Below are 57,319 nucleotides of genomic sequence, written 5' to 3' on the forward strand. Positions count from 1 at the left end.
CGCCGCCAACAGCCTGGCCTCAATCGGTAAAAACAGCGCGCTGTACAACGCCTTGCTCAATACCAGCCAAAGCAGCGCTGGCGCGGCGATCGAGCAGTTGGCCGGTACGAGCAACGCCAACCTGACCAGCGCCACCCTCGGCGCCAGCAGTCAGGTCGGCAGCAGCATGCTCTCGGCCATGCAGCAAATGGGCGGCAACCCGGGACTGATGGTCGGTCTCGATCAGCGTGACACCCCCGTGCTGGCGGCCAATGGCGTGCCGTCCGAAGCACGCAATCTGAATGACCCGAACGCTCGCGGCCGGCTCTGGCTGCAAGGCATCGGCGGCTACGGCAAACTCGATGGCGAGCACGGCAATAGTGGTCTGGAGCAACGCACCAAGGGCAGCGTGCTGGGCGCCGACTGGTCACTGAACCCGGCGTGGCGTCTGGGCGTACTGGGCGGCTATTCGAAAACCGATCTGGATGCGACCGGCGTCGACGGCAACGTCGAGAGCTGGCACGCCGGTGTCTATGCGCTGCATCAAAACGGCCCGATCGCCGTGCGCCTCGGCGCGGCGTACAGCGGCCATCAAGGTGAAAGCAAACGCACCATCGCCTTCAATGGTTTCAGCGACCGCCCGAAAGGCGATTACGACGCCGACAGCCAGCAAGCCTTCGCCGAAGTCGGCTACGCCATGGGCAGTGGCCGGCTCAGCGCCGAGCCGTTCGCCAGCCTCGGTTATCAGCGCTACCACCGCGACAGCTACCAGGAAAAAGGTGGCGCCGCCGCGCTGCAAGTCGACAGCCAGACCCAAGACAACTTCAGCAGCACCTTCGGCCTGCGCCTGGCGCACTTGAGCAGCCTCGACAATGGCATGAGCGTGACCCCGCGCATGGCCGCAGGCTGGAAACACACTTACGGCGATGTCGGCAGCTCGACGCGTCAGGCATTTGTGACCGGCGGCACGGCGTTCAGTATCGATGGCAGCTCGCTGGATCGCGACAGTCTGGTGCTGGAGGCCGGGCTGGACGTAGGGATTTCCGCGCGGCATACGCTGGGTGTGGGATACAGCGGTGAGATCGGCAGCAACAGTCGTAATCACGGGCTGATCGGTCAGTGGCAGATGAGTTTTTGAGGGTTGAACAGCCGGCGGGGTCTTGATTGGTTGTAGGAAAAGGAGGCGCTGCGGCCGAGTAAAAAACCTGGTTGCGGATCTCGCGGTCATTTTCTACAAAACGATGCGATGTCGCCTGCAAGCCTGCGGGAAGCAGCCGACATCGGATTTTTCGGTGCATCAATAAAGTTTGGTCTCCCATCAACAGAGATCAAACTGAATGTCTGTTCAACACAAATTCGCACCGAAATATTTGGCTCTAGCCGTTGCGCTGGCACTTGGCGGTTTACAGCTTGCTAACGCTCAGCAGCAGCCTGACGTAGCCGAGTCACTCCCCGACATAAACGTGCCGGAGCTGCCAGAAATCGGCTCATATCAGGAGGCTCTCGAAAGTATTCAGCGTTTTATTGGCGATAAAAACACTGTTCCCATCGTGCTCGATACACCCGAAAGTACTTTCCAAGGTGCAGCAGTCAACGATTTGATCGTTCTCAATGACGGCGCCTCCGTCAGTGGGCGGTTAGATGGCGGCGAGGGGAAAAACGTATTGGTAGTGAATGCCTCTAACGGCGGCACGCTAAAAGACACCCGTAATCTCAATGGATTGCATCTCGTCCAGGGAGACTGGACGATAAGCAGCAAGGGAGACTTCAAGGAAGGCGTGTTGGTAGAGCCCAGCGGTACGCTGACAAACCTAGGCGCCATAGAGGGAGGCGCGATTAGCGCCGGCAAGCTTTTCAACAGGGGAAGTATCAAGGGCAACGTACAAGTAGAGAAAGGAGGCAGTTTTGCGGGCAAGGGTACGGTAGGAAATCTGCACGTGAATGGCCTGCTCACGGTCAATGAATTGCACGGCAGTCCGCGGGTGAAAGGCAACCTGAGCTTTTCCCCAAACGCCGAACTGGCTTATGAGGTCAGTCCTGTCGGCAGTCAGACGATCAAGGTCGATGGTGCAGCCAAGCTTGACGATGCCACCCTGAAAATTGTCGCTACTTCGGGGGAGTACCCATCAAGCCGCCAGTACAAAATCATCGAAGCTGGCAGCGTAGAAGGTAAATTCGGCACGATTGTGAACGACCTGGCCTTCATGACAGCCACACCTCAATACAACAAAAAATCCGTCGCACTGACTTACGCCCGTAACGGTGAGCCGCTTGCGAGCGTCGCCACAACTACCAACGGTCGTGCAGTTGCCGACAGCATTGTCGAACCACAAGCGCCTGCGCCATTCGCAACGCCAACGCCAACGCCATTGACGGCATCCGCACCAGTTCCAGTTCCAGTTCCAGTTCCAGTTCCAGTTCCAGTTCCGACGTCAGCATCGACTCTCGTTGCAGAGTCCGCCCCATCGCCAGTGCAGGACAAACCTCTGACTGCACAAGTTAACGAGACCGCCGAACAGCCCGCTCCTGCGCCACTTAAACCCACAAACGCAGCAGTCGCCGCGTTGCTGACCAGTGACAAAACCACCGCCCCCGTCGCCATCGAACAACTCGCCGCCAGCAGCAACGCCAACCTCGCCAAAGCCACGCTGAGCAGCATCACTCCGGTGAGCGCAAGCATGCTCTCGGCCATGCAGCAACTGAACAGCCGTTACGGCTCTGCCTACAGCTACGGCAATTCACCGCGTCAGGCCGCCGGCGGCGCCGATTCCGGGCGGGTGTGGATTCAGGCGCTCGGCCATGGCGGCAAGGTCGATCGCGGGTTCGACAGCACGCTCAAACACGCCACTCAAGGTCTGGTCATGGGCGCCGACTGGCGGCTCGATGAACAATGGCACATCGGCCTGGTCGGCGGTAAATCGCAGACCAGACTCGACGCCCGGCAATACGATGGCGACCTCGACAGCTGGCATCTCGGGGTCTACGCCGTGCGTCAGGACGGACCGTTCTCACTGCGTCTCGGGGCGACCTATGCCAGTCATGATGGCGACAGCAAACGTCGTGTGGCTTTTAACGGGTTCAGTGATCGCCTCAAGGGCAATTACGACGCCAACACTCAGCAAGCCTTTGCCGAACTGGCGGTCAATGTTGGCCGGCACAACGCGACGCTCGAACCGTTCGCCAGCCTCGGTTATCAGCGCTACCAGCGCGACAGCTACAGCGAAAAAGGCGGGGATGCGGCGCTGAAAGTCTTCGGGCAAACCCGCGACAACCTCAGCAGCACCTTCGGTCTGCGTACGGCGAAAATCACTCGACTGGATAACGGCATGACGCTGACGCCGCGATTCAGTGCCGGCTGGAAGCACACCTTTGGCGAGATTGAAAACGACACCCGCCAGCAACTGGTCAAGGGTGGCAAACGCTTTGAAATTGCCGGTGCCGCGCTGGATCGAAACAGCCTGTCCTTGGATGCAGGCCTCGATCTCGGACTGTCTGCCAATCACACGGTCGGTGTTGGTCTCACCGGTGAAGTGGCCACTGACAGCCGCACCCACGGCGTGATGGGCCAATGGCGCATGGCGTTCTAACTGACACAACACTCTTTGTAGGAGCTGCCGAAGGCTGCGATCTTTTGATCTTGTTTAATGAACTGCAAACAACATCAAAAGATCGCAGCCTTCGGCAGCTCCTACAGGGTTAAAAAACGCAAAAAAAAGGGGAGCACATGCCCCCCCGAGGTTTAAAGCGTTGGATCGCGGCCGTTATCTCAGCCTTCGATCTCGATCAGGATTTCGCCCGGATTGACCCGATCACCCTTGGCCACATGAATGGCGGTGACCTTGCCGGCAATCGCGGCCTGGACTTCGGTTTCCATCTTCATCGCTTCGGTGATCAGCACCGCCTGGCCCGCCTTGACGGTGTCGCCCTCCTTGACCAGCACATCGACGATGTTGCCTGGCATGGTGGTGCTGACGTGACCCGGGGCCGACGCTTGTTTGCGCTTGCTGCTGCCACCGCCGACGAATTCGTTGAGCGGTTCGAACACCACTTCTTCCGGCATGCCGTCGATGGACAGGTAGAAGTGACGCTTGCCTTCAGCCTTGACGCCGACACCAGTGATGTCGACGCGGTAGGTTTCGCCGTGAACGTCGATGACGAACTCGGTCGGCACGCCTTCGCCGCCAGCCTTGGTCACACCGCCCGCTTCCGGAATCGGCAGCAGCACTTCCGGCGTCAGGGTGCCGGCAGCACGCTCTTCGAGGAACTTGCGGCCGATGTCCGGGAACATGGCGAAGGTCAGCACGTCTTCTTCCGACTTGGCCAGTGCGCCGATGTCGGCACGCAGCTTGGTCATTTCCGGCTTGAGCAGATCGGCCGGACGCACATCGATGACCTCTTCGCTGCCGATGGCCTGACGACGCAGTTTTTCGTTGACCACGCCCGGCGCCTTGCCGTAGCCGCCCTGCAGGTACAACTTCACTTCGTTGGTGATGGTCTTGTAGCGCTCGCCGGCCAGCACGTTGAAGAACGCCTGGGTGCCGACGATCTGCGAAGTCGGGGTCACCAGCGGCGGGAAGCCGAGGTCTTCACGCACGCGCGGAATTTCCGCGAGCACTTCGGCCATACGGTTGAGGGCGCCCTGCTCTTTCAACTGGTTGGCGAGGTTGGAGATCATCCCGCCCGGCACCTGGTTGACTTGCACGCGGGTGTCGACGGCAGTGAATTCGCTTTCGAACTGGTGGTACTTCTTGCGCACGGCGTAGAAGTACAAGCCGATCTCTTGCAGCAGCTCAAGGTTCAGACCGGTGTCGTACTCGGTGCCCTTGAGCGCAGCGACCATCGACTCGGTGCCTGGGTGGCTGGTGCCCGAAGCGAAGCTGGAGATCGCGGTGTCGATGTGGTCGGCGCCGTTTTCGATCGCCTTGAGCTGGCACATGGTCGCCAGACCCGCAGTGTCGTGCGAGTGGATGAACACCGGCAGCGACTGCTCGGTTTTCAACGCGCGGACCAGTTCGCCAGTGGCGTAAGGGGTCAGCAGACCGGCCATGTCCTTGATCGCCACCGAGTCGCACCCCATGGCTTCCATCTGCTTGGCTTGCGCCACGAACGCATCAATGGTGTGCACCGGGCTGGTGGTGTAGGCGATGGTGCCTTGGGCATGTTTACCGGCAGCTTTCACCGCTTCGATGGCCACGCGCAGGTTACGCACGTCGTTCATCGCGTCGAAGATACGGAACACATCGATGCCATTCACCGCAGCCTTGGCGACGAAGGCTTTGACCACGTCGTCGCTGTAGTGGCGGTAGCCCAGCAGGTTCTGCCCGCGCAGGAGCATTTGCAGACGGGTGTTAGGCAGCGCCGCGCGCAGTTGGCGCAGACGCTCCCACGGATCTTCTTTCAGAAAGCGTACGCAGGCGTCGAAGGTCGCGCCGCCCCAGCATTCCAGCGACCAGTAGCCGACTTTGTCGAGCTTGTCGCAGATTGGCAGCATGTCTTCGGTGCGCATGCGGGTGGCGAGCAGCGATTGGTGAGCGTCGCGCAGGATGGTATCGGTGACAAAGATCTTCTTGGACATTGTTGTATTCCTCACAGGCCTGCGTGGGCGGCGATGGCGGCGGCGATGGCCAGGGCCAGCTCTTCGGGTTTGCGCTTGATCGAGTAGTTGGTCAGTTCCGGGTGGCTTTCAACGAAGCTGGTATTGAACTGGCCGCTACGGAATTCCGGGTTGCGCAGGATTTCCTGGTAGTACGCGGCGGTGGTCTTCACGCCCTGCAGACGCATGTCGTCCAGCGCACGCAGGCCACGGTCCATCGCCTCTTCCCAAGTCAGTGCCCAGACCACCAGCTTCAGGCACATCGAGTCGTAGAACGGCGGAATGGTGTAGCCGGTGTAGATCGCTGTGTCGGTGCGCACACCCGGTCCGCCGGGGGCGTAATAACGGGTGATCTTGCCGAAGCTCGGCAGGAAGTTATTCTTCGGGTCTTCGGCGTTGATGCGGAACTGCAACGCGAAACCACGGTGCTGAATGTCTTCCTGTTTCACCGACAACGGCAGGCCGGAAGCGATGCGAATCTGTTCGCGGACGATGTCGATCCCGGTGATTTCTTCGGTGATGGTGTGCTCCACCTGCACCCGGGTGTTCATCTCCATGAAGTACACCTCGCCCTCGGCGAGCAGAAACTCCACGGTGCCGGCGTTCTCGTAACCGACAGCCTTGGCCGCACGCACCGACAGATCGCCGATGTAGGCGCGCTGTTCCGGGGTCAGTTGCGGGCTCGGGGCGATTTCGATGAGCTTCTGGTTGCGCCGCTGGATCGAGCAGTCACGCTCGAACAGGTGCACGACATTGCCAAAACTGTCGCCAAGGATCTGCGCTTCGATGTGCTTCGGATTGACGATGCATTTTTCCAGGAACACTTCGGCAGAACCGAACGCCTTGGTCGCTTCGGAAATCACCCGAGGGAAATTCTGTTCAAGTTCTTCGCGGCTGTTGCAGCGACGGATACCGCGACCACCACCACCGGAAGTGGCTTTGAGCATCACCGGGTAACCGATACGGTCGCCCTCGGCCAAGGCCTCTTCGATGTCGGCCACGTTGCCTTCGGTGCCCGGCGTCACCGGTACGCCCGCCTTGATCATGCTGCGGCGCGCTTCGGTCTTGTCGCCCATGCGGCGGATGACTTCTGCCGACGGGCCAATGAATTTGATCCCGCGCTCGGCGCAGATGTCAGCCAGTTCAGCGTTTTCCGAGAGGAAACCGTAACCGGGATGCAGTGCATCGCAACCGGTTTCAACCGCCAGGTTCACCAGCTTGCGCGGGTTCAGGTAACCGGCCAGTGGCTCGGCACCGATGCTGTGGGCCTCGTCCGCACGCTTCACATGAAGTGCATGGCGGTCGGCGTCGGAAAAAATCGCAACCGAGCGAATGCCCATTTCGGCGCAGGCTCGCACGATTCGTACGGCAATCTCACCACGGTTGGCGATCAGGATCTTTGTTATCACTTGGAGGTTCCCTTGAGCCGGTGGCACCACGACCTGCTAGACCCAGGTCGACGCGTGACCAAATGTTTCAATTTAGTCGCAGGTCCACACTAGCGCTCATGAGGGATTAACAAAAATGAATAAAAATTGGGTCAGGCATAAGTAAAGACTTATAGTTAAACGACAAGCCCGCCACCAGAGCCATTAATAAATGCGTAAGTCCTTGATGCGTATGACATTACGTCAGTTGCAGATCTTCAACGAGGTGTGCGACTTACGCTCCTACAGCCGCGCAGCCGAGGAAATGTCTCTCACGCAACCGGCCGTCAGCCTACAGATTCGTCAGCTCGAAGAGCTGATCGGGCAGCCATTATTCGATTATGTCGGCAAAAAACTCTACATGACCGAGGCTGCCGAAGCACTCCAGCGCGCCAGTCGGGACATCTTCGGACGCCTGGAAAACCTCGATATGCAGCTGTCGGACATGCAGGGTTCACTGCAAGGTCAGCTGAAACTGGCAGTGGAATCCAGCGCCAAATACTTCGTGCCGCATCTGTTTGCCGCGTTCAAGCGCCAGCACCCGGAAGTGAATCTGCAACTGACCGTGGTCAACCGTGGCCAGGTGATCCGCAGGCTTTCGGATAACCGCGATGATCTGGTGATCATGTCGATGGTGCCGCAGGACATGGGGCTTGAGTTTTTGCCGTTCCTCAACAATCCGATTGTTGCCGTGGCGCGTCCGGATCATCCGTTGGCGCACATGGGCCCGCTGCGTTTGCAGGATCTTGAGCCTTACACGCTGCTGATCCGCGAGCCCGGCTCGGGGACGCGACTGGCCTGCGAGGAGTATTTCAAAGAGAAACGCGTGCACTTCACCCAGACCCAGGAAGTGGCCTCGGCCGAAGCGCAGCGTGAATGTGTGCAGGCGGGTTTGGGCCTGGCGCTGTTGACGCGCCACGCCCTGAACCTGGAGCTGGCGACCGGCGGGCTCGTCGAGCTGCCGGTCGAGGAACTGCCGCTCTTGCGTAGCTGGTGCCTGGTGCAAGCCAAAGCCAAACGCTTGTCCCCGGTGGCACACGCCTTCCTGGCGTTTATCCGCAGCGAACGGGTGCAGATCAGCGCGCTGGTTGAGCGCTTCGACGGGAAGCTGCGGGTGCTGCCTGCCAGTGAGTGATCTCGGGAAAATCGCCGATTTCGGCCTGAAGCTGACGGAGTTCGAAGCGATCTTCGATAGCGCGGCGAAACTCCATGCGGCGCTGGTCTTCCTGCTGACGACGGGTTTTCGCGGCGCTGTTGCGTTCTTCGTAGGGCTGAGCCATTTCGATTCTCCCAAGGCGATGACGGGAGTTTCACGATAGGCGGCGGGGATGACGGTTTGGCTGCGCGAGGATGACAGTGCGATGAAACTTGCGAAGGGTTGTGGTGTTTTTGAGGACGCTATCGCGAGCAGGCTCGCTCCCACATTTGATCTCGGTATGACACAGAATTTGTGTACCTCGGAGATCCCCTGTGGGAGCGAGCCTGCTCGCGAATGAGGTTGGAACGAACTTAGATGGCTTCAGTCATCCAGCGCTTTGGCGGCTTTCGGCGACAAGCGCAAGCTACGCAGACTGCGCTTCACGCTCTTGAGGTGATTGACCAGGCTCGGCCCGCGCGCCATGGCCACGCCCATCGCCAACACATCGATTACCACCAGGTGCGCAATGCGTGAAGTCAGCGGCGTATAGATTTCCGTGTCTTCGTGCACATCGATCGCCAGATTGACCGTCGACAATTCGGCTAGGGGCGTCTGACTCGGGCACAAGGTAATCAGCGAAGCGCCGCTCTCGCGCACCAGATTGGCGGTGATCAGCAGATCCTTGGAACGCCCGGACTGGGAAATACAGATCGCCACATCGGTCGGTTTCAGGGTCACCGCCGACATCGCCTGCATGTGCGGATCGGAATACGCCGCCGCGGTCAGCAGCAAACGGAAGAACTTGTGCTGCGCATCCGCCGCCACTGCACCCGAGGCGCCGAAGCCATAGAACTCGACCCGCTGCGCCTGCGACATCAACGTCACCGCGCGCTGCAGCTCAATCGGATCGAGTTTCTCGCGAACCTCCATCAAGGTGTGCAACGTGGTGTCGAAAATCTTCAGGCTGTAATCGGCGACCGAGTCGTCTTCATGGATCGCAAACTGGCCGAAGCTGGCACCGGCCGCGAGGCTTTGCGCTAACTTCAGTTTGAGATCCTGAAAACCGGAGCAACCGATGGCGCGACAGAAGCGCACGATGGTCGGCTCGCTGATGCCGACACTGTGGGCCAGGTCGGCCATGGAACTGTGCATCACCGCCGCAGGGTCAAGCAGCACGTGGTCGGCGACCTTGAGCTCCGACTTGCGTAACAGGTGACGTGACTGGGCGATGTGTTGCAGCAGATTCAAGGGGCTGGACTCTTCTTATGGGCAAGGATGTAGCACGCTTGTAGTTATACTACATGAATTGGCTTTTTGCCTGCTCAATGCGTAACTCCATGTCCCCATATCAGGCGCGATGAGGTGCATGTAGCCCTTAAAGCGGTTTTTCCTGATCGCGCAAAAGCCCGGCCAGACTGTCAGCCTCCACGGGCCGGCTGATCAGATAGCCCTGAACTTCATCACAACGCTCGGCGCGTAAAAATTCCAGCTGCTCTTGCCGCTCGACGCCTTCGGCGACCACCTTCAGCGACAAGCCATGCGCCATGGCAATGATTGCGCGGGTGATCGCCGCGTCTTCACTGCCCTCACCCAACCCGCGAATGAAGGCCTGATCGATCTTCACGTAATCCACCGGAATGCGCTTGAGGTAACTCAGCGACGAATAGCCGGTGCCGAAGTCATCGATGGCCAGTTTCACCCCCAGATCACGCAACTGCTGGAAGGTCGCGATGATATGTTCGACGCTATCGAGCAACTGGCTTTCGGTCAGCTCCAGCTCGAGGTAGTGCGGCGCCAGCCCGGTTTCCTCGAGCACCTGGCGCACCAGACTGACCAGCTTGCCCTGCCGCAATTGATGCACCGACAGGTTCACCGAAACACGGATCGGCGCAAGGCCCTGACGCTGCCATTCGCAGGCCTGCCAGCACGCCTGACGCAGGACGAATTCGCCGATCGGGCCGATCAGACCGGTCTCCTCGGCCAGCCCGATGAAATCCCCCGGCGGCACTCGCCCCATGGTCGGGTGATCCCAGCGCACCAGCGCTTCCGCCGCATTCAAGCGCCCTGTTTCCAGACACAGTTTGGGCTGATAGAACACTTTCAGTTGCTTGTCTTCAATGGCCTTGCGCAGCTGGTTTTCCAGTTGCAAGCGCTCAAGGGTGCTGGCCTGAAGGCTGTCGGTGTAAAACTGGAAGTTGTTGCCGCCCAAGTGCTTGGCGTGTTGCATGGCCATGTTCGATTGACTGACCAACGCAGAAATCTCCCGGGCATTGTCCGGCAGCATGCTGATGCCCATCGAGGCGCTGACCACCAGTTCATGCCCCTCGACTGTCAGTGGCAGGCGCAATTTGCTCGACAGGCGCGTGGCGACCCGGGCCAGACTCGACAGGTTGCCATAGGCATCGAACAGCACTGCAAACTCATCACCGGACAAGCGGGCGATGGTGTCGGCTTCTGGCAAGGCGTTGACCAAGCGGCGCGCCATTTTCTGCAGTAACTGGTCGGCAATCTCATGGCCAAGACTGTCGTTAAGCAATTTGAAACGATCCAGATTGATGTGCAGCAGCGCCAGACTGCGCCGGCCCTGACGGGAGCGCTGATGCGCTTCATGCAGGCGTTCGCGAAACAGTGAGCGGTTGGCCAACCCAGTCAGTTCGTCGTAATGGGTCAGGTAACGCATGCGCTCTTCGGATTCGCGGCGTGCTGACAGATCGGCGAAGAAGCCGACGATATGACTGACATTTCCCCGACCATCACGCACTGCATTCAGTTGCAGCCACTGCGGGTACAACTCGCCGTTCTTGCGCGTCTCCACCAGTTCGCCCTGCCAACTGCCGTGCTGCTCCAGTGCATGACGGATCGCCACGTAATGGCGGCGGGCATCACGGCTGCACGGTAACTCGACGACGTTGCGCCCGAGCATGTCCTCGATGTCGTAACCGGTGACCCGGCTGAACGCCTGATTGATCGCGATCAGCGCGTAGTTCGGGTCGAGAATCACGATGCCTTCACTGGCCGCTTCGAACACCGTCGCCGCCAGTCGCTGCTGCTCTTCAAGGCTTTTACTGGCACTAATGTCGCGACGGGTGCCGACCATGCGAATCACCCGACCGCTGTCGCTGCGTTCTACCGCGCGGCCACGGTCTTCGATCCACACCCAGTGGCCATCGCTGTGACGCACGCGGTATTCGATCTGATAGTCCTCGGTGCGCCCCTTCAAATGCTCGATCAACGCGTATTTTAGCGTCGGCACATCGTCGGGGTGCAGACGTGGCTTGAGGTCGCGCAACAGCGCCGTGACGTATTCCGGAGCGAGGCCGAACAGTTCCTGAATCTGCGTGTGGTGGACTTCGTCGGTTTGCAGGTTCCAGTCCCACAGACCCAACTCACTGGCTTTCAACGCCAGTGCCAGCCGTGCCTCGCTTTTGCTCAAGGCCTGATTGGCCGCGTCCAGCTCGCGGTTGCGCTGGGCGACGCGGTTTTCGAGTTCTACCTGGGCTTCGCGCAATTTGCCCTCGGCGCAGCGGCGCTGATCGATTTCCCTGGCCAGTTCCTGATTGAGCTGCTCGCTGCGCGATTGCGTCTGTTGCAGGTGTTCGATCAAGTGCTGATTCTGAAAGCGCCGCAGCAAGCCGCGATCGATCAGGCGATTGACCTGCCACGCGACCACACTCAGCGAGCCAAGCAGAATCAGCCCGAGCCAGCCCCAGCCACGCGCCTGCTCGTCGCCGCCCCAGAACAGATAGCCGATCGCCGGCAACAGACAGGGCAAGGTAAACGACAGGAACGCCGGCAGGCTCACCGCGTAGGCAACGCTGGCCGACAGAGTCGCGGCGCCGATCAGGCCGAACACCCAGGCTTGCTGCATAAAGTTGTCGGCGGGCACCAGCGCAATTCCGGCGCCGGCCAGAGTCAGGCCGGTCATGGTCGAACCCAGCAGAAACATCCGCCGCCAGATCGGTTGTGCCTGCCGGTCAGGGATTGCCGAGTCGAATGCTGCGACCTGAATCACCCGCAACGCCACCAGCGACAGCAACCACACCAGCCAGACGCTGACCACAAAGTAGCGCTGCGGGCTCCAGAGCAAAGCGGCGCAGACCAGACCATTGATCAACATGAACAGGGTGGGCAATAACGAGCCCTGATACAGCAGGCGCGTGCGCTCGACCGCCATTTCGACGGCATAGTGCTTGCGGATAACCCGGGGTTCCACGGAGGGGCCCGACAGTTCGGCGCTGAGGGTCATGGGCAACGTTCTTGTTCTTATAAGGAGGGCGTGCGCCCGAAACGTGGACGGAGCATACACAAGCCGATCCCGTTGCCAAACTGCCCCAGATCATAATTTCAGTGAAACTTTTCCGTCCTTTGCCACCGGCCAAACCCTTGGAGCGCGGCGGGCCGATGCCTGTAGGCAGTGACCGACCGGTCGTCATCGACAGGAGTTTCATCGGCTAATGCAAAGCTCGGTTTGCCCGGGCCTGCGGCGCACCCTAGAATGCCCCGATGCGCGATGATCTCTCCCTTCTGCTGAATTCCCTCAACGATGCCCAACGCCAGGCCGTAGCAGCCCCCGTTGGCCGTCAGTTGGTCCTGGCCGGCGCCGGTTCCGGTAAAACCCGAGTGCTGGTGCACCGTATCGCCTGGTTGATCCAGGTCGAAAACGCCTCGCCCCACTCCATCCTGTCGGTGACCTTCACCAACAAGGCCGCTGCCGAGATGCGTCATCGCATCGAGCAGTTGCTGGGGATCAACCCGGCCGGCATGTGGGTCGGCACCTTCCACGGCCTCGCGCACCGCTTGCTGCGGGCGCACTGGCAGGAAGCGGGCCTGAGCCAGACCTTCCAGATTCTCGACAGCGACGACCAGCAACGGCTGGTCAAGCGGGTGATCCGCGAGCTGGGTCTGGACGAACAACGCTGGCCGGCCCGTCAGGCACAGTGGTTCATCAACGGCCAGAAAGACGAAGGTCTGCGTCCGCAACACATTCAGGCCAGCGGCGATCTGTATCTGGCGACCATGCGCGGCATTTACGAAGCCTACGAGGCGGCGTGCCAGCGTGCCGGCGTCATCGACTTCTCCGAACTGCTGCTGCGCGCACTCGACTTGTGGCGCGATCATCCGGGCCTGTTGGCGCACTACCAGAAGCGCTTCCGCCACATTCTGGTGGACGAGTTCCAGGATACCAACGCCGTGCAGTACGCCTGGTTGCGCCTGCTCGGCAAGGGCGGCGACAGCCTGATGGTGGTCGGCGACGACGACCAGTCGATTTACGGCTGGCGCGGCGCGAAGATCGAGAACATTCATCAGTACTCCTCTGACTTCCCGGATTCGGTGACCATTCGTCTGGAGCAGAACTACCGCTCCACCGCCGGTATCCTCAAGGCTGCCAACGCCTTGATCGCCAATAACACCGGTCGTCTCGGCAAAGAGCTGTGGACCGACGGCGGTGATGGCGAAGCGATCAATCTGTACGCCGCGTTCAACGAACACGACGAAGCGCGCTACGTTGTCGAAACCATCGAAAGCGCGCTGAAAACCGGCTTGGCACGCAGCGATATCGCGATTTTGTACCGCTCCAACGCCCAATCACGCGTTCTGGAAGAAGCTTTGCTGCGCGAACGCATTCCGTATCGCATCTATGGTGGTCAGCGCTTCTTCGAGCGTGCGGAAATCAAGAACGCCATGGCCTACCTGCGTTTGCTCGAAGGCCGCGGCAACGATGCAGCGCTGGAACGCGTAATCAACGTGCCCGCCCGTGGCATCGGCGAGAAAACTGTCGAAGCCATCCGTGATCACGCACGCCACAGCGATGTGTCGATGTGGGAAGCGATGCGCCAACTGGTCGCCAACAAAGGCCTGACCGGTCGTGCGGCCGGTGCCCTGGGTGCGTTTATCGAACTGATCGAAAACCTCGCCGCCAAGTGCATGGAAATGCCGCTGCACCTGATGACGCAAACCGTCATCGAGCAATCCGGTCTGATTGCTTATCACGAAGCGGAAAAAGGCGAGAAAGGCCAGGCCCGGGTAGAAAACCTTGAGGAACTGGTCAGCGCCGCGCGCAACTTCGAGAACACTGAAGAAGACGAAGAACTGACGCCACTGGCGGCGTTCCTCGGCCATGCTTCGCTGGAGGCCGGCGACACTCAGGCTGACGAGCACGAAGACAGCATTCAGCTGATGACCCTGCACAGCGCCAAAGGCCTGGAATTCCCTTACGTGTTCCTCGTGGGCATGGAAGAAGGCCTGTTCCCCCACAAGATGAGCCTGGAAGAACCAGGACGTCTTGAGGAAGAACGCCGCCTGGCCTACGTCGGCATTACCCGGGCGATGCAGAATCTGGTAATGACCTATGCGGAAACCCGACGCCTGTACGGCAGCGAAACCTACAACAAGGTCTCGCGTTTCGTACGTGAAGTGCCGAAAGGCCTGATTCAGGAAGTGCGCTTGTCGAACAGCGTCAGCCGTCCGTTCGGCGGCAATCAGTCGATGAGCGGCAGCAATCTGTTCAGCGGCAGCGAGATTCCGGAAACGGGTTTCAGCCTCGGTCAGGCGGTACGCCATTCGATCTTTGGCGACGGTGTGATCCTCAACTTTGAGGGCGCCGGTGCGCAGGCGCGGGTGCAGGTGAACTTCAGCGAAGGCAGCAAGTGGCTGATGCTCGGTTACGCCAAGCTGGAAGCGATCTGACGCCGATTTAGCTTTACTGTGGGAGCGAGCCTGCTCGCGAATGAAATCACCGCGATTGATCTGATAGACCGCGGTGCAGCTTTCGCGAGCAGGCTCGCTCCCACAGGGTTCGGTGTTCTGACTAACAATCCCGCTGAACCTATCGCCTTTTCCTACAGACAAAAGTACATAGGCTGATTGCCTCGCGAAGCTGAACTCAACCTGTCAGGCAAAAGCCCGAAACACTCTCTCGCTAGCCAGTAACACTTCAGCTGTGCAACATGGCGCGCGTGTCTCCACAAACGGGAATTCCCTTTATGAAACGTTTTCTTAGCATCGCCATGGCGTTGTGCATCGGCCTGACGATGAGCCTCGACGCCAACGCCAAGCGCTTTGGTGGTGGCAAAAGCGCCGGCGCTGCGCCGACGCACCAGACCAGCCAGATGGCTCCTTCTTCTCCAGGCGTAGGCGGCGCAGCTGCGACCGCTGGTGCTGCCGGTGCCGCTGGCGCTGCCGCCAAGGCCGGTGGTGCTTCGAAATGGCTCGGCCCTCTGGCCGGTATCGCCGCTGGTGGCCTGCTCGCTTCCATGTTCATGGGCGGCGGCTTCCAAGGCATGCAGATCTTCGACATCCTGATCATGGCTGTGATCGCATTCGTGATCTTCCGCTTCATTGCCGCACGTCGACGCAAGCAGCAGGAGCAATTCGCTCCGGCCGGCGCGCCGATGCAGCGTGAAGCGTTCGAGCAGAAGCCTGCTGCCATGGGTTCGATTTTCGGCGGTTCGGCTGCGCCTGCTGCCGCTCGTCCGGTGATCAACGCGCCAGCCTGGTTCAACGAGCAGAACTTCCTTGAAGCTGCACGCAGCCATTTCCAGTCGCTGCAGCAGCACTGGGACGCCAACGAAATGGACAAGATCGCCGAGTTCGTGACCCCGCAAATGCTCGAGTTCCTCAAGCGTGAGCGTGCGGATCTGGGCGATGCGTTCCAGTCGACCTACATCGACAACCTCCAGGTACAACTGGATGGCGTGGATGACCGTGCCGACAAGACCATCGCCACCCTGACCTTCAGCGGTGTGTCGAAGTCTTCGCGCTTCGATCAGGGCGAAGTGTTCAGCGAAAGCTGGAACATGGAACGTCCGCAGGGCGAGAACCAGCCTTGGCTGGTTGCCGGTATCCGCCAGAACGGCTGATCCCTCACTACGCTTAACTTGCGGTAATAAAAACCCCAGCCTCGGCTGGGGTTTTCTATTTCGCGGTTGCATCTATAGCGAGCTACTGTATAAACCGGCCCATATAAACCGCGCCATTCAAGCAAGAGGATCCCGGACGTGGAAGAAATCATCGAACAACTGCGTGAAGCCAACGAACCCGTGCCGGTTCCTTTGGAATTGCCTGACGAAGACCAACTGGTGGAAGTCGAAGAAGAACTGTTCATCAATATTCCGTTCGTCTTCAAAGAATTTTTGCTGACCGTCAGCGACGTGGTTTACGGCAGCCTCGAGCCGGTGACTGTCACCGACCCGCAATCGCACACCTATTTGCCGGATGTCGCGGCCAATGCATGGGACATCGGCGTACCACGTGACCTGATCCCGATCTGCCAGGACGGTGAGAACTACTACTGCGTCGAAGAAGACGGCACCGTGGTGCTGTGGTCCGGCGAAGAAGAGCTGATCACCGAAGAGTCCTGGGAATCGGTGTGGCACTGGGCGCGGGACGTCTGGCTGGAAAGCTGATCGACCCAACGCCCAGGATGATCAGTGCCCCGACGACTCCTTGTGGTTGTCGAGGGTTTCCAGCAGCGCCACCTGCATCCGCGTGTGCACACGGATGAACCAGCGCCAGAGCAGCGCCGCCACGGCGGCAGCGACCACGGCGATCAGCATCAGCAACTTGTTGGTCGGCAAGATACTGGCCGACAAGGCTGCCAACAGCAGGAAAATCACCAGCAGCGAGAGAATCGGGATCACTTCGGAGATCACCCGGCGCACTCGCTGCGTGTGCCGCCCGGCCATCTCTGGCTTCACGCCCATTTCCGCCAGCAGCATCGACAGTGCCTTGAGCTTGCGATAGGCCGCGATCAAGAACGGCAGCGAGACCAGCAGCGCCCCACCCCAGATCAACGCCTTCTGCCAACTCGGGTCGGCAATCCAGTCCTGCAGCCAGGTCGAGAGGCGCTCGGCGAAGAATGCTCCGCTAAAGAAGATCGCAATCACCAGCGCCAGATTGACCCCGACCTGCAGCAAGATCTTGCGGATAATCGAAGCCAGCATCGCACCCTCACCTTGCGGCTGAATGCTGCGTAACCATTCGCCGTACATGCCCAGCACTCGGCCAAGAGGCTTGGGCACCGCCGCCGACAGCTTGATCGACAGCGGATCCGCCGCACGGATCAGATACGGCGTCAGCAGCGTGGTAATCACCGACACCGCCACGGCGACCGGATAGAGGAAGTTGCTGGTGACCTGCAAGGTCATGCCCAGCGCGGCGATAATGAAGGAAAATTCGCCAATCTGTGACAGCCCCATCCCCACGCGCAGTGAGGTACGTCCGTCATTACCGGCGATAAACGCACCGAGGCCGCAGGACAACATCTTGCCCAGCACCACGGCGACGGTAATCACCGCGATCGGCCACGCGTATTCGAGAAGAATCATCGGGTCGAGCATCAGGCCAATGGCAACGAAGAAGATCGCACTGAACAGATCACGAACCGGCTCGATCAGGCGTTCGATTTTAAGCAACTGCCGCGACTCGGCCATAATCGCGCCGATCAGGAAGGCGCCGAGCACCATGCTGTACTCAAGCTTGACCACCAGCAGACAGAAGCCGAAACACAGGCCCAGCACGGTGATCAGGAGCATTTCGTTGCTTTCGAATTTGGCCACATAAGCCAGCAGGCGCGGCACCAGCAGGATGCCAATGACCAGCGCGACGATCATGAACAACGAGAGTTTGCCGACAGTGGAGAACACCTCACCGGAGCTGACCGTACCGCTGACAGCAATGCTGGATAGCAGCGCGATGATGCCGATGCCGAGGATGTCTTCGACGATCAGGACGCCGAAAATCAACTGCGCGAAGCGCTCGTTCTTCATCTTCAGATCATTGAGCGCTTTGACGATGATGGTGGTCGAGGAGATCGCCAGAATCGCGCCGAGGAACAGCGAGTCCATGGTGTTCCAGTCGAACCAGCGGCCGATTTCATAGCCGATCCAGATCATCAGGACAATTTCGAGGAACGCCGCAATAAACGCCGTGGCACCCACCTTGAACAGCTTGCGCAGGCTGAACTCCAGTCCCAGGCAGAACATCAGGAAAATCACCCCCAGCTCGGCGAGGGTCTTGATGGTTTCTTCGTCGTGGATCAGGCCGAACGGCGGCGTGTGCGGGCCGATGATGAAACCGGCGACGATGTAGCCGAGCACCACCGGTTGCTTGAAACGGTGGAACAACACGGTCACCACACCCGCGACCAACATGATCACTGCCAGATCCTGAATAAAACTGATGGCATGCATGGCGTGGGCTCCTTGAATGACGAGGCTCGCAGTCAGACGTCAGAAAACTCTGAGCGAGCGAAGTAAAAATCCGCTTTTCGTGTGGGAATTGCCCTTGAGAGGGGCTTTTGCAGGTTAACACCGCGACTTCCGCCTGGAAGGCGGTGCAATATATGGAAACAGATCGATTCCGGCGTGACGGCGGCCAGTCGCCCGGCGTCCCGATAACGGTGCTTTCGAAAAGCGACCAGGCACCCGTAGAGGTGCTTCCAGAAATCAGCCTTGATCCGTGAGAACGTTATGGAACCCGGAAACGCCCAGCTGTCGATGACGGTACTGATGACCCCCGACATGGCCAACTTCTCTGGCAATGTCCACGGCGGCACCCTGCTCAAATACCTCGACGAAGTGGCCTACGCCTGCGCGAGCCGTTACGCCGGCCGCTATGTGGTGACGCTGTCGGTGGATCAGGTGATTTTCCGCGAACCGATTCATGTCGGCGAACTGGTGACCTTCCTCGCCTCGGTCAACTACACCGGCAACACGTCGATGGAAGTCGGCATCAAAGTCGTCACCGAAAACATTCGCGAGCGTTCGGTGCGCCACACCAACAGCTGCTTCTTCACCATGGTGGCGGTGGATGACCAGCGCAAACCGGCCGCCGTGCCGCCGCTGCAACCGCAGAACAGTGAAGACAAGCGTCGTTATATGCAGGCGCAGCAGCGTCGGCAGATTCGTCAGGAGCTGGAAAAGCGCTATCAGGAGATCAAGGGCGACGCCTGATCTTTGTAGCGCTCAGACCGCGTTCGCGAGCAGGTCGAATCGTCGCACCGTCGCTCCCACAGATGAATGCATTTCAAATGTGGGAGCGAGCCTGCTCGCGAATGGGGGCAGCACAGTCTTAAAGACTGATTGCAGTAGCCTCGAACTTCACCCGCGGATGTGCAATCCGATCCTGCGCCCGCACCAGCTGCAGCTCGTAACTGGCGCACGCCTGAGTTTCCAGCAGCACCTCATGCACCGCCGCCGCCGTGAATTCGAACGCCGCCACCAGACTGTCGCCCAACAGCACCCGCGCCAGAAACAGGCCGGACGTCAGGTCACCCACGCCCACCGGCTGACGGGGAAACGCCAGTAACGGACGACGCAGATGCCAGCTGCCTTCAGCCGTTACCAGCAGCATCTCGAAGCCATCCGCCGGTTTGCCCGGATAATCCAGATGCTTGACCAATACCGCTTTCGGTCCGCGCGCCAGTAGCGACCGCGCCATCGCCAGACAATCGAATAGCGACTGCGGCTTGCGCCCGGAAAAGCTGTCCAGTTCCAACTGGTTCGGACACATGATGTCCGCCATGGCCGCCGCCTCTTCCAGCAGGAAGTCGCTAACCTCGGTCGGTACGCTGCAGCCCTTCTCCGGGTGGCCCATCACCGGATCACACAGGTAAAGCGCCTTCGGGTTGACTGCCTTGATGCGCTCGACGCCGCTGAGAATCGCTCGTCCCTGCGCCGCGCTGCCGAGGTAACCGGACAGCACCGCATCGCAGTTGCCCAGCTCGCCAATTGCAGCGATACCTTCGACAAGCTCGGGAATCTGCTGCGGCGCCAGCACTTCGCCGGCCCATTGGCCGTACTGAGTGTGGTTGGAAAACTGCACGGTGTTGAGCGGCCAGACGTTGACCCCGACCCGCTGCATCGGAAAAACCGCCGCGCTGTTACCGGCGTGGCCGAACACGACGTGGGACTGAATGGCGAGCAGATGAGGCGTACGTTTCATTCGGGTCATTCCGTAAAACGATTGAAATTCAAGCCGCGCAGTATGCGACGAAACGCAGCCTGTACGACAGACCGGCGACGCAGTTAAGCTGACGCTATCTTTTGGAGTTCGATGTTGATGCTGACCCTGGAAAACATCTTTGTGCTGATGCTGTTTGCCGCTGCCGGCGCATGGCTGTGGCACAACCACGGCTTGCGCGAACGCGCACTGGAGCGGGTCAAACAGCATTGCCTGAACGTACGGGTCGAATTGCTCGATGGCAACGTCGCGCTGAAGAAGATCGGTTTCATCAAGGACGCCAACGGTCGCCGACGACTGGCGCGGGTGTACAACTTCGAATTCACCGTGACCGGCGAAACCCGGCATAACGGCACCATCACCCAGTTTGGTGCGCACAGTGCGCAGATCGAACTCGCGCCCTACCCGGCACCGTTCGACGATACGCCGCCAGTGGTCGAAGTGCAGAGGCCACGGGCAGAAGTCATCGAGCTGAGTCAGTGGCGGCAGGAACACACGAAGTGGAAGCCTTGAGCTGAATCACTGGGTTCGGCATCGCGCCAGACCTGCCTGCAATTGATCAATATTTTGCGGATCGACGAAGATCAGTTCGATTCGCGAATCTTTACGCCATTCGCTGGCCTGCCAAATCAGCTTGGTATTATCCAGAGCATTCGCAGACACCCAGCCCTCCGTGCTGTGGATAACCAGTTTCGCTCTTTTCCAATTAAGGCCAGTTAGCCAGTCGGCAATGCGTTGCTTGTCGAACGTCTGGCCCGGATGCCAACGCCAACCAATGCTCCAACCACCCTCCTGCGCCTGACTCAGGCAAATCGGCACCGTCGGAGCGCTCCAGACGGCCGGCATTTGTCCCAATCCTCGGGGCACCGCCAGGTTATCCACTCCTTTCAACGCATGCGCAGCCAAGCCCGGCAGTTCACTCAGAGGCAACTGCGCCTGTTGCGTCCAGATCCGTCTGACTGAAGGCAACTGACTGATAATTTTCTGCCTCGCCGTTTCATCAAGGTTTTCAGCCTTGTTCAACAGCAGCAAGCCCGCACTGGGCAACGCTTCCTGCTGTGCCGCCGGCAATGCTTTGCCAGCCTCGAGCGCCTGCGCATCCAGCACCAGCACACATGGCTGCACCGCCAGCACGCCTGACCATGGCGCCTCATTCAATTGCTTGAGCAACTGCGCCGGATGCCCCAGCCCGGACGGTTCGATAAACAGTCGATCAGGCTTGGCTTTGCGCAGCAAACGCCCAAGGCCGATCTGAAACGGCGCGCCATTGACGCAACACAGGCACCCCCCGGCCACTTCGCCCAGTGCGATACCATCGGCGTCGTTGGTCAGCAGCGCGGCATCGAGGCCGATCTGGCCGAACTCGTTGATCAGCACCGCCCAGCGCTCGCCAGCCGGCCGCTGAGCCATCAGTTGACGAATCAGGCTGGTCTTGCCGGCGCCCAAAGGGCCAGCAATGACATGGGTAGGAATGTTCTGCAACATGGCGGGAAGCTTTCTTGGGAGATGCAAAGATGCGTTGGATGGGATGGTCGTTGCTGTTGACGCTGCTGTCGAGCGAAGCGTGGGCTCAGGCCTGCGTAGTGCACAGTCAGGGCGAGCGACTCGACGTCAAAGTCTGCCAGCAAAACCGCAATATTCCTGAAAAACTGTTCAACGACGGCTTCTGCCAGCCAACCCTGGCCGGGCAAAAAGTCGAGGTGCAATACGTCGATCAATGCCCGAACGGCGCGTTTGGCGTGTGCAGCAACGCGCAAGTCGCCAATATGCCTTATCGCCAGGACATCCACTATTACGGGGTCGCCACCGATGCGGCGTATTTGAAACCGTATTGCGAAGGCCAGAGCCAAGGCTCGTGGCTCAAGCCTTGAGGCGTCAACCGAGCCAGTCGAGGGTCAGTATCAGACGACGCTCGCCTGCGGCCGGTTGCGGCGAACGGTGAATCAGACCGAAACCTTCATTACCGTGCCATTTCTCGCCTTTCAGTAAGGCGACGTCGCCGCTCTTGAGTTGCTGTATTTGCGCTTGGGGTTCAGCGTTCGCCTGCCCCAGTTGCTGGCGATCCATCGCGCCTTCCTTGAGCCATTGGCTGCCGACGCCGGCGTAGGTGGTGATCAGCCGCACCGGCACATGATCAACGTGGAAGCGCGGGCACATGGCTTTATCGAGCACCCGCAGGCGCAGTCCGATGCGCTTGGCTCCCAGCAAACAGGCGAAGGCGCTGACCAGCCATTTCAGGTCGGCGATGAAGCCTTCATAGCCTTCCAGATCACGGAAACCTGAAGCCAAACCGGTCAGGTCAGGCTCAGCGTCCTCGTGCGGCAGCTCCAGGCATAGCGATTGGCCCAACGGTTCGTTGAGCGACAGAAGCAATTGAGCGAAATCGCTGATGTGCAACGGCAATTGTCGCTGCCAGACGGCAAGGTTGGTGTCGTCATCCAGAATTCGCGTCAGCGTCTTTGGAGTCGGTCCTTGGTGCTGATAACGCGTGCGGTTTTGCAGCAGTTTGAGCGCGAGCATCAGGCAGCCTCTTCATGCCAAGGGCCAAACGGATCCGCCAGCAATCGCCAGCCCTCTACGCCGAGCGCCATTTCTTCATCAGTGAGCAGGCAGTCATCCAGTTCCTCTGAAAGCTGTAGGAAATCGATGTTCTGACCGATGAACACCAGTTCCTGCCGGCAGTCTCCTACGCTCGGCGTCCAGTTTTCCATGATCGCGGCGGTGCTTTGCTGATCTTGTGGCCATTGGTTCTTCGGCACAAAACGCCACCAGCGTCCGGCAAAACCGTGGCGCATCAGGCCGCCAGCCTGCGACCAGCTACCAGCGTCTGTGGGTTTGCTCGCGAGCCAGAAGAACCCTTTGGAACGCAGCAGCTTGCCGTTCAGCCACGGACGGTCGATGAAGCTGAAAAAGCGTTGCGGGTGAAAGGGTCGGCGCGCGCGATAGGCGGTGGAGGCGATGCCGTACTCGTCGGTTTCCGGCACGTGCTCACCGCGCAACTCCTGCAGCCAGCCCGGTGCCTGCGCGGCTTTCTCGAAATCGAAGCGACCGGTGTTGAGGATCTTCTCCAGAGGCACCTCACCCATGACCATCGGGATGATTTCGGCTTGCGCATTGAGGCGTTTGAGAATGGCGATCAATTCCTCACGCTCGGCCTGGCTGATCAGGTCGATCTTGCTGATCAACAGCACGTCGGCGAACTCGATCTGCTCGATCAACAGGTCGGTGATGGAGCGCTCGTCCTCCTCGCCGAGAATTTCGCCACGGGAGGCGAGGCTTTCAGCCGCCTGGTAGTCCGGGAGGAAATTCACCCCGTCGACGACAGTGACCATGGTGTCGAGACGGGCGATGTCGGAGAGGCTTTGTCCGTGTTCATCACGAAAAGTGAAGGTTTCTGCGACCGGCAGCGGCTCGGAGATGCCGGTGGATTCGATGAGCAGATAATCGAAGCGACCTTCACGGGCGAGCTTGCTGACTTCTTCGAGCAAGTCTTCGCGTAACGTACAGCAGATACAACCGTTGCTCATTTCGACGATTTTTTCTTCTGCACGGTTAAGGCTGACATCACGCTGGACTTCGCTGCCATCAATGTTGATCTCGCTCATATCATTGACGATGACAGCGACGCGAAGACCATTTCGATTACGTAGTACGTAATTCAAAAGTGTACTTTTTCCGGCGCCTAAAAATCCGGAAAGTACGGTGACGGGCAATTCGGCTGACATTGGATAATCCTCTTATGAAGGCAGCCGATTGGCGCTTTTACCAGCGCTTGGCGTCTTGGCGCTTCATGCGAGGGCTTCGCTGAAGGTAAACACTTGAAATCGGCCCGCTCAGGCTCAGTAGTTGTTTATGTTATAGTATAACACTCCAGATAAACCAGCCCTGCCCTTGTCCTGAGCGATAAACAGCAGGAAGCTGAGCCCATCCCACACCCGGAATTGCTAATGAAAACTGCGCTGAAATGCTCGTTGTTGAGCCTTGGATTAATGGTGGCGGGCAATACGTGGGCGCAGTTTCCGGCGCTGGCAAGCTGCACCCGCAGCGCCAACCTGCTTGCCTGCGTCGATGCCGAGGGCAATACGTATAGCGTCAACACTGTCGGCAGCACGCTTTATCTGCGCGGGTTTGAAAAGGCTGGGCAGCGTTATTGGGCGCAAACCAACAGCCGCTTCGGCCAATTGACGTTCTTCACCGGGATTGCCTCTGACGGTGAGGCCTGGGTTGGTTACACCCGACGCGTCGGCTGGACGACTATCAATCGCTTCTCCAGCTCGGGCGGCAGCAGCGCGAAATTCACTTGCAGTCGAATTGTGGGCTGCTAGACCTGCGCCTTTAGCTGCTCCTGTCGCCAGGCAAGATAGCTGTCGATCGGTGGGTTTTTCTCAAAATAACGCTGCAAACCCTCAAACAAACCATCCGCGACAGCCTGTTGATGCCGCGCGGTTACCAGCCGCTGACTGTCGTGAACGTTGGAAATGAAGCCGGTTTCTACCAGAATTGACGGCACATCCGGCGACTTCAACACGGCGAATCCGGCCTGTTCCACACGCTTCTGATGCAGAGTGGTGATGCCCGCCAGACTGCCCAGCACCGTGTTGCCCAGTTGCAGACTGGCGGCAATGGTCGCATTCATCGACATGTCGAGAATCACCCCGGCAAGCATTGGATCTTTGTCTTTGAGGTTGAGCAAACTGGTAGCGCCGAGCAGGTCAGCGCCGTTCTCACGCTGCGCCATAAAACGCGCCGTCGCCGATGTCGCGCCACCTTCAGACAGGCAATACACAGACGCTCCAGAAGCTGTCAGCCTTGGCGCTGCATCGGCATGCACCGAGATAAACATGTCTGCCTTGTGCTGACGGGCGATCTCTACGCGTTTACGCAAGGGCACAAAGAAGTCGTCATTGCGCACCAGTTTCACGTCGAATCCTTTCTCTTTTTTCAGGCGTTTGGCGAGTAGCTGAGCAATGGAAAGCACCACATCTTTTTCCCGCTCACCCTTCGCGCCGACCGCACCGGGATCCTTCCCACCGTGTCCTGGATCGACGACTACGATGATGTCGCGCTTGGGGTGAGCGCTGATTCTGGGTGTTTCACGTGGAACCATTGGGATCTCTGGCGCTGCTTTCGCACTGACTAAATCCAGAACCAGCCGATGACTCTGGCCATCCTGGGGCGCCAAAAGAAAGCTGTTAAGCAGCACTGGATTGCTCAGGTCGAGAACAATCCGCGTGTCTCCCTGACCAAAAGGCCCGGATCGAATCGAGCGGATCACCGTGCCATTCAGAGCCAACTGACTGAAATCGCCGCTCAGATCTGCGCCGGACACATCGATTATCAGCCGTTCTGGAGCGCTGAGCGTGAAGGTTTTGTATCGCACCGGGCCACTTAAATCGAAGACCAATCGCAGCTTTTCCTCAGAACGCCAAAGCCGTGCGTTGCGAATTTGCGTGGCCGAAACACTGAACGGAAGGGCGAAGGCCGCGCTGGCGAGAATCAGATTGAGCAAATGGCGTCTGTGCATATGAAAGCCTGTTCATGAAAAAAGCATCGTGATCTGTATTGTTATAATGTAACATTCATTTCAATCAACACGATGGTTCCGAACATGAATTCGCTGACACTTCCGGATATCGCTGCGCAATCCGCTCGCCAAGCCTTGCCCCTCGAATGGGTGGGCATGCACGGCATCGCGTTACCTGTTTTATTGGAAGGCCAACGCGTGAGCGCAAAGGCTGATGCGGGGGTGAGTCTGGATGACGGCGAAGCTCGCGGGATTCACATGTCGCGACTCTATCTGGCCCTGGAAGCGCTCGAACAGGAGAGTCTTTCCCCTGCTCTGCTGCACCAGGTACTCAAACGTTTTCTGGATAGCCACGAAGGTTTATCCCACTGTGCCTACCTGAATATCCGCACCGATCTACTGCTGAAAAGACCAGCACTAATCAGTCCACTGGCCGGATGGAAATCCTATCCCGCGACGATTTCAGCCAGTCTGAAAAACAAGATGTTCCACGTGGAACTCAACATCGAAGTGCCCTACTCCTCGACTTGCCCGTGTTCCGCGGCATTGGCCCGGCAATTAATTCAGCAACAATTCGTCGACGACTTCGCCAACAAACCCCTTCAGCATGCAGACGTTCTCGCTTGGCTTGGCTCGACTCAAGGCATCGTCGCCACGCCTCACAGCCAACGCAGCACTGCACAATTGCATCTGCACCTCGACGAGTTCATCGACGAATTACCGCTTAGCGTGATCATCAATGACGCCGAAGCGGCCCTCGGCACCGCCGTACAAACCGCAGTAAAACGCGCGGACGAGCAAGCCTTCGCCTTGGCGAATGGACAGAATCTGATGTTCTGCGAAGACGCCGTGCGCCGATTGAATCTCGCACTTCGCCGCACACCCGGCGTTAACCAGTTCCATCTGCGAGTGATCCACGCCGAAAGCCTGCACGCCCACGACGCCGTCGCCGAAAGCCACTGGCAGCGTGAGCAAGCATGATCCGCTGCCAATCCCTGAGTTGGGGCGCTCCCGGTCAACCGCTGACCACGCCCCTGAATCTAGAACTCGAAAGCGGCAGCCTAACAGCAATCATCGGCGCCAACGGCTGCGGCAAAAGCAGCCTCTTGAAGGTCATCGCCGGGCTGCAAAAACCACTGGCAGGCAAAGCCTCCCTGAGTGTTCCACGTCAAAGCGGATTGTCATTCCTCCCCCAGCAACAACATCTCGACCGCCAGTTCCCCATCAACCTCGAAGAACTGATCGCCGCCGGTTTCTGGGGACGTCGACTCTCAACCCAACTGCGCGCACAACGCCTGAAAGATGCACTGGAAAACTGGCACCTGAGCGGACTCGAACACCGCCCGCTCATGGCCCTCTCCGGCGGCGAACTACAACGTGCCCTGCTCGCCCGCCTGAGTTTGACCGACGCTCCGGTTCTGCTCCTCGACGAACCCCATGCCGCCCTCGATGAGCTCGGCCAACAATTGCTCTGGCAGCACATCCACACCTGGCATAACGAAGGTCGAACAATCGTCGTGGTCTGCCATGACCTCTGCGCCGTGCGCCAACACATCCCGCAAACCTTGCTGATCAAAAACCGCGAATGCGTGTACGGCGCCAGCGTCGAACTGATCCGGCAACCCCCTCACACGCAGGTGGCCTGATGGTCACCGTCACCCACTTGTGGCAACCGTTCAATGAGTTCCTGTTCATGCGACGTGCCCTCCTTGGCGGACTGGTCTTGGCATGCAGCACGGCACCACTCGGCGTGTTTTTGATCCTGCGACGGATGAGCCTGATCGGTGACGCCGTCGCCCACGGCATCCTTCCTGGCGCCGCATTAGGATTCTGGTTTGCCGGACTGAGTCTGCCTGCACTCACACTCGGCGGCCTCGGCGCGGGTCTGAGCATGGCCGGGCTCGCGGCGTGGATCACCCGCCGAACCGGTCTACGCGAAGACGCCAGCCTCGCCGCGATCTACCCAATATCCCTCGCCAGCGGTGTGCTGATTCTGGGCATCGCCGGCAAACGTCTCGACCTGCTTCACCTGCTGTTTGGCTCGGCATTGGCCGTCGACGGCCCGACCCTCACCGGCATGTTATGGGTTTCGGGATTCAGCCTGATCGCCATGGCACTGATCTACAAACCGCTGCTGCTCGACACCCTCGACCCGCTGTTCCTGAGAACCGTCAGCCGCCTCGGCCCACTCGCCCACGGCGTATTCCTGACCCTGGTGGTGCTCAATCTGGTGATCGGCTTCCAGGCCATCGGCGCGCTGATGGTGGTCGGGTTGATGATGCTCCCCGCCGCTGCCTCGCGGTTCTGGAGCCGTCGACTGCCGATCCTGATTGGCATCGCCGCCATCATCGGTTGCCTCTCGGTGTGGTTTGGCTTGTTGCTTTCGTTCTACTACTCGCTGCCAAGCGGACCGGCCATCGTGCTGGTCGCCGGCGTCGGTTATCTGCTGTCGGTGGTGTTCGGGCCGGTTCACGGTCTCCTGCGCCGCCCGCCTTTGCTTACATCCCAATGAGGTGTTTCCCGATGCGCGTTCTACTCGTGTTGTTCAGCCTGATGCTGTCGATGTCATTGTCGGCGGCGGAAAAATTACCGGTGGTGACCAGCTTCAGCATTCTCGGCGACATGGTGCATCAGGTCGGCGGCGAGCATATCCAGATCACCAACATGGTCGGCCCGGACGCCGACGCGCACACCTACGAGCCGACACCGGACGATGCCAAAGCATTACTCGGCGCCAGGCTGATCATCAAAAACGGCCTCGGTTTCGAGCCATGGCTGGATCGACTGGTGAGCAGCACCGAGACCAAAGCCACCGTCATCAGTGCCAGTCATGGCGTGATTCCGCGCTCACTGGACGAGGATGGCGAAACCGTTCCCGACCCGCACGCCTGGCATAATCTGGCGAACACGGAGCTGTACATTGCCAACATCACCAAGGCGCTGATCGCAGCCGACCCGGCGAACAAGGCCGACTACGAACGCAACAGCCAGGCCTATCTGAAGCAGATCTACGCCCTGCTCGCCGAAGCAAAAACCAAGCTCGGTTCGCTGCCGCCGGGCAATCGCAAGATCGTCACCAGCCACGACGCATTCGGTTATCTCGGTCAGGCCTACGGCATCGACTTTATGGCGCCGCAAGGTTTGTCCACCGAGCGTGAACCCTCGGCCGCCGAAGTCGCTGCGCTGATCACCCAGATTCGTCAGGCCAAAGTCAAAGCGGTGTTCATGGAAAACATCAAAGATGCGCGTCTGCTCAAGCAGATCGCTGATGAAAGCGGCGCGCACATCGGCGGCACCTTGTACTCCGACGCCCTCGCCGCCAGTGGCCCGGCCAGCACCTTCACCGGCCTGTTCGAATACAACCTCAACACCCTTTACAACGCGCTGAGCCGACCATGATCCGCAAGAATCCTTCAGGCGATTTGCCGCAAATCGCCGAGTCGGCTTACGTCGACAAAACCGCGATCATCTGCGGCAAAGTGGTGATTGGCGAAAACGTTTTCGTCGGCCCCTACGCGGTGATCCGCGCCGACGAAGTGGATGCCTCGGGCGAGATGGAGCCGATCACCATCGGCGCCAATTCGAACATTCAGGACGGCGTGGTGATCCACTCAAAATCCGGTGCGGCGGTGACCATCGGCGAATTCAGCTCGATCGCCCACCGCTCAATCGTGCATGGCCCGTGCGTGGTCGGCGACCGCGTGTTCATCGGTTTCAACAGCGTGCTGTTCAACTGTGTTGTAGGTAACGGTTGCGTGGTGCGGCACAACTCGGTGGTCGATGGTCGCGATTTACCGGACGCCTTCTATGTGCCCTCCACCACCCGCATCGGCCCGAACACCGACCTCTCGTTATTCCCGCCAGTGAGTGTCAGCGCCTCGGAGTTTTCCGAAGACGTGGCGCGCACCAACGTCGATCTGGTGCGCGGCTACAAAGCCTTGCAGAACGAGTTCTGAGCCATGAGCAGCGTGCTGATTCGCAACGCAAGGCTGGTCAACGAAGGGCGTGAGTTCGACGCAGATCTGTTGGTCAGCAATGGACGCATCGTCAAGATTGCGCGCAGCATCGAAGGTGAAAACGCCAAAGTGGAAATCGACGCGAACGGTCAATGGCTGCTTCCCGGAATGATTGATGACCAGGTGCATTTCCGTGAACCAGGTGCGCCAGCCAAGGGCAGCCTTCACACCGAGTCGCGTGCGGCGGTTGCCGGTGGCATCACCAGCTTCATGGACATGCCCAACACCAACCCGGCCACCCTTACCCTCGAAGCGCTGGCGGATAAAAAGCGTCGGGCGGCGATCAACTCGGTGGCCAATTACGGCTTTCACTTTGGCGTGAGCCGGGACAACCTCGACACGGTAGCCGCGCTCAATCCCTGTGAAGTGGCCGGGGTGAAAGTGTTTATGGGCGCCTCGACCGGCAACATGCTGGTCGATGATCCGCAGATCCTTGAGCGACTGTTCGCCGAGGTGCCGACCATCCTGCTGGCGCACTGCGAACACACGCCAAGCATCGATGCCAACGCGGCCAATCTGCGTGAGTTGTTCGGCGATCGTATTCCGCCCGCCGCCCACCCGCTTATTCGCAATGCCGAGGCGTGTTATCGATCCTCATCACTGGCGGTGGAACTGGCAAAACGTCACGGCACCCGCCTACATGTTTTGCACATGACCACCGCGCGTGAACTGGCGTTGTTCGAGGACACACCATTGGCGCAGAAACGCATCACCGCTGAAGTCTGTCTGCACCATTTGTTGTTCGATGATCGCGACTATCCAAAGCTCGGCAACCTGATCAAATGCAACCCGGCGATCAAAACCCAAGCGGATCGCGACGCACTGCGCGAAGCATTGAACAGCGATCGGCTGGACGTTGTTGGCAGCGATCATGCGCCGCATACCTGGGAGGAAAAGCAGCGGCCTTACGCTGAGGCGCCTTCGGGGTTGCCACTGGTGCAGCATGCCTTGCCGGCATTGATGGAACTGGTCGCGGACACGGTTTTGCCAATCACTACGCTAGTGGCGAAGACCAGCCATCGCGTCGCGGACCTGTTTGCGATTCCGGATCGGGGCTATTTACGGGAAGGGTATTGGGCGGATCTGGTGCTGGTTGAAGCGCAGACGCTGGAGGTCGATCGGCAACCCATTCTGTCGCAGTGCGGATGGACGCCGTTTGCCGGACGCAGCTTTCGGCATCGGGTGAGCACGACGATTGTGTCGGGGCAGATTGCTTGGCGGGATGGGCGGGTGAATGAGGCGTGTCGGGGGTTGGCGCTGAGGTTTATGCGCTGAGCTTGAGGACGCTTTCGCGAGCAAGCTCGCTCCCACAATTGGAACGCATTTCCCTGTGGCAGTGAGCTTGCTCGCGAAGCTTTTAGGCTCTTGGCTTCACAGCGCCGCAATCCTGACCCAACCAAACTGCACGCGTCTCCAGACTGCCCTTCTGGTTGATCCCGATCGCATTGAACGTGCCATTGGCCACGGTGGTGAACTCGCGATCACTGAGGAACGTCGCCACGCCGGTACCCTGCGCTTTCGGGCAACTGAAGCGGAACTTCCACTGGTTACCGGTGCGATCGGTGATCTGCTGTTTGCAGCCCGATTGCGGGTCGGCCAACGGAATATCGTTGGTCGCCACCTGCTCTGGCGTCAGGCAAGCGCGGATGCCTTTGCCGCCAATATTGATCCCGTTCTTCTCCAGCGCTGCGCGCTGTTGCGGGGTCATCTGCCCTTGCAGTTGACCGAGGATCGATTGCACATCCATCGGCTGATCATCGACCTTGACGTTGCTCGATGTCATTTCCCACAGCCCCGGCTGCAGCATCTGCGCCTGCGCAACCACCGGCAATGCCAAACCCAGGCCCAGCGCCAAACCCAGCAGACGAACGTTCATCGAAAAACTCCTGATCAGTAGTGGCCGTTAGACGTCGGCCGATTGCTTCGGTTCATGCACCAATTAAATAGCGACAATCGCGACAGAACATGGTCTGTTAAGCATTGAATCTTCCGGAGCAAGGCTGCCCCATGGATTATTTTGGACCGCACATTTTCGGTTATCTGATCGCCCTGATACACACCCTCGGCTTGATCGCCGCGATTCACGCGGTGCTCACCGTGCGCACAGCTCAAGGCTCGATCGCCTGGGCATTGTCGCTGATCTTCATTCCCTACCTCACGCTTATTCCGTACCTGGTGTTCGGCCGCAGCACCTTTGATGGTTACATCAAGGCGCGGCGCCAGGCCAACGAACAAATGCGTCAGGCCATCTCCGAACTGAACTGGCGCCCTTGGGTGGAAGAAGCCCTCACCGCGCGCGCGTCCAATGCCTACGCCTCGTTACGGGCGATGCCCAAACTGGGGCGCATGCCATGCCTGGCGAACAATGAAGTGCAATTGCTGGTGAACGGTACGGCGACGTTCGAGGCGATTTTCCACGCCATCGATCAAGCGAAAGAAGCGGTGCTGATCCAGTTTTTCATCATTCACGATGATCGACTCGGCCAACGTTTGAGTGATCTGCTGCTGAAAAAAGCTGCGGAAGGCGTAACGATTCATCTGCTTTACGACCGCATCGGCAGCCACGCCCTGCCCCACAGCTATGTGCAGACGCTGCGCGATGCGGGCGTCGAGGTAAAAGCCTTCGCCACGCGCAGCGGCTGGCTCAACCGCTTTCAGGTCAACTTCCGTAACCACCGCAAGATTGTCGTGGTCGATGGCGTGGTCGGCTTTGTCGGCGGGCATAACGTCGGCGATGAATACATGGGTGAAAAACCACCGCTGGCACCGTGGCGCGATACCCATGTGAAGGTGCGCGGCCCGGTGGTCGCGTGCATGCAGGAATCCTTTGCCGAAGACTGGTTCTGGGCCGCCCGCACCCTGCCGCCGCTGATCCTGCCGGATGAATACCCGGAAGACGGCGTACTCTGCCAACTGCTCGCCAGCGGCCCGGCCGATGCGTACGAAACCTGCTCGCTGTTCTTCGTCGAAGCGATACATGCGGCGACGGAAAGAGTGTGGATCACCAGCCCGTATTTCATCCCCGATGAAGCCGTCTTCGCAGCGTTACGATTGGCAGTATTACGCGGTGTTGATGTACGTCTTCTGCTGCCCTCGCGCCCCGATCACCGCATCGTCTACGCCGCTTCCAGCCTTTATGCCTTTGAAGCGGTGCGCGCCGGTGTCCGAGTGTTCCGCTACCGTCCCGGGTTTCTGCATCAGAAAGTGGTGTTGATCGACAGCGAAATCAGCGCGATCGGCAGTGCCAATCTGGATAACCGCTCGTTCCGGTTGAATTTCGAAGTGATGTTGCTGACGGTCGACAGTGAGTTCTCCGCCGCCGTGGAACACATGCTCATCGATGACTTCGCGCTGGCCGACGAAGTCGCCAAAGAAGAAAGCCGGGAGCTCCACCGCCTGCAACAAGTCGGCATGCGGATCGCCCGGCTTATTTCACCGATCCTTTGAAACCCTCTCCCAAAAAAAGGGAACAGGCTCAGGGGTTGTAGATATCGTCACGGGTCCATGGCAGTTCATGGCTGCCATCCGGATGCGCTTTCACCGCGAGGATCTGGTGCAGATTGATCCAGCCACGGGCAAACGCGTAAGCACAGCCGGCCAGATATAGTCGCCAGATGCGCAACGCTTGATCCGGCACCAGTTTGCCCGCCGCCTCAAGGTTGTCCTCCAGCCGCTCGCTCCAATGATCCAGCGTGCGCGCGTAGTGCAGGCGCAGGCTTTCGACGTCGACAATTTCCAGGCCCGCCTCGCTGATCTCCGCCGAGATCATCGACAGGTGCGGCAACTCACCGTTGGGGAACACGTACTTTTCAATGAAATCCCCGGCACCGCGTCCTACCGGACGGCCATCGGTGTGCTTGGCGGTGATGCCGTGGTTCATCACCAGACCGCCCTCCTTGACCGCACCGAACAGGGTTTTGCAGTACTCGGCGAGATTGGCGTGGCCGACGTGTTCGAACATGCCGACACTGACCACTTTGTCGAAACGACCGTCCTGGGGCAGATCGCGATAGTCGAGCAATTGCAGTTCGATCTGCTCTTCCAGGCCTTCAGCCTTGACCCGCTCACGCGCCAGTTCCAGTTGTTCCTTGCTCAGCGTGATACCAAACACCTTGGCGCCGAATTCCCGCGCGGCGTAACGCGCGAGGCCGCCCCAACCGCAACCCACATCAAGCAAATAGTCACCTGGCTGCACACGCAGCTTGCGGCACAGATGTCGGAATTTGGCTTGTTGCGCCTGCTCAAGGCTTTCGCTGCCCGTTTCGAAATACGCGCAGGAGTACGCCATGTCGCTGTCCAGCCAGAGCTGGTAGAACGCATTGGACAGGTCGTAGTGGTAGGAAATGGCTTTGGCGTCGGTTTCCTTGTCGTGCACCGAACGCACTGGCTGACTGTCGTCATCTTCACCGAGCAAAGCGTTGCTCAATTCGTCGCAGACCCGGATGACTTCGCTGATCGAGCCCTCCAGTTCAAGTTTGCCTTCGACGAATGCCGCTCCAAGCGCATCCAGGCTTGGATGGGTGAACTGAGTGACCATCTGCGGGTCCTTGACCACGATGGTAACGCTGGGCGCCGGCCCCAGATTGAACTCATGGCCGTCCCAGAGCCGCAGTCGAAGCGGTAGCTGCAGATTCTGTAAGGCCGGTGGAAGTTGCGCGAGCATGGAAAATCCCCCCTTGTTTCAGACCGTCAGATCTGAGGGTAGACCATCCCGGAAAAATAGCAGGCTATCGATTTGATTAGCCTTGGCTATCGTTGCAGACGCTCCAGCAAACCGTCTTGAACCCACTGTTTCAACCAGGTAACGGCTTGAAGTGGCGCGCCCTCACCATAAATGACTGCTAATTGTGTGCACAGTTCGGAGAAATTCCAGCCACCGGCGAGCAGGCCATTGAGGGCCGTGGCTTCGGCAGGATCGAGGCTGCGATAGTGACAGATCAGTTCGCAGCGCCAGATCAGACAGGCCTGTGGGATTTCGAGCACCGTGCTGTCAGGGAAGTCGGATTCTTCCTTCACCGAACGCCATAGCGAGAGACTGTTGAAGCAGCATTCCAGCCACTGCAGCGAAGGCGTTGGCTTCACCCGCAGCTCAGGCCATTCCTCTGGGGCCAGCGTCGCCATTGATTGCAGCGTCAACGTCTGCCCCGCCGGCGCATCGAACGCCAGTGTAAACGCCCATTCAAGCGAGGCCAGTTCGGCCAGTGGCGCGCTTTGTTCCGGCACCAGATGCTCACGGATAAAGCCTTCGAAGCCTTTGCCCAGCCAGCGCAAGCTGTAATGCCCCGGCGGGGAATGGCGGATGTAAGAACTGGCGAGCCGATCGAATTCGTCGTCACCCATCCAGTGCAAGATCGCCACGAAGTCATTGCGCAAGACTTCCAGCAGACGCGCCTTGTAAGCGTTGTGATAGATCGCCAGTCCCGTGCCGACATCCAGTGTCGGGCCACCAATCAGGCTTTTGCCCAAGACCGGATTCGCCGTAGCGTCGTCGTCGAGCAGAAACGACTCGAACGCCAGTTGCCAGTCTTTCAGGCGCATTGCTGCCTCCCGGCCAAGACCTTGTCACCCAGTTCACGTGCCTTGTGCAATTCACCGAGCAGTTCTTCGAAAGGCGGAAAATGGTCGTCGCGTTCCAGCAATGTGGCCACCGGGCCGAAGTGTTCAAGTGTGCGTTGATAGAGCGCCCAGACCGGATCGCTCACCGGATGGTCGTGGGTGTCGATCACGTAATCACCGTAGTCGCTGTGCCCCGCCAGATGCAGTTGACGGACTTTGTCGACAGGCAGGCCGCGAATGAATGCCCACGGATCAAAGCCGTGGTTGCGTGAGCTGACATAGACATTGTTCACATCCAGCAGCAACTCGCAGCCAGTTATCCGGCTCAGCACTGCGAGAAACTCCCACTCGCTGAAATCATCCGCGGCAGCACGAACGTAACTGGAGACATTCTCCAGTACCAGCGGACGCTGCAGAATGTCCTGCACCTGCCTTACCCGGCCGGCAATGTAATCCAGACTTTCTTCGGTATAAGGCAGCGGCAGCAGATCATGCAACTGATGGGCATTGCCGCGACTCCAGCACAGATGATCGGAGATCCATGCAGGTCGGACCCGATCGGCCAGTTGCTTGAGTTGTTTGAGATAGTCCGGATCGAGGGCATGCGGCCCGCCGATGGACAGGGATACACCATGCATCACCAGCGGATAGCGCTCGGCGATGGCATCGAGGTAATACAGAGCCTTGCCGCCCTGCACCATGAAATTTTCCGAGACCACTTCGAACCAGTCGACATCCGGCGACTGCTCGAGGATCTGCTGGTAGTAAGCGCTACGCAGTCCGAGGCCGTAACCCAGGAAAGGCACAGAAGCTGACATAAGCGGACTCCTGATAAAAGTGGCCGCAGTGGCGCAAACCACTGCGGCGACACTAACCGGTCAGTTATTCGCCGACCTTGCCACCGGCTTTTTCGCAAGCCGCCTGAGTCATCGCCTTGAAGCCCTGACCTTTGCACGAACCCAAGCCTTTGCACGCGTGATCTTTGGTCTTGCAGTCGTTCTGGCCCTTGCAGCCATTCACGCCATAACAGTGAACGTTGGCATCAGCAGCCATCGCGTTAGTGGCAACACCGGCAAACAGGGTCGCGGCGGCCAAAGCGAGAGCGGCACCAGCAGCAGCGGTCTTGATAGTCATTTTTCTTATCCTCGGTAATCGCCAGGGGTGTCGGCTGGAAGGTTTGTTCAGTCCCGACATAGCACTAGAGAGAGCGCCCCCGAAGGCGTTACAGAAGATCAAAAATAATGTTCAAGGCTCTTCCTTGAGCTTCAATAACGGCTCCTGAAAGCGCAGCAACCGCCCGGCATTGCCCAGTACCAGCAGCGTGCTGAGGTTGTGCAGCAGCGCGGCGATCATCGCCCCGGCCGCACCGAGCCAGCCGAATGCGGCGAACACGACGATGGCGAGCGTCCAGCCCAGACCAATGATCACGTTGACCTGCAACGTCCTGCGGCACTGACGGCTGAGGCGCACGCAGGTGCCCAGTCGGCGCAGGTCGCTGCCGATCAAAACGATGTCTGCCGAGGCCAGCGCAATGTCCGCACCTCCCGCGCCCATCGCCACACCAACCACGCCCGCCTTGAGCGCGAGCGAATCATTGATGCCGTCACCGACCACCATCGGCCGGAAGCCGTTGTCGATTTCCTTGAGCACACGATTGAGTTTGTCTTCGGGCAACGCCTGAGCTTCGACCTCATGCAACCCGACATCCTTGGCCAGCGACTGAGCCACGCTCTGGCGATCGCCAGTGAGCAACAGCTGTCGACCCAGACCCAGTTCACGCAATTCACTGAGGGCAAAGCGGGCCTCCGGTTTGACGCTGTCCGCCAGCAGCAGCCAGGCAAGGAACTCACCGTTGAGTGCCAGCCCGGCGATGGGGCCGTCATGATCGGGAATAGTTGTCGTAATAATGCCGAGTTGCGCGAACAACTCCGGGCGGCCAAGCGCCGCTTCGCCCTGCCCGGTCATGGCCACGACCCCGAGTCCCTGGCGCTCGTGGATATCACTCAACGGTAAGCATTGGTCTTGAGTGACCAGCCGTGCGAGCGCACGACTGACCGGGTGGCTGCTCGCCGCCCCGAGACTGGCGGCGAGTGCCATGATCGCGGACGACTCTGCGCGCGGGTTGTCGATCGACTGCAAGCGCAAGGTGCCGTAAGTCAGCGTCCCCGTCTTGTCGACCACCAGCGAAGTGAGATCCGCCAGCTCTTCAAGAAACGCTGAGCTGCGAATCAGAATGCCGTGGCGTGCCGCCACTGCCACACCGGCAATCGCCGTCGCCGGGGCAGACAACACCAACGCGCAGGGACACGCCGCTACCAACACGGCGAGCATTGCCTGCGCATCATTGGTGATGAACCAGGTCACCGCCGCCAGCAACAACACCAGCACCATGTAGCTGCCGGCGTAACGTTCAAGCAAACGTGTGATCGGCGGCTTCGAGCGCTCGGCGTTCTGCATCAGCGCGATGACCTTGCCGAGCGTCGACTCATCGCCGGTTCGCGTCACTTCGATGCGCAACAGGCCGTCGAGGTTGATCGCGCCGCCAAATACGCTCATGCCGACGCCCGCCTCGACCGGCACTGATTCCCCGGTAATCGAAGCGGTGTCGAGGCTGGCTTGGCCAGACAACACCCGACCATCTGCCGGCACTCGATCCCCGGCTCGCACCTCAACGGTGTCGCCAGCTTTCAACGTGCCGTTGTCCACTTCGATGATCGAGCCATCCGTCAGTACCTTACGCGCATGGCTGCGGGTCAGTTGACCGAGGGCATGAATCGCTTCCTGCGAACCGATGACGCTGCGTTCCTCCAGCACATGGCCGAAGATCATGATGATCGGCAGCAACGCCGCCGTCAGCAGATCACCGGTTGCCCACGCGCCGAGCATGGCCAGAGCAATCAGTTGATCAGTGATGCCATGCAGACTCGGATAACGCAGGCTGTACCACGCCGAACGCATGACCGGCACGGCGACCAATAAAGAAGCGAAACCCAACAGCAACTGGCTGACACCGGTTTGCTCCGGCACCAGCCAACGCCAGATCAAGCCCAGACCCAGCAAGCCCAGTGCAAGCATGGCCAAGGTCAGTTGTCGGGCAGCGCGGCGTTGTTCGGCCGAGGACAACAGACTTGGTGCGGCGATGGTCGCGGTCATTTACTGGCTCCCTGAATGATCAGGCGGGAATCGTCTTTCGGGTTGACCGTGGTTACCGATCCGGCCTGACCGAGAATCTTCGGCATGCGCTCGCGATAAAGGCGCAGGAGCATTTGCGGGTCGGTGCTGCTGGCCAGACTCGATACCGTGGCGGTGTCGGCCGAGGCTTTGGCCAGGCGCTCACCGGCCTGCGCGTGAGCAACTTGCAGCGTGCGGTCGGCTTGTTGGTTGGCGGTCTGCGTGAGTTTCTCGGCGTCGGTGCGTGCGTTGGCCACGGCTTTGTCGGCTTGCTGACTGGCGGTCAACACCGCATTGAAAGCACTGACCGCCGGATCGGGCAGACTCGATTGCACATCGACCCGCGCCACCTCGATACCGATGCCCTGCCCGCTCGCCTTCAACTCGGCCAAGCGTTTGTTGATGCCTTGCACCAGATCACCGCGCAGCCGTTCACGGCGTTCGGCCGCTTGATTATCGGCGCCGATCAACTCTGGGCGAGCCACCAGAATGGTGTCCAGATCCCGCGCGGCAGTCAGTGCCACAGCGCTGCGGGTGACCAATCGATCCAACGCCGGCAGCACATGATCAGCCTGCAAGGCAAAGTCATAAGGATCGGTGACTTTGTAAAACACCCGCACATCCAGTTGCACCACCCCCGCATCACCGGTCAGTAAATAGCCAGAACCGGCCAGGGCATCGCTGATGGGTGCAGCGAAAGATGCGACCCGATCGGCCTTGAGCGCCTCATCGCTGCGCAGCAGATTCTCGACGCGACGTTCAATAACCCGATCGGCTGCCGGTAACAGAATCACCTGTTCGAAAGGCTGTGGCCAGGCCAACAAAAGACCGGCGTTGTGGATGCGATCCAGCGCGCCGAAGTGTAGAACCACCGCTCGATTCTGAGGATCGATTTGCCGCACATTGGAAAACGCCCAAGCCAACGCGGCCAGTACCGTCACCGCATACAAAGCAAAAAATGCCAAACGTCCAGCCTGAATCCACGGACTGTTCAGCGCATGTGTTCCACGTGGAACTTGTTCATTCATGGCTGCAAACCGGATTTGCTGTCGAGTGTCGGCGGGCCGTCGACCAGCACGCGGAATGGCGCAGCATCGGTGCGCAGAATCAGTTTGGTGTCCGGCGTGACGATAGTGCCAAGGGTGTCCAGCGAACGAAGCAAGTTATACAGCTGCGGTGAACTGGCGTACGCACGGCCATAGATCTGTGCAGCTTCGACGCGAGATTGTGCTTCGATTTCTGCCGCTTTCACCGTGGCGTCAGCCTGCACAATTCGCGCATCGCGCTCGGCAGCGGAACGAATTTGCGCGGCTTCGCGCTTGCCGATCGCCGTACGCTCGGTGGCAATTGTTTCACGCTCGGCGCGCATGCGATCGACCGTGGCGGTGAGCGTCACCGACGGCAAGGTCAAACGCTCAATGCCGACCTGCACGACACGCACGCCATAGGTCGCGAGCAATTGCTGATCGATCTGCTGACGCAACTGCGCTTCGAAGTCGGCGATGCGCACCTGACTGGCATCGGTGTTGACCAGATTCGCCAGATCGAAACTGCTGGCGGTGGTTTCCAGTGCCGAGCCGACAAAGGTACGAATCTGCCGCGCAGCCTCATCCGGCTGGTTCTGCACTGCGCGCATGAATCGCTGCACGTTGTCCGGATCGCCTTGAACCTGCCACGCCACGTAAGCCTGGACGATGATGCGCAGACCGTCACGGGTGCCGACATCCTGCAAGCCGCTGGACGTCGTCCGTAGCCGCAGATCCACCGGGATCGCCGCTTCGAACGGCGCCGGCCAGCGCCAGCTCAAACCCGGATCGAGCAACACCCGCGATGGATTACCGAAACGGGTGATGACCGTGGCTTCACCGGAGCGCACTTGCACCAGGCTCGCCGCAGCGATGGCGAACGCCACCAGCAACACGGCCCAGGCCATGCGCCGCCACGGAAACGGCCCCGCCTCTTCCGGCGCAACGTGGTGATGGTGATGATGCCCATGATGATGTCCGCCGTGGCCGTGATCGTGGCCGCTGTGATCATGCGGTTGGTGCGTGTGCGACTGGCTCAATGGGTGACTCCTGGTTGAGCGGTGGTGCGCGCGGGCGTCGGGTCAGCCGGCAACGTGAAGGTACGCAGATCGATGGTCGGCGCATTGCTGCTGCCACCAAGGCGATGATCGAGTACCAGCAATTTGGCTTTGCTCAGGCCCTGACTGAGCTGGCCGAGGTATTGCTCGAGCACGAAGGCCTGACCGGCACTGGCGTAGGCTTTTTGCTCGGCAGTGAATTTCAGATCCGCCGCTTGCGCCGTGGCACTGGTTTCCCGCGCATTGGCGCTGGCCTGATCGCGAGCAAGGCTGGCCTGCAACAGCGCCTGATTACTCGCTTCAGCAGCGGCGCCACGTTCGCGGGAGATCAACGCTTGCGCGCCGATCTGTGCGGCTTGCACGCTGTGATAGGCATTGGCGGCACCGGCCGGCGGGTGAATGGCTTCGACGACCGTGGCGAGAATCTCCACGCCACTGTTGAGTTGTTGCAAATCGCGTTGCACCGCACGACCGATCTCTTCGCCCAGCCCTACCCGATCTTCGCCGAGCAAACCGTCTAACGTGCGCGAGGCAAAATCGTGCACCAGAATCCGGCTGGCGGTGCTGCGGATCAGTGTCGGCACGTCGGCGCTGTTGTAGGTCGCCGCCACTGCTGCCTGATCAGTCAGGCCAATGCGATAGACGAAGCGCACGTCCATGTTGACGATCTGAAAGCTCTGCTGATCGCCACGGCTGCTGGCAATGACTTGCGATTTGTCATTGACGTGACTGGCGTCCCACAAACGATTGGCTGTGAATGGCGCCGGACCTTCAGCAGGATCGGCTCGCACCGGCACCGGATTCTCGCCGACGCTGGTTGCCAATTCGTGCACCACGCCGTTTTCAACGATCAGCACGCGCCCCAGCGGCCACGGCAAACCTGTATGCAATCCCGGGCCGAACACCTGCACCGGTTTGCCGAAACGCTCATAAATGCCGCGGCCTTGCAGGGGGATTTCATGAATGCCGGTGAGCAACCACCCCACGGCAGCAACCAACGCCAGCACCGGCAGAAACGCCCGGCGCATGTAACTGAACGCCCAGATCTGCCGCAGATCGATGCCAAAACGGTTGTGCAATTCATGCTGCAACGCGAGCAATGGCTGTGGCGGCCAGCGCAGCATGCCGGCGACGAAACTGCGCGCCATTAGCGTCGGTTCGAGCTGTTCTCGGCGCGGACTGAAAATCGAAAGAACAGCGCGCAATAACAGCTCAATCGCGACCAATCCCGGCAATATCCCCAGCAGAACGGCGACGCGAACCGGCCAAATGGCGTTCTCGCTGGCGAACAGTAAGCACAGCGCCCCAAGCACCAGCGTGATGATTGCCACACGCGTCAGTTGTGCCAGTGAGCCCGCGTCCGGCCATTGCGCGGGATTTTCCTGTGCGAGTTGTCGCTCCAGCACCAGCAAGCCGAACGCCAATAACAACGCCAGCGCCGCGCCGACTGTGGCGGATAAACCGACGGCCGCGGCGGGCAAAGCGAGGTTCCACACCTGGTCGATGCTTAACACCACCAGCAGCGCCAGACCGCCCAACCACAGGGTCGCCGCACCGATCTGGCCGAGCAGATGCAAACTGCGCTGGCTCAGGCGCTCCAGTAATCGCTCGTACCAACCTTGCGGCGCAGATTCTTCGTCCACGGCTACCGGCGTCACCGCGACAGGATTGATCGCCTGCGCGCGCCATTGCGTGACCCACCAAGCCGACTGCATCCCGGCAACCAACACCAGCAACGCCGCACTCTGATTGATCAGCAACGGCAACCACAACGACTGCGGAGCAAACAGGCCGACAAAAAACGCCAGCATCCACCCCGCCCCGGCCAATCCGCCAAGGCCGATCGCCCAACGTCGCAAGTACCGGCTCTGCACGGCCGCCTGCTGAAAGCGCGGCAGTCCGGTCACTTGCGTGCCATCCACCTCCAGATCGACTTGCATATCACCCCAAATTCAATGGTCCGCTGTTCATATCGTTACGATATAACGAAAAGCGTGAAATATTCGTACACAATTACCCTTATTCAAAGATGCCCAACCTGTCGCTTGCCTGAAGCCTTGACCGAAAAGCCTCGAAACGCACATATTACGTTCGTAATTTTTATCCGGAACTACTTTTAGCGATCCGCATCCATCAATCAGGAGCAAGCGCATGAGCAACTATGACGTAGTGATTCTGGGCGGCGGCCCCGGCGGTTATAACGCGGCGATCCGCGCCGGCCAGCTGGGCCTCAAGGCCGCTTGCGTGGAAGGTCGCGCGACCCTCGGCGGCACCTGTCTGAACGTCGGTTGCATGCCGTCCAAGGCCCTGTTGCATGCCTCGGAGCTGTATGACGCGGCGATGGGGGCGGAATTCGCCAACCTTGGCATCGAGGTCAAACCGACGCTGAACCTCGCGCAAATGATGAAACAAAAAAACGAAAGCGTGGCCGGCCTGACCAAAGGCATCGAATTTCTGTTTCGCAAAAACAAGGTCGACTGGATCAACGGCTGGGGCCACATCGACGGTCCCGGCAAGGTCACGGTGACTGGCGATCAGGGCAACAAAATCGAACTGACCGCCAACGACATCATCATCGCCACAGGTTCCGAGCCCACTCCCCTGCCAGGCGTCGAAATCGATAACAAACGCATCCTCGACTCAACGGGCGCGCTGTCGCTAAGTGAAGTGCCCAAGCATCTGGTGGTGATCGGTGCCGGCGTCATTGGCCTGGAATTGGGCTCGGTGTGGCGACGGCTGGGTGCGCAGGTCACCGTGGTCGAATACCTCGACCGCATTTGCCCCGGCGTCGATGGCGAGGCCGGGAAAACCCTGCAACGCTCGCTGAGCAAACAGGGCCTCGCCTTCAAGCTGAGCTCGAAAGTCACCAGCGCCACGTCTTCCGCCACCGGTGTACAGCTCAGCGTCGAGCCTGCGGCGGGTGGCAGCGCTGAACTGCTCGAGGCCGATTACGTGCTGGTGGCGATCGGTCGTCGTCCGTACACCCAAGGCCTGGGTCTGGAAAACGTCGGCCTGAGCACCGACAAACGCGGCATGCTCGCCAACAAACAGCATCGCACCGAAGCCGCTGGCATTTGGGTGATCGGCGACGTGACCTCAGGCCCGATGCTGGCGCACAAGGCTGAAGACGAGGCGATGGCCTGCGTCGAGCAGATCCACGGCAAGGCCGGCGAAGTCAATTACGACCTGATCCCCAACGTGATCTACACCCGACCGGAGCTGGCCAGCGTCGGCAAGACCGAAGAGCAACTGAAGGCTGAAGGGCGCGCCTACAAGGTCGGCAAGTTTCCGTTCACCGCCAACAGCCGGGCGAAAATCAACCATGAGACCGAGGGCTTTGCCAAAGTCATTGCCGACGAGCGCACGGACGAAGTACTCGGCGTACATCTCGTGGGACCGAGCGTCAGTGAAATGATTGGCGAGTTTTGTGTGGCGATGGAGTTCAGTGCTTCGGCCGAGGACATTGCGTTGACCTGCCATCCGCATCCAACAAGATCAGAGGCATTGCGCCAGGCGGCGATGAATGTCGAGGGAATGGCGACGCAGATGTAGGGTTCTGAAATCTTTATTGACCGGACTCCCGCTTTCGCGAGCAGGCTCGCTCCCACATTCGACCGCAGTCCTCCAGAAGGAGCGCGGTCACTGTGGGAGCGAGCCTGCTCGCGAAGGGTGCGACTCGGTCTACAGCGGAAGATGCCCCAAGGGCAAAGCCCCCGGCGTCTTCACCGTATGAATCGCAAAGTTGCTGCGAATATCGCTCACCCCGGGCAACTTCAACAGACAGCCGCTGAGAAAGCGGTCATACGCGCGCAAGTCCGGCACCACCACTTGCAGCAGAAAATCCGACTCTCCTGACACCAGAAACGCAGAAATCACTTCCGGCAATGCGGTGACAGCTTTGTAGAAGGCCTCGGCCTGCTCGTCGTTATGACGCTCGACCTTGACCCCGACAAACACCGTCAACCCCAGCCCGACCTCATCGCGATCGAGATTGGCCTGATAGCCACGGATCACCCCGGCCTCTTCCAGCATCCGCACCCGGCGTAGACACGGCGAGGCCGACAGGCCGATTTCGTCCGCCAGCTCGACATTGCTCAGGCGTCCATTGCGTTGCAGGGCCGCGAGAATCTTGCGATCAAAGGCGTCGAGTTTCATGTTTGGCAGATCCTGATAGTCGTTACGGTGAAAACCAGCAGGTTATGCTAAAGCAGCAGGCTTTTGAAGCGGACTACGCAAGCACCTGCCCCACCTTTCGGCCCTAGACTTGGCTCACCGAATCGACAACGAAAGGGGTGTAGCGTGGCGAGTCTCTGGCTGTTTTTCCTGGCATTGGCGGTGGTCTATCTGTTGCCCGGCCCGGACATGATCCTGCTGCTGCAAACCGGTGCCCGCCAGGGGCGCGGTGCGGCGCTGGCCACTGCCATCGGCCTGGGCGTTGCCCGTGGTTGTCACGTGGCCTTGGCGGCGTTGGGGCTGGCGGCGCTGTTCAAAGCCGCGCCGTGGACATTCGAGGCGGTGCGATTGGCGGGGGCGGCGTATCTGTTGTGGATCGGCATTCAATGCCTGCGCAGCACCCTGCTGCCGAACCTGACGACTGGCGAGGTGACCAACACCCACGGGCAATGGCGCGAAGCGATCCGTCGCGGTTTGCTGACCAATTTGCTCAACCCGAAAGCATTGCTGTTCTGCTCAGTGCTGTTACCGCAGTTCATCGTCACTGACGGTGCTCCGGTGCTGAACCAATTCGCCGTGCTCGGCATGTTGCTGGTCGGCATCGGTCTATTGTTCGACAGCGCCTACGCCCTCACCGGCGCCGCGCTGGGCCGTTGGCTACAACACAGTCCAACGGCCCAACGTGTACAACAATGGCTGTTTGGCAGCCTGCTGATCGGTTTCGCCGTGCGCCTGACCTTCGTCCAGCAGGCTTAGCCTTTGCGGGCCTTGCGCTGGCGACGACTGATCAACAGCAACGCAGCGCCCGCGACCAGCACAACCGCGCCGATCTGCACCGGCCACTTGTACGGCCGCAACGACGAGCGCACAGCATCGGTTACCTGAGTGACGTAACGCTTGTCGGCGTTTTCGAAATCCGGGTACGGGCACTGATTGCCGAAGTCCACCGCCCACGGTACGAACGGGCCTTCCTTGATATAGCGCTGATACAGCGCGCTCTGATCTTCCAGGCTGCTGTTCCAGCCAGCGGCGTTGCACAGCACAGCAGCAAACGCCTGACTGGTGTGCGGCAGGTTGTCAGCAGCGCGCCCGGCCAGCTCGGTGGCGACGAAACGGTAGTGATAGCGCTGATCCGGTTTCGCTTCGCTAGCGGTCTGACGCTGCACTTCGGCTTCGCTGACCAGCGGGCCGACTTTCAACTCAACACTTTCCAGGCTGTAGTTGCCACCGAACGTGGCGTAGTCCGGCGCCATCTCGTAACCGAGAATATCCATGCCCCACTCGCGGGCTGTCCACGCCGCGTTGTACAAGGCACTGGCGCGTTTGGTCGGCCACCACGCGGCATCGGCCTTCAGCCGTTGTTCGCCGTAGAGTCGGGCCTTGTTTTGCAGGTCGAGATTGTCGAAATAAGCCACCGCGTCGGCGTAATGCCCTTCGCGCAACAAGCGTCGACCAAGCAGATTGCGCAGGCTGGCGGCGACCGGCAGCGGCACGTAGTTGTCGCGCTCCTGCTGGGTCAATGCGGGCGGCGCCGGGACGTTATCGTCGACGTATTTTTTCAGCTCTTCGACTGTCAGCACACGCTCGGCCACGGTCGCAGCATCAAACCAATAGGTGCTGTTGCTGCGATACAACTGCACGAACGCTTGCAGGTATTCGCCGCGCTGCAAGGCGAGGATCGCGCTTTCGCCCTCGACCCGGCATTTCGGCTGCAGGCTCTCGTAAGCCCAGTCCGGCGTGCGGCGATAACCCCAGTCTTCTTTCTGCGGGAAGGCCTGCGCGGCTTTCGAATAGGCTGCGGCGGCGGCATTTTTATCACCGTCACGCACCGCCAGTTTCGCCCGCAGCCACCACGCCAGACCGCCGTCACCGGCGTTTTCGAGGAAAGCCTTGGCGCCGGCGTAATCGCCTTGTTGATAACTCATCGCCGCCAGACGATCCGCGTTTTCCAGACTGCCACGGGTGCTGTTTTGCAGCAGCTTCACCAGTTTCTTCTCGTTCGGCGGCTCATCGCCAAACGACCAGCCCTGGCGGCTGACCAGCGAGGCCGTCACCAATTGCTGCACGGATTTGTGCTGGAGCAACTCAGCCAGTTCGGCCTCGGGCAACTCCGCCAGTTCGTTCATCAATTGCTTGAGCGAGGTGTAACCCACCGCTGAGCCATGCAGATTCTGCGCTTCATACAATTCAATCGCGCCGTTCCAGTCGCCGGCGGCGCGCACAACACGCGCCTCTTCGCCAAGACTGGCAACACCCAGTTCCAGCGGATCGCTGAAACCATCGATGCTCAGTTGCCGGGCCTGCCGGAACGCATCACGCGATCGCTCCAGCGCGACGACTTTATCCCCGGCCTCGCTGCTCATGGCGAACAATGTACGCCCGAGAGAATACGCCGCCCACGTACTGCGCAACGGACGCTGATCCGCCGGCAGCGCCAGCAGCTTGTTGAAATAATCGACGGCGAGTTGATGCTCGCCCGTGGCAAATGCCACCGCGCCGGCCACGTACAAACGGATTTCCGCCGGCAGGCTGGCGCCCTGCACCTCGACCTGACGTGCATCGGTCAGCTCGCGCAATTGCTTGACCAGTACTTGCTGCTCGGCACTCAGGCCAGCCTGCTCGGCTTTTCCGCGCGCCTCGGCGGCCGCGTTTTCCTCGCCGTACAGGTCGTTGGGATTGTGCGTTGCAGCGGTGACGTTCTTCAGCCCGGCAATGGTTTTGCCGAGGCGACTGAGTTCGAAGTTGAAGTTGCCCTCAGGCAGATCCGCGAGAGTCTGCCCGCGATTGTCGAGCAGGCGCATGGGGAAATCCGGCCCGCAGGCGAACGCCGAACCCAGCGGCAGGCAGAGGCTCAGGCAGAGCAGATGGCGGGGCCAGTTACGGGTCAACATGCGAACCTCCTTGATCAATATTTGCGCAACGCGCCCAACCGATGACGCGTTGTCCACCCGCCGGCAATCGGCCGTCGCGCAGGCGGGTGAAGGTAAGCAGATCCGGGCTTTGTTGCAACGAGTAACCGGCGAGCGCATCGGCGCCTTCACAGTTTTGCGCCTTCAGCGTGATTTGCACCGGCCAGGCACTGTCGAGATTGCCCGGGTTGTCGAGTTTGATGTCGTACAGACCGCTGTGTTCGCTGAACGTCACGCCGAGCTGACTGACGAGTTGATCGCCACGGGCGACCGCGCGCAGGGTGGTCAGGCTCCAGGCGCGGCGATCATTGGCCAGCGGCAGACGAAACCAGATCAACCCGGCCAGATGCGCGGGCGGGCTCTCGCGCAAGGACTTGCCGAGCAGGCTCAACTGCTGCGGATCGGCGAGCAGCTCGCGGCGCTCACCGCCCCGCTCTATTTGCACTTCGCTCTCCACCACCGGCGCCCCGCCGTCATCCGGCAACAGCGCGACACCGTAAGCCGGCAGCGCGAGATAAAAAGGGTTATCGGTGATTCGCGCCCAGGCCTTGGCCCACTTCAACGCCTGATCAGGATCGAACAATCCCCGGCGCGGATCGCTGACGGCGTGGACTTGCAGCACACTGCTGTCGACGGTTTGCAGGAGTGTCGGCAATTGCGCACTGTCGAGCCAGGCTGGCAGTGCGGTGATGCTCAGCGGGATATCTTTCGGCAATGCCGAGCGCAGGTGTTTGAGGAATTCAGCGTAGACCGGCAAGCGTGCGTTACCGGCGTCGTGATCGATCTCGACGCCACTCAGCGTCAGGCCTTGCGCCTGCCACTCGGCGAGTACCTGAAGAATCTGCGTGGTGACTTGATCCTGATCCAGCGACTTGAGCTGGCCGTCGAGACGAATCACCGCGATCAACGGGCGGCCATCGGCTTTCAATAACGGCGCATCGATCCGGGCGCGACTCCATCCTGCGTTTGGAAAGGCCTGCAGCGCGAGGACGCGCAGTGTCGAGAAGTCATCGTGACTGTCACGCAGCGCCAGCGCATGGGCCGGCGTCCATTGGCGTTGCCAGATGTAGAGTTGTTGGTCGAGGGCTGGCGCATCGCGCTGCTCGCAACCCGACAGCAACACACCCAAAAACAGACCGACAATAAACCGCATACCTTCCAACCCCAGACCACACAAGGCTGCAAGGTTACACAAAACCTTGTGGGAGCGAGCCTGCTCGCGAAGGCATTGTGTCATTCAACCACGATGTCGACTGACACGGCCTCTTCGCGAGCAGGCTCGCTCCCACAAAGGAAAGTGCTCAGGGTTTACGGGCAATGATGACCTGGCTCTTCGCGACAACGGCATCCAGCGCCTGTTTGATCTGCGCCCCACGCGGCGAGTCGAGCACCGCTTGCCAGGTGTCGGCCCAGTGATTGAGCAGCGGATGATCCGGGTGGCTGAATTCGACCTTGGCCTCCCAGAACAGCAGCATCCACATCGACCAGTAAAATCCGTACTGGCTGTGGCTGATGATCTCCAGCCCTGCCTCGCTGACCATCGCCTTGAATTGCTCTTCGCTGATGATGCGAATGTGGTTGGGCTTCTGGAAATACTCGGCGGCGGCGATGTCTTTTTGCAGGTCTTCGGAACTTGGGTGCGGCACGCTCAACAGGTACAGCGCGCCCGGCTTGCCGACACGTACCAGTTCAGCGAGAAACTGCGCCGGGTCGTCGACATGCTCGATGACTTCGGTGGAAACCACGCGCGTCGCCGTGGCGTCGGCGATCGGCAATGGGTTGCAGTCGGTGACGTGGCATTCAACGTCCCGTGCTGGCGTGTCACTCAGGCGCTGGCGGGTCGCTTCGACTTTGCCTGCGTCGATGTCGGCGATGATGATTTTCGCTCCGCGCATGCCGCAAAAATGCACGTTGCCGCCATCGCCGCAGCCGACGTCGAGCAGCGTGTCATCGGCAGTCACCGGGAAGCCTTTGAACAACTCGCCGGTTTCCTGATTGAACCAGCCACTGAGCATCGCATCGTGCAGGCCGAGCATGTACGGATCGGTCTTCCCGGCAGCTGCGACTGGCAGCTCCGGGGCCGGTGCAGGCGTGCCCGCCGTGAGTTTCTTCAAAAGGCTCAGCATGAGGTGGCTCCAGGAGATGGGACGACGGTTCGGGACGTGCCGAGGTGTTTGCTGTTCATGCTTCACGGACTTCCATGGCAGCCAGGCGTTGCTCGAACAACTGCGCAAGGAACACCTGCAGGCGCTGTTCAGCCACGGCCTGACTGCAGAAACCTTGCAGGCTGTTGACCGCTTGCGCCGACATCTGTGCATAACGTGCTGGCTGGTTTTTCGCCACCTCGTAACTGGCTTTATAGGCCTCGCACAACGACGCCCAGTTGGTCACGTAACGCAGCGTGCGGAAGGCCCGGCGCGGGTCGTGTGGCCAGGCGGTGAGTTCATCGGTGGACTCGATCAGGAAGGCGTTGTCGGCGCTCAGGTAATCGATCATCGCCGTGGTGCGCGGCGCCACCGCCGGTTTGCCGCAGGACATGAACTCCATCAGCGGCAAGCACTGACCTTCACCATATGAGGTGTTGACCACGTAACGGGTGGCCTGCACCAGTCGCTCGTAATCCGGGTCGGCGAGGTAGCCGTAGATCAGCACGATGCGGCAGCGATAGGACTGGTTTTTGTACAAGTGATGCAGGATATCGCCGAGCGCTTCTTCGGCGTCGTGATGAGTCAGTTTGAGCACCAGCGTGGCATCTTCGACGTCGCGAAAACTCACGCAAAAAGCGCTGAGCATGTCTTCCCAGTTCTTGCGTCCGTCACCGGGATTGAACACTGCCGTGTACACCACGCCGTCCAGCAACAACGCCTGCTCGGTAATCGGCGCGGCAAAATCAATCCCTTCGCCATTGCGCAAATGCGCCGGGCCGAACGCATTCAGATCGAGGGTTCGACTGTCCGCCACCAGGCCTTTGATGGTCAGGCGCAGCGGCTCAGTCGCTACTTGCCCCTGCAATTGCGCGCCGCGTGCGGCAAAGCGATCCCACACCGGCGCCGGTACCGCGACGATCGGATAATTCTGCGTCATCGCCTCGCGTACGGCGTTGACCGTGTAACTGGAATGGGTGATCGCCGCGCCACAGGCTGCCAGCACGGTGCGCCAGTCGTTGCGCGGTTCACCGGCAAACGGCTCGTTGGGAATGGTGCTGAATTCCCAGGCAAATACCGGCAACGTCGGACACGCCAAATGCACCGGAGTGCGGTGCGGCGGCGAGAACGACAGAAACACACAGGGCTCGCCACGGCTCAGGCATTCCCGGTACAGCGTATCGACTTCGGCTTGGGGATCGAGCACTTCCACCACCCGCCCGAGCCGTTCGAGCACCGGGCGATATTCCTTGAGCACGAAGTAATAGCTGTACTCCGAACGCCCGAGATTCTGCGCAATGGTGTGCTGGTTGGTTTCCGAATGAATGATGATCAGCATGAGGCGTTATCCGTCACGGGCGTGGCATCGGCAGACATGGGCGTCAGCGCGAAAAAGTCCGCCATGCGTTTTTGCACCGGCGCGAACGCGCAGTAATCGTGCATGCGCTCGACGGCAGCCACCGACATCCGCTGATAGTCCTGTGGCCGGGCCTTGGCCATCTGATAGCTGTTTTCGTAGGCGCTCTTCAGCGAGCCCCAGTCCGGGCGGTAACGCAACGTGCGGTAGATGATCCGCGTGTCCTGCGGCCAGATCGTCAGCTCTTCGCTGGACTTGACCACGAACGCCACTGCGTCATCGATGTAATCTTCCATCGCCGTGTGATCGGGAGCGATCACCGGCTTGCCGCTGGACATGAACTCCATCAGCGGCAGGCACAGCCCTTCGCAGCGCGAGGCATTCACATAGAAACTCGCCGCCTGATAGAGCCTGGCGTACTGCGCGTCATCGAGGTAACCATGCATCACCACCACCCGACAAGCGAACGGCGTGAGCTGCGCGAGCAAGGTCATCAACTCGCTGTAGTAGGAGGCCAGATCGTTCTGGGTAATCTTCAACACCAGCGTCGCGTCGGACGTTTCACGAAACGCCCAACAGAACGCGGTAATCAGTTGGTGCCAGTTCTTGCGACCATCCTTGGGGTTGAACACCGTGACGTAAACCACGCCGTCGACCGTGGTCTCGACCGCTGAGGTAGTGTCCGGCAAATCCAGTGGCACGGGTTCCACAACAGGCACCGGCAGCGCGCCACACACCGCCGGCAGGCGTTGTTCGAGCCAGCCGTGCAGCGTGTCCGGCACCAGGTCGCGAATGCCTTCCCAGTACCAGTTGTAGAGAAATTTCACCCGTGGCACCGGCTCGACCTGCTCGTGCCCGAGATTCAGCGCCCACAGCCGCAGGTAATGCCGGGCAATGACGAAGCGGCGTTTGAGGGTCAGCGGTGGCGGGCGCGCGGCTTCGATTGCAGCGGCCAGCGCGGCTTCCTCTTCCGGCGTTATCGGCGTCGGGATCAGTGCGTCGGCGCAGAGGCCGAGAGTGCGAGTATCGAAAATGCAGCCCTTGATCGCCAGCGATGTGCCCGGATTCACCGGTGTACTCAGCGTCTGCTGACGAATCGTTGCGAAGTTTTCCCACAGCGGTGTTGGCAATACCAACACCGGAAAGTTTTCGCCCATGGCACGACGAATTGCCCGGGCGGTGTGGCTCGACAGCGTGATAACGCGGCCCTGACGGGCAAGCATCTGCGTCCAGTCCTGACGCGGGTCGTTGTCCCACTGCTCATCAGGAATCGAATCGAACTCCCAGGCCACCACGCACATCGTCGGGCACTCCAGGTCGACCGGGGTTTTCTGCGGCGGGGTGAACGACAGGAACAGGCTGTCTTCGCCGGCGACGAGCAACTGTCGATAGAGCGTATCGACATCGGCGGGAGAGGCCACCACGTGCACGCGTCCAAGACTTTCCAGCACCGGGCGATAGGCCTTGAGTACAAAGTAATAGCTGTATTCGGGGCGCCCGAGACTCTGGCTGATGGAACTGTCGTTGACGTCCGAGTAAAGAATGAAATTCATGGCATCCCACGATGAAGGCGCCATCCCGGCACCTTCATGCTATGACGGCCGTGCGTTGGATCGAGTCGGCATGGCCGGCCCTCGTCCTTCGTCATCGGGTGCGTCTTCGTTCTTGTTTTAGTGGTCGGTTTCACCCTGCGTCGCGGTTCCCGAATCAAAGCCCGGGATTTGGCGACGAGGGGCATTCTAAACACATCCGTCGAGGATTCGTGAACCGCCCGGCGAGAATAAATCCGCTACGCTGACGAGAACTGACCAGTCACGGTATGGCCAGTTGAAATTGCTCGGCAATTGGCACAGATTGGCAGCAAATAACTACAACAACGTTTTCGCCTGTCGTCTTAGCGGTTTTTTTCCGACCGGTCTGACAGACCCTTCTCTAGAGCCTGTAGGAAGTGCCGCGAAAACCAAGACCAAGGGGTCGCTGTTTGAAAAAGCGTCTGTTCGTCACGGGTCTCAGTGGATTCGTTGGACAACATATTCAGTCACGTTTGGCCTCGCCTGACTCTGCGTGGGAACTGCTGCCTGCAGCTTCACGTTACGACCTGACGGCTCCAGACAACCTTGTCGACCTGTGGCCGCAAATGCCTGACGCGGTCATTCATCTGGCCGGCCAGACGTTCGTCCCCGAAGCTTTCCGCGACCCGGCACGTACCCTCGACATCAATCTGCTCGGCACCCTCAATCTGTTGCAGGCTCTCAAGACCCGTGGTTTTCAGGGCACGTTCCTGTACGTCAGCTCCGGCGACGTTTACGGCCAGGTCAGCGAAAGCGATCTGCCGATCACCGAACAACAAGCGCCCTGCCCGCGCAATCCGTATGCGGTGAGCAAACTCTCGGCCGAGTTTCTCAGCCTGCAATGGGGTTTGAGTGAGGACTGGCCGGTGCTCGTCGCGCGGCCGTTCAACCACATCGGCACAGGACAGAAAGAAAGTTTCGTCATCGCCAGTGCCGCCCGCCAGATCAATCGCATCAAACAGGGCCTGCAAGCCCCGCAACTGGAAGTCGGCGACATCGACGTCACGCGGGATTTCCTCGATGTCGGCGATGTGATTTCGGCCTATTTCGCGCTGCTGGAGAAAGGTGTACCAGGACAGGTTTACAACATCTGCTCAGGGCGCGAGCAGAGCATCCGCAGTCTGATTGAACAACTGGCCGATCTGGCCGAAGTGCCAGTGCAACTGGTTCAAGATCCGGCTCGCATGCGCCGCGCCGACCAGCGCCGCGTTTGCGGCAGTCACACCAAGCTGACCCGGACCACCGGATGGACGCCTGAAATCACTACACAACAATCCCTGCGGGCGATCCTGTCCGACTGGGAGAAGCGAGTAAAACAAGAATGACTAAAAGTGCACTGATCACAGGGATTACTGGCCAGGACGGCGCCTATCTGGCCAGACTGTTGCTCGACAAGGGCTACAAGGTTCATGGCCTGGTGGCACGACGCAGCAGCGATTCGCGCTGGCGCCTGCGCGAGATGGGTGTCGAAGCCGACATCGTTTATCTCGATGGCGACATGGCCGATGCCTGCTCGGTGCAGCGTGCGGTCATCAAGTCGGCGCCGGACGAGGTGTATAACCTCGCCGCGCAAAGCTTCGTCGCCGCCTCGTGGGATCAACCGGTGACCACCGGCATCGTCGACGGCCTGGGCGTTACCCATCTGCTCGAAGCGATCCGTCAATTCAGCCCGCACACCCGCTTCTATCAGGCTTCGACCAGTGAGATGTTCGGCCTTATCCAGGCTGAGCAGCAGGACGAAAACACACCGTTCTACCCACGCAGCCCTTACGGCGTGGCCAAGCTGTACGGCCACTGGATCACCGTCAACTACCGCGAAAGTTTCAACCTGCACGCCAGCAGCGGCATTCTTTTCAACCACGAATCGCCACTGCGCGGCATCGAGTTCGTGACCCGCAAGGTCACCGACGCCGCTGCACGCATCAAGCAGGGCAAACAGCAGGAGCTGGCCCTGGGCAACATTGACGCCAAGCGTGACTGGGGTTTTGCCGGTGATTACGTCGAAGCCATGTGGCTGATGCTGCAACAAGACAAGCCTGACGATTTTGTGGTCGCCACCGGCGTCACCACCACCGTACGGGAAATGTGCCGCATCGCCTTCGATCACGTCGGCCTCAACTACCGCGATTACGTGAAGATCGACCCGGCCTTCTTCCGCCCGGCCGAAGTCGAAGTGCTGCTCGGCAATCCGGCCAAGGCTCAGCGCGTACTGGGCTGGAAGCCGAAAACCGACCTGGATACCTTGATCCGCATGATGATGGATGCGGACATGAAACGCGTCGCCAAGGAGTAGGCCATGCTGATCCCCGTGATTCTGTCCGGCGGTGCCGGCACCCGTTTGTGGCCGGTGTCCCGCGAGGGCCATCCCAAGCCGTTCATGACCCTGCCCGACGGCCAGTCGCTGCTCGGCAAGACCTATCAGCGCGCGGCGGCTTTGCTCGACGGCTGGGGCGACATCGTCACGGTGACCAATCGCGAGTACTACTTCCAGAGCAAGGATCACTATTGCGCCGCCCACGTATCGCGTCATCGCGGGCACTTCCTGCTCGAGCCGAGCGGGCGCAACACCGCGCCGGCCATCGCTGCAGCGGCGTTGTCGCTGCAAGCGTTGCACGGTGACGACGCGATCATGGTGGTGATGCCCGCCGACCATTTGATCGTCAATCAGGACGCACTGAAAACCGCGGTCGAGCACGCAGTCCATCTGGCCAGGGACGGTTATCTGGTGACCTTCGGCGTGATCCCGACCGCACCGGAAACCGGCTTCGGCTACATCGAGACCGGGGCGCCGCTGGACGCCAAAGGCGCGGCGAAAGTGCAGCGCTTCGTCGAGAAGCCCGACCTGCAAACTGCCACGCATTATCTGGAGAGCGGCAACTTCCTGTGGAATTCGGGAATGTTCTGCTTCACCACCGCGACCTTGATTGCTGAACTGCAATCGCACGCGCCCGAGTTGCTGGAGCAGACCCGCGCCTGCATGGACGTCAGCGCGCCGATTGAAACGGTCGGCTGCCTGCAACAGGAACTGTCGCCGGCACTGTTCGCGGAAATCACTGACATCTCGATCGACTACGCGCTGATGGAGCGCTCGGAAAAAGTCGTCGTGGTTCCCGCCGGATTCGACTGGAGCGACATTGGTTCGTGGGGTGCCGTCGCGGCATTGGTCCCGGCCGATGCCGACAACAACCGCGCCAGCGGCGAAGCCATCTTCATCGACAGCCACAACAACTTCGTGCAGAGCGAAGGCCGACTGATAGCGACGGTGGGTGTGGATAACCTGATCGTGGTCGACACCGCCGACGCGGTGCTGGTGGCCCACGCCGACCGTGCGCAGGACGTGCGGCGCGTGGCCAAGCAGCTCAAGGACAAATCCCACGAAGCCTATCGGCTGCATCGTACCGTCAGTCGACCGTGGGGCACCTACACCGTTCTGGAGGAAGGCCCGCGCTTCAAGATCAAGCGCATCGTGGTCAAACCCGGTGGCAAGCTGTCCCTGCAAATGCACCATCACCGCAACGAACACTGGGTGGTTGTCGAAGGCATGGCCAAGGTCACCAACAACGGCTCCGGCACGACGCTGGTGGCCAAGAACGAATCAACCTTTATCGCCGCCGGCCACAAGCATCGTCTGGAAAACCCTGGGGTGATCGATCTGGTGATCATCGAAGTGCAAAGCGGCGAATACCTGGGAGAGGACGACATCGTCCGCTTCGAAGACCAATACGGCAGGACGGTTTAAATGCTGCTTTCCCTGTACCGCTCGTTGCATGGCTACCGGGGTTTCATCCTCGGCAGCGTGCAGCGAGAGTTTCAAGCGCGATACCGCAATTCGCTGTTCGGCGCCTTGTGGCCGATTTTCAATCCGCTGTCGATGATCATTGTTTACACCGTGATCTTTTCCCACATCATGCGCGCCCGTTTGCCGGGTGTGGATGACAGCATGGCCTACAGTGTCTACCTCTGCGCCGGGTTGCTGGCGTGGGGGCTGTTTTCCGAAATCACCTTGCGCAGCCAGAACATGTTTCTGGAAAACGCCAACCTGCTGAAGAAAATCAGCTTCCCGCGGATCTGCCTGCCGGTCATCGTCCTGTGCAATGCCGGGATCAACTTCGCGATCATCATCAGTCTGTTTCTCGGCTTTCTGCTGATCACCGGGCGCTGGCCGGGCATGGCGCTGCTGGCGCTGATTCCATTGATCGCCCTGCAAATGATGTTCTGCGCCGGGTTGGGCATGGTGCTCGGCGTATTGAACGTGTTCTTCCGCGATGTCGGCCAGCTCTTCGGCATCTGCCTGCAATTCTGGTTCTGGCTGACGCCGATCGTTTACCCGATCACGATCCTGCCGGAATGGGTGCAGCGCCTGTTGCAACTCAATCCGCTGACCAACCTGTTCAGCAGTTATCAGAACCTGTTTCTCTACGGACAGTGGCCGGTCTGGAGCTCGCTGCTGCCGATCTTCGTCACGGGGGTGCTGTTTTGTCTGATCGGTCTACGGCTGTTTCGCCAGCGCGTTGGCGAAATGGTGGATGAACTCTGATGGGGCATATTCGCGTCACCGGCCTGAGCAAGGCCTACAAACAATATCCCAACCGCTGGAGCCGACTGGCTGAGTGGCTGATTCCGTTTTCGCCGATCCGCCACCACCAGCACTGGGTGCTGCAGGACGTCGAATTCGAAATCGCCCCCGGTGAAGCGGTGGGCATCGTCGGTGCCAACG

50 protein-coding genes (2 of these 50 cut by a window edge) are annotated in these 57,319 nt (G+C 59.9%); 24 read left to right on the plus strand and 26 right to left on the minus strand.

The window, feature by feature from the left end; all coding sequences use genetic code 11:
- Nucleotides 1-1,117 carry the 3' end of an autotransporter domain-containing protein gene (locus tag QOM10_RS29105; RefSeq protein ID WP_316917343.1) on the plus strand. Its footprint begins 1,841 nt before the window's first position, so 1,117 of the gene's 2,958 nt are visible here — the last part of the coding sequence; its start codon lies beyond the left edge, outside the window; its stop codon occupies nt 1,115-1,117.
- 199 nt (nt 1,118-1,316) lie between these two features.
- Nucleotides 1,317-3,566: an autotransporter domain-containing protein gene (locus QOM10_RS29110; protein ID WP_316917344.1), complete on the plus strand. Its 2,250-nt coding sequence runs from the start codon at nt 1,317-1,319 to the stop codon at nt 3,564-3,566.
- Nucleotides 3,567-3,745: 179 nt separating this feature from the next.
- Here QOM10_RS29110 and oadA read toward each other — a convergent pair whose 3' ends face one another.
- Both oadA and QOM10_RS29120 read right to left on the minus strand, forming a co-directional pair.
- Nucleotides 3,746-5,554, minus strand: coding sequence for a sodium-extruding oxaloacetate decarboxylase subunit alpha (oadA, locus tag QOM10_RS29115; RefSeq protein ID WP_150749882.1), 1,809 nt, complete (start codon nt 5,552-5,554; stop codon nt 3,746-3,748).
- 11 nt (nt 5,555-5,565) lie between these two features.
- Nucleotides 5,566-6,981: an acetyl-CoA carboxylase biotin carboxylase subunit gene (locus tag QOM10_RS29120; RefSeq protein WP_025112637.1), complete on the minus strand. Its 1,416-nt coding sequence runs from the start codon at nt 6,979-6,981 to the stop codon at nt 5,566-5,568.
- A 190-nt stretch (nt 6,982-7,171) separates the two neighbouring features.
- Here QOM10_RS29120 and QOM10_RS29125 point away from each other — a divergent pair, with 190 nt between their 5' ends.
- Complete coding sequence (locus tag QOM10_RS29125; protein ID WP_016984010.1) at nt 7,172-8,134, plus strand: LysR family transcriptional regulator; 963 nt, start codon at nt 7,172-7,174, stop codon at nt 8,132-8,134.
- Here the strand turns inward: QOM10_RS29125 and QOM10_RS29130 are convergent.
- From QOM10_RS29130 to QOM10_RS29140, 3 genes are all read right to left on the minus strand, one after another.
- Entirely contained in the window at nt 8,076-8,279 is a 204-nt protein-coding gene (locus QOM10_RS29130) for a PA3496 family putative envelope integrity protein (protein ID WP_008078845.1), read from the minus strand. The genes QOM10_RS29125 and QOM10_RS29130 overlap by 59 nt on opposite strands.
- Nucleotides 8,280-8,518: 239 nt before the next feature.
- Nucleotides 8,519-9,385, minus strand: a complete 867-nt coding sequence (gene hexR / locus QOM10_RS29135; RefSeq protein WP_008078846.1) for a transcriptional regulator HexR — start codon at nt 9,383-9,385, stop codon at nt 8,519-8,521.
- 127 nt (nt 9,386-9,512) lie between these two features.
- Complete coding sequence (locus tag QOM10_RS29140) at nt 9,513-12,383, minus strand: EAL domain-containing protein (protein ID WP_316917345.1); 2,871 nt, start codon at nt 12,381-12,383, stop codon at nt 9,513-9,515.
- 257 nt (nt 12,384-12,640) lie between these two features.
- Between QOM10_RS29140 and uvrD the strand changes: the two genes are divergently transcribed.
- The 3 genes from uvrD to QOM10_RS29155 all read left to right on the plus strand — a co-directional run bounded on the left by uvrD (nt 12,641) and on the right by QOM10_RS29155 (nt 16,542).
- A complete protein-coding gene (uvrD, locus tag QOM10_RS29145) occupies nt 12,641-14,824 on the plus strand; it encodes a DNA helicase II (protein ID WP_003229685.1) in 2,184 nt (727 codons plus the stop codon).
- Nucleotides 14,825-15,120: 296 nt separating this feature from the next.
- Nucleotides 15,121-15,996, plus strand: coding sequence for a Tim44 domain-containing protein (locus QOM10_RS29150; RefSeq protein ID WP_127930292.1), 876 nt, complete (start codon nt 15,121-15,123; stop codon nt 15,994-15,996).
- Between the two features lie 138 nt (nt 15,997-16,134).
- Nucleotides 16,135-16,542, plus strand: coding sequence for an SMI1/KNR4 family protein (locus tag QOM10_RS29155; RefSeq protein ID WP_008078852.1), 408 nt, complete (start codon nt 16,135-16,137; stop codon nt 16,540-16,542).
- Between the two features lie 21 nt (nt 16,543-16,563).
- On the opposite strand, the gene QOM10_RS29160 is transcribed toward QOM10_RS29155, so the two are convergent.
- On the minus strand, nt 16,564-18,327 hold the full coding sequence (locus tag QOM10_RS29160; protein ID WP_127930293.1) for a cation:proton antiporter: 1,764 nt from the start codon (nt 18,325-18,327) through the stop codon (nt 16,564-16,566).
- Nucleotides 18,328-18,606: 279 nt separating this feature from the next.
- Here QOM10_RS29160 and QOM10_RS29165 point away from each other — a divergent pair, with 279 nt between their 5' ends.
- Nucleotides 18,607-19,089, plus strand: a complete 483-nt coding sequence (locus QOM10_RS29165; protein WP_003229693.1) for an acyl-CoA thioesterase — start codon at nt 18,607-18,609, stop codon at nt 19,087-19,089.
- Nucleotides 19,090-19,207: 118 nt separating this feature from the next.
- Here QOM10_RS29165 and pdxY read toward each other — a convergent pair whose 3' ends face one another.
- On the minus strand, nt 19,208-20,080 hold the full coding sequence (gene pdxY / locus QOM10_RS29170) for a pyridoxal kinase PdxY (RefSeq protein WP_127930294.1): 873 nt from the start codon (nt 20,078-20,080) through the stop codon (nt 19,208-19,210).
- 117 nt (nt 20,081-20,197) lie between these two features.
- Between pdxY and QOM10_RS29175 the strand changes: the two genes are divergently transcribed.
- A complete protein-coding gene (locus QOM10_RS29175; protein WP_122593228.1) occupies nt 20,198-20,611 on the plus strand; it encodes a DUF3301 domain-containing protein in 414 nt (137 codons plus the stop codon).
- 6 nt (nt 20,612-20,617) lie between these two features.
- Here the strand turns inward: QOM10_RS29175 and QOM10_RS29180 are convergent, their stop codons facing one another.
- Complete coding sequence (locus QOM10_RS29180; RefSeq protein WP_160042400.1) at nt 20,618-21,583, minus strand: CobW family GTP-binding protein; 966 nt, start codon at nt 21,581-21,583, stop codon at nt 20,618-20,620.
- A 29-nt stretch (nt 21,584-21,612) separates the two neighbouring features.
- Here QOM10_RS29180 and QOM10_RS29185 point away from each other — a divergent pair, with 29 nt between their 5' ends.
- Entirely contained in the window at nt 21,613-21,969 is a 357-nt protein-coding gene (locus tag QOM10_RS29185) for an NADH:ubiquinone oxidoreductase (RefSeq protein WP_150749887.1), read from the plus strand.
- A 4-nt stretch (nt 21,970-21,973) separates the two neighbouring features.
- Here the strand turns inward: QOM10_RS29185 and QOM10_RS29190 are convergent, their stop codons facing one another.
- A complete protein-coding gene (locus QOM10_RS29190; protein WP_150749888.1) occupies nt 21,974-22,618 on the minus strand; it encodes a DUF1826 domain-containing protein in 645 nt (214 codons plus the stop codon).
- A complete protein-coding gene (gene zigA, locus QOM10_RS29195) occupies nt 22,618-23,823 on the minus strand; it encodes a zinc metallochaperone GTPase ZigA (RefSeq protein ID WP_150774650.1) in 1,206 nt (401 codons plus the stop codon). Before zigA ends, QOM10_RS29190 begins: the two co-directional genes overlap by 1 nt.
- Nucleotides 23,824-24,045: 222 nt before the next feature.
- Between zigA and QOM10_RS29200 the strand changes: the two genes are divergently transcribed.
- Nucleotides 24,046-24,423, plus strand: coding sequence for a glutamine synthetase (locus tag QOM10_RS29200; RefSeq protein ID WP_316917346.1), 378 nt, complete (start codon nt 24,046-24,048; stop codon nt 24,421-24,423).
- Here QOM10_RS29200 and QOM10_RS29205 read toward each other — a convergent pair.
- A complete protein-coding gene (locus QOM10_RS29205) occupies nt 24,420-25,622 on the minus strand; it encodes an N-acetylmuramoyl-L-alanine amidase (RefSeq protein ID WP_316917347.1) in 1,203 nt (400 codons plus the stop codon). The genes QOM10_RS29200 and QOM10_RS29205 overlap by 4 nt on opposite strands.
- Nucleotides 25,623-25,706: 84 nt before the next feature.
- Between QOM10_RS29205 and folE2 the strand changes: the two genes are divergently transcribed.
- From folE2 to QOM10_RS29235, 6 genes are read left to right on the plus strand one after another with little or no spacing between them, the layout of a single operon-like run.
- A complete protein-coding gene (gene folE2 / locus QOM10_RS29210) occupies nt 25,707-26,603 on the plus strand; it encodes a GTP cyclohydrolase FolE2 (protein ID WP_150774647.1) in 897 nt (298 codons plus the stop codon).
- Nucleotides 26,600-27,268, plus strand: a complete 669-nt coding sequence (locus tag QOM10_RS29215; RefSeq protein ID WP_150774646.1) for a metal ABC transporter ATP-binding protein — start codon at nt 26,600-26,602, stop codon at nt 27,266-27,268. Before folE2 ends, QOM10_RS29215 begins: the two co-directional genes overlap by 4 nt.
- Nucleotides 27,268-28,134: a metal ABC transporter permease gene (locus tag QOM10_RS29220; RefSeq protein WP_150774645.1), complete on the plus strand. Its 867-nt coding sequence runs from the start codon at nt 27,268-27,270 to the stop codon at nt 28,132-28,134. The genes QOM10_RS29215 and QOM10_RS29220 overlap by 1 nt, the downstream gene beginning before the upstream one ends.
- An 11-nt stretch (nt 28,135-28,145) precedes the next feature.
- On the plus strand, nt 28,146-29,021 hold the full coding sequence (locus QOM10_RS29225) for a metal ABC transporter substrate-binding protein (protein WP_316917348.1): 876 nt from the start codon (nt 28,146-28,148) through the stop codon (nt 29,019-29,021).
- Nucleotides 29,018-29,578, plus strand: a complete 561-nt coding sequence (locus tag QOM10_RS29230; protein WP_122842141.1) for a carbonate dehydratase — start codon at nt 29,018-29,020, stop codon at nt 29,576-29,578. The genes QOM10_RS29225 and QOM10_RS29230 overlap by 4 nt, the downstream gene beginning before the upstream one ends.
- Before the next feature lie 3 nt (nt 29,579-29,581).
- A complete protein-coding gene (locus tag QOM10_RS29235; protein WP_316917349.1) occupies nt 29,582-30,913 on the plus strand; it encodes a dihydroorotase in 1,332 nt (443 codons plus the stop codon).
- Between the two features lie 82 nt (nt 30,914-30,995).
- On the opposite strand, the gene QOM10_RS29240 is transcribed toward QOM10_RS29235, so the two are convergent.
- Complete coding sequence (locus QOM10_RS29240; protein ID WP_034152149.1) at nt 30,996-31,514, minus strand: DUF3617 domain-containing protein; 519 nt, start codon at nt 31,512-31,514, stop codon at nt 30,996-30,998.
- Nucleotides 31,515-31,645: 131 nt separating this feature from the next.
- On the opposite strand from QOM10_RS29240, the gene cls reads away from it, so the two are divergent.
- Nucleotides 31,646-33,085, plus strand: a complete 1,440-nt coding sequence (cls, locus tag QOM10_RS29245; protein ID WP_127930306.1) for a cardiolipin synthase — start codon at nt 31,646-31,648, stop codon at nt 33,083-33,085.
- Between the two features lie 28 nt (nt 33,086-33,113).
- Here cls and cfaB read toward each other — a convergent pair whose 3' ends face one another.
- The 8 genes from cfaB to QOM10_RS29285 form a co-directional block, all read right to left on the minus strand.
- The gene (gene cfaB / locus QOM10_RS29250; RefSeq protein WP_316917350.1) at nt 33,114-34,301 is read right to left on the minus strand and encodes a C17 cyclopropane fatty acid synthase CfaB; all 1,188 of its coding nucleotides are present in this window, start codon (nt 34,299-34,301) and stop codon (nt 33,114-33,116) included.
- A gap of 86 nt (nt 34,302-34,387) precedes the next feature.
- Nucleotides 34,388-35,176 carry a DNA-binding domain-containing protein gene (locus QOM10_RS29255; RefSeq protein ID WP_316917351.1) on the minus strand — a complete coding sequence of 263 codons (789 nt, stop codon included), beginning with the start codon at nt 35,174-35,176 and terminating at the stop codon, nt 34,388-34,390.
- Complete coding sequence (locus QOM10_RS29260; RefSeq protein WP_150749898.1) at nt 35,167-36,012, minus strand: DUF692 domain-containing protein; 846 nt, start codon at nt 36,010-36,012, stop codon at nt 35,167-35,169. Before QOM10_RS29260 ends, QOM10_RS29255 begins: the two co-directional genes overlap by 10 nt.
- 64 nt (nt 36,013-36,076) lie before the next feature.
- Nucleotides 36,077-36,328, minus strand: coding sequence for a hypothetical protein (locus QOM10_RS29265; RefSeq protein WP_150774640.1), 252 nt, complete (start codon nt 36,326-36,328; stop codon nt 36,077-36,079).
- A 111-nt stretch (nt 36,329-36,439) separates the two neighbouring features.
- A complete protein-coding gene (locus QOM10_RS29270) occupies nt 36,440-38,347 on the minus strand; it encodes a heavy metal translocating P-type ATPase (RefSeq protein WP_316917352.1) in 1,908 nt (635 codons plus the stop codon).
- Nucleotides 38,344-39,393 (minus strand): protease modulator HflK, encoded by a 1,050-nt coding sequence (locus tag QOM10_RS29275; protein WP_316917353.1) that lies wholly within the window; start codon nt 39,391-39,393, stop codon nt 38,344-38,346. Before QOM10_RS29275 ends, QOM10_RS29270 begins: the two co-directional genes overlap by 4 nt.
- The gene (locus tag QOM10_RS29280; RefSeq protein WP_316917354.1) at nt 39,390-40,430 is read right to left on the minus strand and encodes a protease modulator HflC; all 1,041 of its coding nucleotides are present in this window, start codon (nt 40,428-40,430) and stop codon (nt 39,390-39,392) included. Before QOM10_RS29280 ends, QOM10_RS29275 begins: the two co-directional genes overlap by 4 nt.
- A complete protein-coding gene (locus QOM10_RS29285; RefSeq protein WP_316917355.1) occupies nt 40,427-42,388 on the minus strand; it encodes a protease modulator HflK in 1,962 nt (653 codons plus the stop codon). Before QOM10_RS29285 ends, QOM10_RS29280 begins: the two co-directional genes overlap by 4 nt.
- 211 nt (nt 42,389-42,599) lie before the next feature.
- Here QOM10_RS29285 and lpdA point away from each other — a divergent pair, with 211 nt between their 5' ends.
- Nucleotides 42,600-44,000 (plus strand): dihydrolipoyl dehydrogenase, encoded by a 1,401-nt coding sequence (gene lpdA, locus QOM10_RS29290; protein ID WP_316917356.1) that lies wholly within the window; start codon nt 42,600-42,602, stop codon nt 43,998-44,000.
- 129 nt (nt 44,001-44,129) lie between these two features.
- On the opposite strand, the gene QOM10_RS29295 is transcribed toward lpdA, so the two are convergent.
- Nucleotides 44,130-44,603, minus strand: a complete 474-nt coding sequence (locus QOM10_RS29295) for an Lrp/AsnC family transcriptional regulator (protein WP_064116528.1) — start codon at nt 44,601-44,603, stop codon at nt 44,130-44,132.
- Nucleotides 44,604-44,747: 144 nt separating this feature from the next.
- On the opposite strand from QOM10_RS29295, the gene QOM10_RS29300 reads away from it, so the two are divergent.
- Nucleotides 44,748-45,377: a LysE family translocator gene (locus QOM10_RS29300; protein ID WP_316917357.1), complete on the plus strand. Its 630-nt coding sequence runs from the start codon at nt 44,748-44,750 to the stop codon at nt 45,375-45,377.
- On the opposite strand, the gene QOM10_RS29305 is transcribed toward QOM10_RS29300, so the two are convergent.
- The 5 genes from QOM10_RS29305 to QOM10_RS29325 all read right to left on the minus strand — a co-directional run bounded on the left by QOM10_RS29305 (nt 45,374) and on the right by QOM10_RS29325 (nt 52,584).
- A complete protein-coding gene (locus QOM10_RS29305; protein WP_316917358.1) occupies nt 45,374-47,512 on the minus strand; it encodes a hypothetical protein in 2,139 nt (712 codons plus the stop codon). The genes QOM10_RS29300 and QOM10_RS29305 overlap by 4 nt on opposite strands.
- Entirely contained in the window at nt 47,499-48,683 is a 1,185-nt protein-coding gene (locus QOM10_RS29310) for a DUF3142 domain-containing protein (RefSeq protein ID WP_316917360.1), read from the minus strand. Before QOM10_RS29310 ends, QOM10_RS29305 begins: the two co-directional genes overlap by 14 nt.
- A gap of 148 nt (nt 48,684-48,831) precedes the next feature.
- Nucleotides 48,832-49,656: a class I SAM-dependent methyltransferase gene (locus tag QOM10_RS29315; RefSeq protein ID WP_127930319.1), complete on the minus strand. Its 825-nt coding sequence runs from the start codon at nt 49,654-49,656 to the stop codon at nt 48,832-48,834.
- A gap of 55 nt (nt 49,657-49,711) precedes the next feature.
- Nucleotides 49,712-51,013 (minus strand): glycosyltransferase, encoded by a 1,302-nt coding sequence (locus QOM10_RS29320; RefSeq protein WP_127930320.1) that lies wholly within the window; start codon nt 51,011-51,013, stop codon nt 49,712-49,714.
- Entirely contained in the window at nt 51,007-52,584 is a 1,578-nt protein-coding gene (locus QOM10_RS29325; protein WP_238786310.1) for a glycosyltransferase, read from the minus strand. Before QOM10_RS29325 ends, QOM10_RS29320 begins: the two co-directional genes overlap by 7 nt.
- Before the next feature lie 428 nt (nt 52,585-53,012).
- Here QOM10_RS29325 and QOM10_RS29330 point away from each other — a divergent pair, with 428 nt between their 5' ends.
- The 5 genes in view from QOM10_RS29330 to QOM10_RS29350 are tightly spaced (at most 3 nt apart) and all read left to right on the plus strand, a layout consistent with a single transcriptional unit that may run on beyond the window.
- Nucleotides 53,013-53,927 (plus strand): GDP-mannose 4,6-dehydratase, encoded by a 915-nt coding sequence (locus QOM10_RS29330; RefSeq protein ID WP_150774632.1) that lies wholly within the window; start codon nt 53,013-53,015, stop codon nt 53,925-53,927.
- Complete coding sequence (gene gmd, locus QOM10_RS29335) at nt 53,924-54,895, plus strand: GDP-mannose 4,6-dehydratase (protein ID WP_007954189.1); 972 nt, start codon at nt 53,924-53,926, stop codon at nt 54,893-54,895. Before QOM10_RS29330 ends, gmd begins: the two co-directional genes overlap by 4 nt.
- A 3-nt stretch (nt 54,896-54,898) precedes the next feature.
- Entirely contained in the window at nt 54,899-56,341 is a 1,443-nt protein-coding gene (locus QOM10_RS29340) for a mannose-1-phosphate guanylyltransferase/mannose-6-phosphate isomerase (protein WP_150749908.1), read from the plus strand.
- A complete protein-coding gene (locus tag QOM10_RS29345) occupies nt 56,342-57,139 on the plus strand; it encodes an ABC transporter permease (protein WP_093429564.1) in 798 nt (265 codons plus the stop codon).
- Nucleotides 57,139-57,319, plus strand: the start of a protein-coding gene (locus QOM10_RS29350; protein ID WP_316917361.1) for an ABC transporter ATP-binding protein. The gene runs 1,073 nt beyond the window's last position; 181 of the gene's 1,254 nt are visible here — the first part of the coding sequence; it begins with the start codon at nt 57,139-57,141; the stop codon falls past the right edge of the window. The genes QOM10_RS29345 and QOM10_RS29350 overlap by 1 nt, the downstream gene beginning before the upstream one ends.

The organism is Pseudomonas sp. P108 (assembly GCF_032613195.1).
Classification (GTDB): domain Bacteria; phylum Pseudomonadota; class Gammaproteobacteria; order Pseudomonadales; family Pseudomonadaceae; genus Aquipseudomonas.

What these genes read in the sequence shown, in the direction of transcription:
- QOM10_RS29110 (WP_316917344.1), top strand. Translation starts at nt 1,317, where the DNA reads ATGTCTGTTCAACACAAATTCGCACCGAAATATTTGGCTCTAGCCGTT.
- oadA (WP_150749882.1), bottom strand. Translation starts at nt 5,554, where the DNA reads ATGTCCAAGAAGATCTTTGTCACCGATACCATCCTGCGCGACGCTCAC.
- QOM10_RS29125 (WP_016984010.1), top strand. Translation starts at nt 7,172, where the DNA reads ATGCGTAAGTCCTTGATGCGTATGACATTACGTCAGTTGCAGATCTTC.
- QOM10_RS29130 (WP_008078845.1), bottom strand. Translation starts at nt 8,279, where the DNA reads ATGGCTCAGCCCTACGAAGAACGCAACAGCGCCGCGAAAACCCGTCGT.
- QOM10_RS29140 (WP_316917345.1), bottom strand. Translation starts at nt 12,383, where the DNA reads ATGACCCTCAGCGCCGAACTGTCGGGCCCCTCCGTGGAACCCCGGGTT.
- uvrD (WP_003229685.1), top strand. Translation starts at nt 12,641, where the DNA reads ATGCGCGATGATCTCTCCCTTCTGCTGAATTCCCTCAACGATGCCCAA.
- QOM10_RS29150 (WP_127930292.1), top strand. Translation starts at nt 15,121, where the DNA reads ATGAAACGTTTTCTTAGCATCGCCATGGCGTTGTGCATCGGCCTGACG.
- QOM10_RS29160 (WP_127930293.1), bottom strand. Translation starts at nt 18,327, where the DNA reads ATGCATGCCATCAGTTTTATTCAGGATCTGGCAGTGATCATGTTGGTC.
- QOM10_RS29165 (WP_003229693.1), top strand. Translation starts at nt 18,607, where the DNA reads ATGGAACCCGGAAACGCCCAGCTGTCGATGACGGTACTGATGACCCCC.
- pdxY (WP_127930294.1), bottom strand. Translation starts at nt 20,080, where the DNA reads ATGAAACGTACGCCTCATCTGCTCGCCATTCAGTCCCACGTCGTGTTC.
- QOM10_RS29175 (WP_122593228.1), top strand. Translation starts at nt 20,198, where the DNA reads ATGCTGACCCTGGAAAACATCTTTGTGCTGATGCTGTTTGCCGCTGCC.
- QOM10_RS29180 (WP_160042400.1), bottom strand. Translation starts at nt 21,583, where the DNA reads ATGTTGCAGAACATTCCTACCCATGTCATTGCTGGCCCTTTGGGCGCC.
- QOM10_RS29185 (WP_150749887.1), top strand. Translation starts at nt 21,613, where the DNA reads ATGCGTTGGATGGGATGGTCGTTGCTGTTGACGCTGCTGTCGAGCGAA.
- QOM10_RS29190 (WP_150749888.1), bottom strand. Translation starts at nt 22,618, where the DNA reads ATGCTCGCGCTCAAACTGCTGCAAAACCGCACGCGTTATCAGCACCAA.
- zigA (WP_150774650.1), bottom strand. Translation starts at nt 23,823, where the DNA reads ATGTCAGCCGAATTGCCCGTCACCGTACTTTCCGGATTTTTAGGCGCC.
- QOM10_RS29200 (WP_316917346.1), top strand. Translation starts at nt 24,046, where the DNA reads ATGAAAACTGCGCTGAAATGCTCGTTGTTGAGCCTTGGATTAATGGTG.
- QOM10_RS29205 (WP_316917347.1), bottom strand. Translation starts at nt 25,622, where the DNA reads ATGCACAGACGCCATTTGCTCAATCTGATTCTCGCCAGCGCGGCCTTC.
- folE2 (WP_150774647.1), top strand. Translation starts at nt 25,707, where the DNA reads ATGAATTCGCTGACACTTCCGGATATCGCTGCGCAATCCGCTCGCCAA.
- QOM10_RS29215 (WP_150774646.1), top strand. Translation starts at nt 26,600, where the DNA reads ATGATCCGCTGCCAATCCCTGAGTTGGGGCGCTCCCGGTCAACCGCTG.
- QOM10_RS29220 (WP_150774645.1), top strand. Translation starts at nt 27,268, where the DNA reads ATGGTCACCGTCACCCACTTGTGGCAACCGTTCAATGAGTTCCTGTTC.
- QOM10_RS29225 (WP_316917348.1), top strand. Translation starts at nt 28,146, where the DNA reads ATGCGCGTTCTACTCGTGTTGTTCAGCCTGATGCTGTCGATGTCATTG.
- QOM10_RS29230 (WP_122842141.1), top strand. Translation starts at nt 29,018, where the DNA reads ATGATCCGCAAGAATCCTTCAGGCGATTTGCCGCAAATCGCCGAGTCG.
- QOM10_RS29235 (WP_316917349.1), top strand. Translation starts at nt 29,582, where the DNA reads ATGAGCAGCGTGCTGATTCGCAACGCAAGGCTGGTCAACGAAGGGCGT.
- QOM10_RS29240 (WP_034152149.1), bottom strand. Translation starts at nt 31,514, where the DNA reads ATGAACGTTCGTCTGCTGGGTTTGGCGCTGGGCCTGGGTTTGGCATTG.
- cls (WP_127930306.1), top strand. Translation starts at nt 31,646, where the DNA reads ATGGATTATTTTGGACCGCACATTTTCGGTTATCTGATCGCCCTGATA.
- cfaB (WP_316917350.1), bottom strand. Translation starts at nt 34,301, where the DNA reads ATGCTCGCGCAACTTCCACCGGCCTTACAGAATCTGCAGCTACCGCTT.
- QOM10_RS29255 (WP_316917351.1), bottom strand. Translation starts at nt 35,176, where the DNA reads ATGCGCCTGAAAGACTGGCAACTGGCGTTCGAGTCGTTTCTGCTCGAC.
- QOM10_RS29260 (WP_150749898.1), bottom strand. Translation starts at nt 36,012, where the DNA reads ATGTCAGCTTCTGTGCCTTTCCTGGGTTACGGCCTCGGACTGCGTAGC.
- QOM10_RS29265 (WP_150774640.1), bottom strand. Translation starts at nt 36,328, where the DNA reads ATGACTATCAAGACCGCTGCTGCTGGTGCCGCTCTCGCTTTGGCCGCC.
- QOM10_RS29270 (WP_316917352.1), bottom strand. Translation starts at nt 38,347, where the DNA reads ATGACCGCGACCATCGCCGCACCAAGTCTGTTGTCCTCGGCCGAACAA.
- QOM10_RS29275 (WP_316917353.1), bottom strand. Translation starts at nt 39,393, where the DNA reads ATGAATGAACAAGTTCCACGTGGAACACATGCGCTGAACAGTCCGTGG.
- QOM10_RS29285 (WP_316917355.1), bottom strand. Translation starts at nt 42,388, where the DNA reads ATGCAAGTCGATCTGGAGGTGGATGGCACGCAAGTGACCGGACTGCCG.
- lpdA (WP_316917356.1), top strand. Translation starts at nt 42,600, where the DNA reads ATGAGCAACTATGACGTAGTGATTCTGGGCGGCGGCCCCGGCGGTTAT.
- QOM10_RS29295 (WP_064116528.1), bottom strand. Translation starts at nt 44,603, where the DNA reads ATGAAACTCGACGCCTTTGATCGCAAGATTCTCGCGGCCCTGCAACGC.
- QOM10_RS29305 (WP_316917358.1), bottom strand. Translation starts at nt 47,512, where the DNA reads ATGTTGACCCGTAACTGGCCCCGCCATCTGCTCTGCCTGAGCCTCTGC.
- QOM10_RS29310 (WP_316917360.1), bottom strand. Translation starts at nt 48,683, where the DNA reads ATGCGGTTTATTGTCGGTCTGTTTTTGGGTGTGTTGCTGTCGGGTTGC.
- QOM10_RS29315 (WP_127930319.1), bottom strand. Translation starts at nt 49,656, where the DNA reads ATGCTGAGCCTTTTGAAGAAACTCACGGCGGGCACGCCTGCACCGGCC.
- QOM10_RS29320 (WP_127930320.1), bottom strand. Translation starts at nt 51,013, where the DNA reads ATGCTGATCATCATTCATTCGGAAACCAACCAGCACACCATTGCGCAG.
- QOM10_RS29325 (WP_238786310.1), bottom strand. Translation starts at nt 52,584, where the DNA reads ATGAATTTCATTCTTTACTCGGACGTCAACGACAGTTCCATCAGCCAG.
- gmd (WP_007954189.1), top strand. Translation starts at nt 53,924, where the DNA reads ATGACTAAAAGTGCACTGATCACAGGGATTACTGGCCAGGACGGCGCC.
- QOM10_RS29340 (WP_150749908.1), top strand. Translation starts at nt 54,899, where the DNA reads ATGCTGATCCCCGTGATTCTGTCCGGCGGTGCCGGCACCCGTTTGTGG.
- QOM10_RS29345 (WP_093429564.1), top strand. Translation starts at nt 56,342, where the DNA reads ATGCTGCTTTCCCTGTACCGCTCGTTGCATGGCTACCGGGGTTTCATC.